This is a genomic window from Corynebacterium sp. (assembly GCF_030532325.1).
GTDB lineage: Bacteria > Actinomycetota > Actinomycetes > Mycobacteriales > Mycobacteriaceae > Corynebacterium.
The window spans coordinates 1-56,782 of the sequence record NZ_JAUNLS010000002.1 but is presented as its reverse complement, the minus strand read 5'-3'; the positions used below and the strand labels follow the sequence as shown (position 1 = coordinate 56,782).

Here is a 56,782-nt window from a genome sequence, read left to right as displayed (position 1 = left end):
CGCCCACGGTGCCGCCGATTTCGGAGATCACCACGTCAGGGGTGTTGCCTTCGGCGTCGGGCTCGCCCATGGCCAGGATGCGGGACTTGATCTCATCGGTGATGTGCGGGATGACCTGGACGGTTTTACCCAGGTATTCGCCGCGGCGCTCCTTGGCAATGACCGAGGAGTAGACCTTGCCGGTGGTCACATTGGCGTTTTTGGTGAGGTTACGATCCAGGAAGCGCTCATAGTGGCCGAGGTCCAGATCGGTTTCCGCGCCGTCTTCAGTGACAAAAACCTCACCGTGTTCGAAGGGATTCATGGTCCCCGGATCCACGTTGAGGTAAGGATCGAGCTTCTGCATGGTCACAGAGAGCCCGCGGGCGGTGAGTAGCTGGCCCAGCGAGGCGGCGGTCAGGCCCTTGCCCAGGGAGGAGACCACGCCGCCGGTGACGAAGACGAATCGGGTGCTGCGAGTGGAACGAGGTGGCATGTGGCACCTTTCTGGCCAATATTTATTGGCCGATAGTTATCAACGCCGAAAGTCACCTGCGATCAGCAAACCCGCAGGCGCATTCTGTACGACCTACGGGCCTTCAGAATATCACCCGCGTTTTCTCTATCCAATATTTTTCTGTCAGGTGACCGCTGAGCAGCGGATTCACACGGCGGCTTCACACAGCGCAAAGCGGCGCGCTTAACGGGAACGCTTGCTATAACCCACGCGCGGGCGGAAGCCTTGGGGGTGGCGCATCTGCGCCACGGCATCCGCGATGAGCATGCGGTGGGTGGCGTTGACGGAGGAAGGCAGGTGCGCCACGGAGAACCACTGGGCGTCAAGGTTTTCCTCATCGGAGATGACCGGCTCGGCATCGGCCGCCACCGAGACGCGGATGGCGGTATCCATAAACAGGCACTGATCCCCGTTGGGGTAGGTCACCGGCCCCACCTGGCCTACGCCGAGCAGCGCCTCGAACTGCGCGTCGAGGCCCACCTCCTCTTTGATCTCGCGCAGCGCGGTGGTACTGGCCTCCTCCCCCGGCTCGCAGATGCCGGAGATCGGCGCCCAATTCTCGTTATCGGCGCGCTGTGCCAGCAGCACCGTGGGTACTTCCCACAGCGGGGCACCCTCTGGGACCGGCCGGATGATCACCGCCGTCACGCCGGGAAGAAAGAGCTGCTCGTGGCCAATTTTCTCACGCAAGGAGACAATGAAATCTGGGGTAGGCATAGTTCCTAGGCTACCGCCTGGGCGCGCAGGCGGGGCACGCGTGGGGCGCGGCCTGCCGCGTGGCACGGCCCCTAGGCCTGCTCCCCCAACACCTGCGGGATGAGTGCTTGGATATCCGCAGCCGGGGTAAAGGCCATCTCCATCTCCGGGTTATCGGCGCAGCTGCTGCCCTCCTCCAGCGCAGCGGTAGTGCCGGAGACCACGCCGACGATGAGCCCTTCCTCCGGGGTGCCCGGCGCGCCGAAGACCGGCCCGCCCGAGTCCCCGTTGGTGCCGCACACCGCGGCGCGGGCAGCACGGGTACCCACTGAGTCCACGCCGGTGTTGAGGGTGCTCAGCGCCGCATTATCCACCAGCTGCCCGCAGGTCTGCCCCGTCATGCGCCCCAGCTTGCACACGCTCTCGGGCAGGGCCGCCGCACCCTCAGCGCCCTCGGCGGTGGCGACGTTGGTCTCCAGCCACTGCTGGGTCACCACGTCCGCGGAGTGCGCGTTGCCATAAAGCTCCACAAAGGCCACGTCGAGGTGATGGGAATCCGGCGCGCTGAGGTCGGAGTAGATGACCTCCCCGATGGGCTCGGCGGGATAGATGAAGTCATTGTCCGCAGCACCCGCCCACACTTTGTCCCCTACCTCACCGCAGTGGGAGGCGGTGACGGCGATGGAGCGGCCGTCGGCAAGCGTGAAGCTCCACGCCGCCGTGCAAAGCTGGTAGTCAGAGTTCTGGCCCTCCTGCGGCAGCGAGCGGGAGAAATCCAGCGCGGTGCCCGGGGGCAGCGGCGAGTGCGCCGGGGTCTGGCCGCGCGGGGGCAGCACCACCGTGGAGGATTCCACCACCGCCACCGGAGGCGCCGGGGCCTGGGCCACGGGCTCCAGCGCGGAACAGCCGCCGAGCGCGAGCCCGGCGGCCACCACGAGTACGCCGCAGCACCGCAGGCCGCGGCGGTGAGTAGTGCTCATCCTTAGCTAGTTATCCTGCTCATCCTTGTCGGCGTTGTTCTCGGTGCCCTTCTCCTGCTCGGTCTGGCCTTGCTCAGCCTTCTCCCGCTCGGCCTTTTCCTGCAGCTGCTGGAAGAACTCCTCTTGGTCAAACTCGGTGAAGTACTCCGGGCCGGCAAAGTTTTCCTGTGCCATGGCTAGACCTCCGTGGAATCGATGGTGGACGCGATGAAGTCCTTGACCACAGCGGCGTCGTTGGGCAGATCGGTGACGTGGCGCTCGGCGTCGAGAATGCCCGCGAAGCGCTCGGGGACCTCGGGCACGGTGCCGATGGCCTCCTCGATGGTCTCGGCAAACTTCACCGGCAGGGCCGTCTCCAGGCACACGATGGGCGAGGAAATGCCCTCCTCTTCCTGCACGTCGCGGGCCACCTTCACGCCGTCTGCTGTGTGCGGATCCAGCAGGTACTCGTAGCGCTCGTATACCTCCTTGATGGTGCGCAGGCGGTCGGCATGGGTGGAGGAACCGGAGGCGAAGCCGAACTCGTGGCGGGCGCGCTCCAGTTCCGCAGGCTCCACGCTGAACCCGCCCTCCTTGAGCGCCGGGCCGAAGAGCTCAGCCACGCGTGCGGCGTCACGGCCGAGCAGATCGAAGGCAAAGCGCTCAAAGTTGGAGGCCCGCGAAATATCCATCGAGGGCGAGGAGGTCTTGTGGGTCTGCTGCGCCGAGCGCGGGCGGTAGTGGCCGGTGCGGAAGAACTCGTCGAGCACGTCGTTCTCATTGGTGGCCACGATGAGGCGATCGATGGGCAGGCCCATCTGGCGGGCGATGTGGCCGGCGCAGATATCGCCGAAGTTGCCGGTGGGCACGCAGAAGGAGACCTTCTCGGTGTTCTCCGAGGTCACCTTGAGGTAGCAGGAGATGTAGTACACCACCTGCGCCATCAGGCGCGCCCAGTTGATGGAGTTGACCGCGCCAATCTTGCGGGCGGCTTTGAAGTCGGCGTCAGCAGACACCGCCTTGACCACGTCCTGGCAGTCATCGAAGACGCCGTCCAGCGCGATGTTGAAGATGTTCGGATCATCCAGGCCGAACATCTGCGCCTGTTGGAAAGGCGTCATGCGCCCGGCCGGGGTGAGCATGAACACCCGGATACCGGGGCGCCCACGCATGGCGTACTCGGCGGAGGAGCCGGTATCGCCGGAGGTAGCGCCCAGAATGTTGAGGGTCTCCCCGCGGCGGGCCAGCTCGTACTCGAAGAGCTCACCCAGCAGCTGCATGGCCATGTCCTTAAAGGCCGCGGTGGGCCCCTGCGAGAGGTGGCCGAGGAAGATCCCCTCCCCCAGGCGGGTCACGGGAACGATCTCCTCGCTGGAGAACTTGGGGTAGGTATAGGCCCGCTTGGCGATGCCCTCCAGATCCTCCGCCGGGATATCGTCGACGAAGAGCTTGAGAACCTCGGCCGCGAGGGCGGCGTAGCCGGATTCAGCAAGCACGTTGCGCCACGCGTTGAGCGTTGCGTCATCGAGTCGCGGGTAGTCCTCCGGAAGGTAGAGACCGCCATCGGGGGCCAGGCCCCCGAGGAGGATATCGCTGAAGGCGGCGCGGTGACGGGTGGTATCGCGGGTAGAAATGTACTTCACCCCCTGCATCATAATCGCTGGCGCGTAAAGTATCAGCCATGTCTGTGCCTAATCCGCGAGAAGTGATCACAACCAAAGCGCTCACTGTGTGGGTTGCCGCGATGCTGGTCTACATCATGGCGATCACCGGCAGAACCTCCTTTGGCGTGGCCGGCCTGGAGGCCATCGACCGCTTCCAGGTTGATGCCTCCCGCATCGCTGTCTTCACCACCGTGCAGGTGGGCATCTACGCGCTGGCACAGATCCCCACCGGCATCCTCATTGACAAGTACGGGCCGCGCAAGCTGCTGGTCATCGGTGCGGTCATCATGGGCCTGGGCCAAACCCTGCTGGGCGTGACCAGCAACTACTGGGTAGCCATCGGCGCACGCCTGCTCATCGGCGCCGGCGATGCCACCGCGTTCCTCTCTGTCATGCGCATCCTGCCCTACTGGTTCCCGCTGCACCGCACCCCGATGTTCACACAGGTCACCTCCTCGCTGGGCCAGCTGGGCCAATTCATCTCCGCCGTGCCCTTCTCCCTATTCCTGGGCTGGGCCGGGTGGACCACGGCGTTTGTCTCCCTCGGTGCGGTGGGCATCCTCATCGCGCTGGCCGCCGCGGTGGCCGTGGCGGACTCCCCTGAATCAGCGGGTATCCTCGATGCCCCGAAGGAACAGCCCAACTCCCAAACACAGACGGTGCGCGCCCGCCTGCGGCACGTGCTGCGCAGCCCGGTGGCCTGGCAGGCCTTCTTCATCCACTACATCGGCATGATCACCGCCAACGTCTTTGCCCTGCTGTGGGGCATCCCCATGATGACTCAAGGCCTCGGCGTGCCCAAGACGCAGGCCGGCTGGGTGTTGACCTGGCTGAGCGTGTGCGTGGTGCTGGCCGGGCCTTTGCACGGCAATATCTCTTCCCGCGCCCGCGGCTACCGCCCCTGGCTGGCCATCGCTCTCACGCTGGCTCACATGAGCGCCTGGGCGCTCTTCTTTGCCTTTGGCGGCAGCTACCTCTCCCTTTTCATCCTCATGGTGGCCGTGGCACTGTGCAGCCCCGCGGCCAACTACGGCTTCGACATCGTGCGCGAGAACATGGACCGCTCCGTAGTGGCCACCGCCACCGGCCTGGGCAACATGGGCGGGTTTACCGCCACCATGCTCGGCGCGCAGCTCTTTGGCATGAGCCTGTCCCGGGTGGGCGAGCACCCGCACTACACCATCGCCGATTTCCGCACCGCGGCGGTGGCGGTGGCGCTGGTGTGGGCCGTGGGCATCATCGGCGTGGTGGCCACACACCTGGCCCGCAAGCGCCAGGGCGGCGACGAGGGGCCGCGGGTGACCATCGTGGACGTCGGCTAGCAGGCGGGACAGCCGGCATGCGCTGTCCACAGCTGCCTAGCGCGGCTCCTCCAAGAGGTAGCGAAGCGTGCCCTCGGTATCGAGCAGCAGCTCCCGGGCGGCAACGACGGGCTCGGCCTCGGCGAAGGCGATGCGCTCGAAGCCGCTCTGGCCCAGCTCCACGATGTCCGCGCCCGGATAGGCCAGCAGAAAGGGCGAGTGGGTGGCGATGATGAACTGTGCGCCATAGTCCACGGCTTGCTTCATTTCCACCAGAAGAGCCATCTGGCGCACAACGCTCAGCCCGGACTCGGGCTCATCAAAAAGGTACAGCCCTCGCCCGCGCACGTGCTCGAGCACAATATCTAGCACCGACTCCCCGTGTGAGCGGCTGGACAGCGCGTGCCCGGGCCCCAGGATGGACCAGCCGCCGCGCTCCTCTGCGGTATCGGAGGCTTTCAGCATGGTGTCGTGGGTCTCGGCCCGCAGGTAGTAACCGCGATGCAGATTCTCCGTGAGGGCGCATTGTATGGCGTAGCCCAAGCTGCTTGCCCCGTGGGTACCGCGCTCGAGGGGTTCCAAGCGCCCGCCGAAGGAGCTAAAGCCCAGGTTCACGGCGATAGCCTCCATGAGAGTGGACTTTCCCGCGCCGTTATCCCCCACCAGGAAGGTCACCGGCGCACGGAACTCGAAGTAGGGCAGGTCCTTCAAGTACTGCATCGCGGGCAGCTCCTGGACGTAGTCCTCCCGCGGGGTGCCCTCCAGCGCGATGCGCCGCAGGATGACCTCAGTGCTGCGGGGCAGATGCTGCGATGCCATGACTAGCTACCATCCTGCGGCTACTGTTCCAGCGCCGGGTTGGACTCGGCGACGATGGTATCCACGCTGGGCTTGATGAGCCCGGCGTCGAAGGCGTGCAGCACCGCCTGCGCCTCGGCGGGAGTGATCTTGCCCTCGTCGATGGCCTTGTCGAGCACCTGGACCAGCAGGCCGCGGGACTTCATCCTGGTGACATCATCGGTGATGACCCCGCGCGGGACGGCCTCCACTGGGATGCCGAGGGCCTCCGCCAGCTGGGCCACGCGCTCGTCGATGCCCAGCGAGGAGCCCTCCTGGCCCGAGCGCAGGGAAGGATCCTGCTTGACGCCGCCGCCGACGAATTCCGCCACGGTCACCGCATCAGCGTCCTGTTGCGTGCGAGTGGTCCCCCACCAGCCCACCGCCACGACGGCAGCGATAGCGATGGCCACGACCACCCACACGGTGGCAATCTTTTTGGAGTTCACGCGCTCAACTCTCACGACTCGTGTACGGCTTCATCCTGATAGCTCTGTTAATCCTGTTAATCCTGTGCGGACCCGAAGTTACCAAAGGTGCCGCGCGGCGGGTTCGGCCCGTCAAGGCGCTCAGAGAGCATATCGATGATGTTGCGAATGGCGGTATCCGCCGAGTAGCGCTCGCGGCCCGGGCGCGGACGTGGCTCCGGGGACGAAGCCTCGTGGCTGTGCGGACGGTGCAGCGTTTCGGTGCGGGTGTTGTTTACCGGGGTGCCGATGCTGAGCACCAGCTTGTCCTCCTCTAAATGCAGCTCGGCGCTTTCCGGCGCCTGGGCCGAGCGCGCGGCGGTGAGGAAAGCATCGAGGTCAGCGAGGGTGGCGTCATTCAGGTCGAGGGAAATACTAAGGGACATCGGCGTGGACCTTCCTGTTCTTGTAGGGGTTAAAGGGCGCAGGCTCTGTGCAGTCAGCGGCCAGCACGCGCTTATGCCCCAGCTTAAGCGCGCGCAGGCCGGGGCGAAAGGGGTTAATCGTGTTCGAAGGACTCGGTCTCACCCCAAAAGACCTCATCGACCACCTTGCGGGCGTGCCGGGTGACCTTGAGGTAGTGCTCCATAAAGCCCTGGTTATCCTCCGGTGGCCAGCCGGCCGCGCCGGCCACCTGGGCGAGCTGCGGGCCCGGGGCGGGCAACTGGTCCACGCGCTTGCCGCGCACCAGCACCAGCGCGTTGCGCGCATCGGTGGCCAGCAACCAGGCCACGCGCAGATCCTCCACCTGGTTGGCCGGCAGGATCTCCTCTTCCTCCAAGGCGTCGAGCACGCGCAGCGTCGAAGGATCGTGCAGCTTGGGGTACTGGTGCGAGTGCATCATCTGCAGCAACTGCACCGTCCACTCGATATCCGTGAGCCCACCGCGTCCCAGCTTGGTGTGGGTATTGCGGTCCGCGCCGCGGGGCAGGCGCTCGTTATCCACGCGGGCCTTCATACGGCGAATCTCCCGGATGGTCTTCTCGCTCGCGCCCTCGGCCGGGTAGCGGAAGCCGTCAATGACCTCGAGGAACGCGCGGCCCACCTCGCGGTCTCCGGCCACAAAGGCCGCGCGCAGCAGGGCCTGCATCTCCCAGGACTCGCCCCACTCGCGGTAGTAGCGCTCGTAGGAGGCGATGGTGCGCACCACCGCGCCCGAGCGCCCCTCCGGGCGCAGCCCCAGATCCACCTCGAGCGGCGGATCACCGGAGGGCTTGGACAGGCGCCTGCGCAGCTTATCGACGACCCCACTCGCCCACGCGATTGCCTCCGATTCCTCCTGTCCCTCGGCGGGCTCGGCAACGATCATCACATCCGCGTCCGAACCGAAGCCCAGCTCCATGCCGCCCAGGCGGCCCATGCCGATCACCGCGATGCGCGCCGGCGGCTCGGCGTCCTCGTTGGCCACGCGCCAGGCGCGCACCTCCGCGCGCACCGCGGCCTCAAGCACAGCGTTCCACACCGTGGAGAGCTGGAGGCAGACATCCTTGACGCTCATGAAGCCCAGCAGGTCGGCCGCGGCGATGCGCGCGAGCTCCACGCGGCGCAGCGAGCGGGCCACGGAGACTGCCTTATCCGGATCGTCGTGGCGCTTGGTCGAGTTGACCAGTGCCTTAAACATTTGCTCCGGGGTGGTCTCCAGCAGCTTAGGGCCGGCGGCGCCGTCGGAAAGCTGCTTGACCACGTCCGGCGCGCTGAGGATGAGCTCAGAGGTAAAGGGCGAGGTGCCCAGGATCTTCATCAGGCGCTGGCCCACCACCCCTTCATCGCGCAGCATGCGCAGGAACCACGTGCGGTTGTAACAGGCCTCCGAAAGCTTGCGGTAATTCAACAGGCCCATGTCCGGATCCGCGGTGGCAGACAGCCACTCCATGAGGGTGGGCAGGAGGATGGCCTGGATGCGCGACTTGCGCGAGCTATCCGCCGCCAGCGAGGTGAGGTGCTCGAAGGCGCGCTCGGGGTGGCGGTACCCCAGCGCGGCCAGCTGCAGCTTCGCTGCCTCCGGGGACAGGCGCAGCTCGTCGGCGGACATGGAGACCACGGAGTTGAGCAGCGGGCGGTAAAACAGCCGCGAGTGCAGCTGCGAGATGCGCAGGCGGATGGTGCGCAGGTGCTCGTTCATGCGCTGCGCGGCGGACTTGTTGCCCTGCGGGTAAAAGCCGGCCGTCAGCGCCAGCCACTTCAGCGCGGTGAGATCGTCCTTCTCGGGCAGCGTGTGGGTGCGGCGGAAGCGCTCGAGCTGCAGGCGGTGCTCCAGCAGGCGGAGAAACTCGTAGGCCTCGATGAGCTGGGTTCCGTCCTCGCGGCCGACGTAACCGGCGCGCACCAGCGCGGTGAGCGCGTCCACGGTAGACAGAACACGCAGGCTCTCATCCGAGCGCCCGTGCACCAGCTGCAGGAGCTGGACGGCGAACTCGACGTCGCGCAGGCCCCCGACGCCCAGCTTCAGCTCGCGGTGGCGCAGCTCCTCAGGCACGTTCTCCAACACCCTGCGGCGCATGGCCTGGACGTCCTCGACAAAGGACTCGCGCTGAGAGGCCGTCCACACCATCGGGCCGATCTTCTCAATGTAATCCTGACCCAGCGGCTGGTAGCCGGTCTGCGGGCGGGCCTTGAGCAGGGCCTGGAACTCCCAGGTCTCCGCCCAGCGCTTGTAGTAGGCCACGTGCGAATCCAGGGTGCGCACCAGCGCGCCGGACTTGCCCTCAGGGCGCAGGTTGGCGTCCACCTCGAAGAAGCAGGCACAGCCAATGCGGTTAAACTCGGAGGCCAGGCGGGTCACCTTCGGGGTGGCCTCCGAGGCCACAAAGATGACGTCGACGTCAGAGATGTAGTTGAGCTCGCCTGCCCCGCACTTGCCCATGGCGATGATCGCCAATTGCGCATCGAGATCCCGCTCCCCGTAGACCGCGCGCACCGCGCAGGCAAGAGCGGCGGTGAGGGCGGCGTCGGCAAGCGCGGTGCTCAGCTTGGTGACCTCCTGAAACTCCACCGTGGGCTGGGGGCGCGACTGGCCCTTGCGAGAGTGGAAAGTGCCGGCGAGATCGTGGGCGGCGATGCGCATCATGAGGGTGCGGTAGGTGGATTTCAGGACTACCTTGTGATCCCCCTCGCCGGCGCGATAGGTGCCCACCGTGTCCAGCTCGGCGCTGGCGGTATCCGGCCTGGCTGGCTCCTCGGCGTAGGTGGCTGGGCGCGCGTCGATGACGCCGAGCAGGGTGCGCCGCATCTCCGTCGGTGTGGGCAGCGGGCGCTTCAGCTCCTTCCACAGCTCGGGGTGGGCGGCGAGGTGATCGCCAAAGGCACTCGAGCCGCCCAGAAGAGCCATGAGGCGCACGCGCAGGTCTTCATCGCGGCGCAGCTCATCGCTGAGCTCTGGGGCGCCCTCGACGATGCGCATGAGCGTGTTGAGGGCCAAGTCCGGATCCCCGCAGGCGGCGAGCGACCACAAGAGATCCAAAGAGTCCGCGTTGTTCCAGCCCAGCTGGGCCAGATCCTCGGCGGCGGTGGGACGGGTCAGCCCCAGCGTGGCAGTGGACGGTACTGCGACGGGACGCATTCTTCTCCTAGAAATTCAGGCTATTGCGAAGTTCGAACGGGGTGATCTGCTGCTGATAGCGGTGCCATTCCTCCCACTTGGCGCGCAAGAAGAACTCGAAGACGTGCTCTCCGAGGATCTCCGCCATGAACTCGGAGCGCTCGAACTCGCGCAACGCTTGGTCCAGGCTGCTGGGAAGATCCTTGTAGCCCATGGCGCGGCGCTCGCGGCGGGTGAGCTGGTGGACGTCGTCCTCGGCGGGATCCGCCAGCTCGTAGCCCTCGCGAATGCCCTTGAGCCCCGCGGCGAGCAACACGGCGTAGCCCAGGTAGGGGTTGACCGCGGAATCCAGCGAGCGGATCTCCACCCGGCGCGAAATCTCCTTGGACAGGCGGTAGGTGGGCACGCGCACCAGCGCGGAGCGGTTGGACACTCCCCAGGTCACCGCGCCGGGGGCCTCGTAGCCGAATTGCAGGCGCTTGTAGGAGTTGATCCACTGATTGGTAATTGCGCTCATCTCCACCGCGTGCTCGAGGATGCCCGCGATGAACTGCTTGGCTGTCTTGGACAGCGAAATCTCATCGTCCGGATCGTGGAAGGCGTTGGACTCGCCCTCGAAGAGGCTCAAGTGGGTGTGCATGCCGGAGCCTGAGTACTTCTCAAAGGGCTTGGGCATGAAGGTGGCGTGCACGCCCTGCTGGGAGGCGACCTCCTTGATGACGTAGCGGAAGGTCATGATGTGATCCGCCATGGTGAGGATGTCCGCGTGGCGCAGATCGATCTCCTGCTGGCCCGGCGCGGTTTCGTGGTGGCTGAACTCGGTGGCAATGCCCATCGCCTCTAGCGCGGACATGCTGCGCCGGCGGAAGCTGGGGGCGTTATCGTGGGTGGCCTGGTCAAAGTAGCCGCCGTTATCTGTGGGCACGAGCTTGGCAACATCCCTGGTGTTCTCCAGCAGGTAGAACTCCACCTCGGGGGAGGCCATACAGGTAAAGCCCTCGCTGGCGGCCTCGGTGACCTGGCGGCGCAGGATGTGGCGCGGGTCCACGAGGGAGGGCTGGCCGTTGGGCTGAACGATGTCACAGAACATGCGGGCGGATTGCAGCCCTGGCTCGTCCTCGTCGAAGGGCACGATGCGGAAGGTGGAGGGATCCGGAAGCGCGATGGTATCCGCCTCGGAGATGCGGGAAAAGCCTTCCACGGAGGAGCCGTCGAAGCCCACGCCTTCCTCGAAGGCTGATTCCAGTTCCGAGGGGCTCATAATGACGGATTTCAGGGCTCCGAGAATGTCCGTGAACCACAGGCGGATGAACCGGATATCGCGCTCCTCGACGGTGCGCAGGACGAATTCGTGTTGGCTGTTCATGCGTTTTACCTTACCGCCCGCAGCAGCGCCCGCGGGCGGGCTCGGCGGTGCGACAGGGGTGGTTTATCCGCGCAGCTCAGCAGAGTATCGCGGGGTTAGCGGGCGGGGGCGAGCCGGCGCGTGTGTCCGCGGGGCGTGCTTAGATGGCAACACAACCGAACAGTTGTACGAAGCGAAAGGTTCCACGCCCATGACCCACTCCTACTCCAGCACCCACTCCAGCACCCACTCACAGACCCACCCACATTCTGGGCACCCTGAGCTTGAGGAGGCCACCATCGCAGCCATTGCCTCCGCCGCTCACCGCGGCTGGGCACCGGAGGACATCCTCCACATTGTGGGGAACTCCTGCCACCCCATCCTCTACCGCGCTGCCCTGCGGGTTCCCGCTCAGGTCAGCTCACCGCCGCTGCGCCGGCAATGGCTCAGCTTCGCCCCGCCACACTCGTGGTCCATGAGCCGTACGGAGCTCACCCATGCATTCGAACAGATTAGGCAGTTGCCGAGCATGCCTGACGCCGAGGTCCTGTGCGGTGACCGCCCTGCCTCCACCGCGGCTGCCACGCCCGGTGAGCGCAGCGCCGAGGAGCGCATCCGGCACAAGATTGCCACCCTTTTGCGCAAGGCGGAGTCCACCCAATTTGAGGATGAAGCCAGCGCGCTCATTGCCAAGGCTCAGTCCCTGCAGCACCGCTACCGCATCGAGGAGCTCGGCAACCACGGCGGTGCGGAACCTACCCGCATGGTGGCTCGCCGCGTTCATATCAGCGCTCCCTACATCAAGCACCAGGCCAGGTTGTGCGGCATCATTGCCTACTACAACGGGTGCACGTCACTGCTCCTGCACTCCAAGGGGATCGTGGCCGTGTTTGGCTCGCCCTCAGACACGGCCCACGTGCTCGACCTCTTTGAGTCCTTGAACCGGCAGTGCCACTGGTACATGCACAACAGCCAGCACAACGAGCACCCGGAGGTCTTCGGCAGCGTGGCGGCCTTCCGCCGCAGTTTCATCCTGGCCTACGCCGCGCGCATTGGGGAGCTGTTGCACGAGGCCACGCAGGCCTCCGCACAGGAAGCGGCCGCGGGGCACGATGGCAGCGCCGACTCTGAGCGCGCCGCCCTTGCCCTGGCCACGCGTTCGCTTGCCGCCTTGGATGAGCGCCAGGAGCAGGCTACCGCCACCCGCGATAGGCTCTTTCCTCATCTGGGAACCATGTCGCTATCCGCCAACAGTTGGGCGGGCATCGATGCGGGCACGGAAGCCGCCGAAAAGTCCCACCTCAGCGGGGATTCTGCCGGGCTGCGGGGCCGCGCGCAGCTCCCGCGCTAAAAGCGCCAGAAGCCGTACCTTGCGGGCCTAGGGCAGGTAGGCTTCTGTATAAACCTTCTGTATAAACAACGCATATAAGCATCGAACTGTGCCGCCTGGTTCCACGGATCAGAAACACCAGCTGGCGGATTCACCGATTCCGCCAGGGCTGTCCGTTTACCCAGCTGCACTGTTCTATCCGCACTGCTTTATCCGCACTGTCCGCAACTTCTTTTCAAAGGTGTGAATATGTCCACGAAGACGTTCCTGGAAGTCGAAGCTAAGTTTTCCGTTGCTCAATCCACTCAGCTGCCAGACCTCACGCGGCTGGACGAGGTTGATCACGTTGCGGAGACCCGCAAGCACTCGCTCTCAGCTATCTACTACGACACCGAGGATTTGCGCCTGACCCACGCCAAGATCACCCTGCGCCGCCGCTCTGGCGGCAACGATGACGGCTGGCACATCAAGATTCCGGGTGAGGCCGGCCGCACCGAGATCCACGCGGAGCTCGGCGAGCCCGTCGATGACCGCTACGAGGTCCCCGCTGAACTTCTGCGCCAGGTTCGCTCCGTTGTCCGCAACCTGCCGCTCGAGCCGATTGCACAGGTGGATAACGAGCGCACTGAGATGCTGCTGGCCAACGCCGAGGGTACCCCGGTGGCCGAGTTCTGCGATGACCACGTCACTGCCTTCTCCTTCCTGCCGGGCGGCACCCAGAGCACCTGGCGCGAGTGGGAGGTTGAACTGGCCGGTGAGCTTCCCGGCACGGAGGAAGGCTCCCAGTTCATCCGCCACGCCACTTCGCTGCTCATTGGCGCCGGCGCGCGGGTATCTTCCTCCCCCTCGAAGCTGAAGTCCGCGCTGGGTGAGTACATCAACAACGTGGCCCTGCCGCCGTCACTGGCAGTGCCCAACGTGGAGCCGGACTCCGCGGCGGCCGCGGTCATTGCCGCACTCAAGGCCAACCGCGACAAGATGGTTGACTACGACCCCCGCGTGCGCCGCGATGAGTGGGATTCCGTTCACCAGATGCGCGTAGCAACCCGTGAGCTGCGCAGCCACCTGCAGACCTTCCACGGCATCGTCGTGGGCCCCGAAATCGAGCGTATTGAGTCCGACCTCAAGCAGCTGGCCGGCATCCTCGGCGTGGCCCGTGACGCCGAAGTGGTTGAGGAGCGCTGGCAGTCCCTGCTGGCCTCCGAGGATTCCGACACCCTCGATGAGGCCACCCGCGAGCACATCGCCCACGACATGGGCCAGGCCTACCGCCGTGCTCACCGCCACGTCATCGCGGCCCTCGACTCCCCGCAGTACCTCGACCTGCTGGAGGCCATCGACAGCTTCCTGGCGGATCCGCCGGTTGCTGAGGAGCCCGCGGAGAAGCAGCAGGCTGACGCTGAGCCTCAAGCTGACGCGCAGGCAGAGGCGAAGCCCGAAGCTGAGCAGCACGACCTCGACACCGTCATGGCCCAGCACCTCAAGCAGGCCTATGACAAGCTGGTCAAGCGCCACAAGAAGGCCGTGCGCAACTGGGACAACCTGGAGCTGAGCCTCCACGAGCGCGAGGAGTACTTCCACGACATGCGCAAGGCCGCCAAGAAGCTGCGCTATGCAGCCGAGGCTGCCGGCTCCTCCACCTCGCTCAAGACCAAGAACCTCTACAAGGCCTGCAAGCAGATGCAGTCCGTACTGGGTGATTTCCAGGATTCGGTGACCTCGCGCGACAAGCTGCTGGAGCTGGCAGCAGCTGCCCGCCGCCGTGGGGAGGATACCTTCGGCTACGGCCTGCTCTACCAGCGCGAGCGCGCCATCGGCCTGGCGGCCCTGGATGATTACTCAACCAGCTTCCGCGAGATCAAGGCTGCGTTCAAACCCTTGAACAAGAAGCTGGCCCAAAAGGATAAGAAAGAAAAGAAGGAAAAGTAAGCGGACGCGAAAGCTCATACGAGGTAGAGCACGCCGCTTCTAGTACTCGTCTTCCGCGGCTTCCTCGGCATCGGCAGCAGCGTTGCGCTGTTGGGCAATCTCAATAGCGTGCGCTGCTTCTTCGCGGCTGGCGTACGGCCCCATACGGTTTTGCCAGCCGGACTTCTTGCCTTGGCTGACCTCGCCGGTGGCGGGATCGTAGAACCACTGCTCATCAGGATTGCTCATTGCAGGCTCCTTATTTTCTCTATTGTCTTTCCAAGTGATGTCACTGGCGTATCGGCTCTGTGCGCCGAATCAGTGTGCAAACTCAGTGCATCGACTCAGTCTCTTTACGGTCCTGGGTGATGTGCGCCGTGCCGCAGCAGGCGGCCGGCATGCCCAAGTGCACACCACACTACAGACGCCACCGCACACGCGCCCGCTAGACTGTGAAGGTCAATCCAGTATTCGCCCCTGTCCGCTGCGCCCGGCGCAGCGTTGACCACCGTGAACTAAGGAGCCCACCACGATGCCACTTTGGACCATGCCTGCACGCCCAGCCGCCGAGCGCGCCCGCGCCGCGCACCTGGACGCTGTTGGCATCGCCCCCACGCATGTCGCCTCCGCCCCGGCCACGTGGTCCGTCATCGGTGAGCACATCGATCACTACGGCGGCGTCACCATCATGGGCCTGGCCAGCCCCCGCGCCGCCGCGGCCATCAGCCCGCGTACCGACGGCGCCATCGCCGTCCACCTCATCGACTCCACCGGCCAGGCTAGCGAGGACAGCACTACGCTTGCCGAGCTCAGCGAACTTGCCGCAGCGCAATCCCCCGGCGTGGACTCCGAAGGCCAGCCCATCCTCCCGCCGGCACCGCAGGGCACCATCGCGGTGCGCCTGGGCGGAATCATCCATACCTTGATCAACCGCCAGATGCTCTCCCGTGAGACCGCCGGCATGGACATCACCGTGGTCAACGACATCCCGGACAACGCGGGCCTGGGCGCGCTTTCTGCCGCCGATGTGGCCACCGCCCTGGCCTTGCTAGGTGAGGCCGACGATCTCAACGAAGCCCCCATGCGCGCCCGCGTGGCCGATGTCTGCTCCCAGGCCGTGCGCACCTTCGCCGCCCATCCCCCGCTGCGCGCCCGTCACTCCGCAGCACTGCGCGGCGCCGGCGAGACCATCACCATCATCGACTATGCCGACGGCTCCGTCACCCAGGCCCCGCACGCGGTAAACAAGGAGCTCGCCGCCTTCGCCGTGGCCGTGCCCGGCGAGTTCGACGCCAGCGAGGCCATCACCGATATCCGTCAGCGCGAGCGCTTCATCGACGATGCCTGTCACGCCTTTGGCACCGAGTCGCTGCGCCTGCTGCCTGACGCCTCCCCGCGCGTCATCGACTGGCTCACCGCCGTGCACAAGGTCTACGGCCCGGAGAACCAGCCCACCATCCAGGACGCCTCCGCGTGGCTGGCCTTCTACGGCCACGAAACCGAGCGCGCGAAGGATCTCGCCCGCGCACTGCGCTCCCGCCGCGGCGCCGATCTCTTCCCGCTGCTCAACCAGTCGCACTCGGCGCTCTCCACCATGTACGGTTTCGCCAGCGCCGATAAGCTCGTTCAGCTGGCCTCCCTGCGCGGCGCCGTGGCCGCGCGCGCGGCCCACGCCGGTACCGCCCACGCGATGATCGCCTACGTGCCCGCCGCCTCCGCCGAGAACTTCGCTGCGGATCTCAGCGCCGAGGGGCTGCTCATCGTCCCGCTGGACGCCGGCGAGACCGCATCCCTGGACAATGCCTAGACAAAGCTTTCCCAGTCAGCGACTAAGCCGCCAGGCTAAGCCACCAGAGCGGTGCTAATCTGCCGGCCAGGCAAAGAGAACCTCGCGTTCCTCCACGTCCGCCTTGATGAGGGAGACAGCGGTCTTAATCCCCGTCGCCGGGCTGCCCACTGCCTGCGTCATGACCGGCGGCTCCAGGACAAACAGCCTGGCCGTGGGGCGCTCGGGGCGCCCGTCGAGCACAATGGCGTCGTAGTTCGTGCCCACCCAGGGCTCCAGCACGGTGGCCTCGGTGAGGTTGAGGCAGGCCTTGTCCACCCGGGAGGCGAGCTGGCCGCTGGAGCGCATGGTGCCCAGCACCTGCTCGATGTTGGCGCGCACCCACTCCGGCACCGAGTAGCCACCGACGAGCGCCAGGCACACCTCGATGGCAAAGCGGTCCACCAGCCTGCGCAGCGGAGCCGTGACGTGCGAATAATAGCCGCCGATGCCCGCGTGCACCTCCGCGGGGGAATCCTCCAGCCACACGTAATCCGCCCCGCGCAGCAAACGCTGAGCCTCTCGCATCACCGCCATGCCGCGCGGCGAGTCCGCGTCCACGCTGAGCAGGAACTCGCTGATATCCATCTCCCCCAGATCAAAGCCCAGGGCGCGGGCACCGGCGCGAAACTCCTTGTCAGATTCCGGGGTCGCCGCAGCGAGCGTGCGCAGGACTCCAACCCCGTGGCGCTGCATGAGCTGGCCGGCGCACATGCCCGTCATCAAAGAGATCTCGGAGTTGAAGTCCATCACCTCGTGGCGTGGCTCGGAGACCAACTCGTAGTGCTGCTCGGGATCCCCCTCAACCTCCTGCACGCGCTGGGAGGGGATGCGCAAGGAGATAGCATGGCGGCGCAGCGAGGAGGCCTGGCGCAGCCTGCCCACCTCCGGCAGCAGCGCAATCGAGGAGTGCAGCTGGCCGCGCTCCATATCGGCGTGCACGCTGTCATAGTCCAGCTGCGCACGCGAGCGCACTAGGGCCCGCTGCAGGGTGAAGTCCTCCACCTCACCGCGTGAGTCGAGCTGGAATGTCCACAGCACCGCTGGCCTGTCGACGCCCTCCAGCAAGGACGCCCGATCCTCCGAGAGCTCCTGGGGGTGCAGGCGGGCGGGTTCATCGGGCAGGTAGATTGTCTGGCCGCGCTGCAGGGATTCGCGCTCTACCTCGCCGCCCGGCGCGATAAAGGCTGCAACGTCGGCGATGGCGTAGTGCACCAGGTAGCCGCCGTCGCGAGCCTCGATGCACACCGCCTGGTCCAGGTCCATGGACCCGGCCGGGTCGATGGTCACTAGGGGAATCGCGCGGGCGTCGACGCGCGAGGCGGCGTAGCGATCCTGGGCGCGCAGCGCCTCCTCGGTCACGGCGGCGGGAAACTCCCGAGTGATGGAAAACTCCTCGGCGATGACATCAAAATCCAGGGGCGCGGCATACAGCTTCATACCGCGCCATTGTTCCAGCTTTGTGCGGGCGAGGGGCCGCGTGCGCCCGCGGTGCGGGAAAGCAGACCCGTGGTCGTCGAAAAGCAGGCCAACGCTCGTATCCCCGCCTGCCCTGAGCGCGCAAGAAAAAGGGCGAATGAGTCAACCTATAAGCCGGATTCTGTCGAAGGGTAAACATCCATCTAGACCAACCGTTGCCAGCTGGTTCAAGCGGCTACCTTCAGGCTTCGGCGAGCAGCCTACCCGCGCCTGATCAAGCCCGCCACAAGGGCCGGCCATGATGCCTTGCTCCCGGTGGGGTTTACCCAGCCATCGCCATCGCTGACGATGCTGGTGCGCTCTTAACGCACCCTTTCACCCTTACCGCACCACAACGCGCCGAAGCGCGCCGAAGCGCGGCGGTCTACTTTCTGTTGCACTTGCCCGCGGGTCACCCCGGGTTGCCGTTAGCAACCACCGTGCTCTGTGGAGTCCGGACTTTCCTCGTCCCGCGCCTGGCCTTAGAAAAGGCTGGTTCGCTACAAAGACGCGTTTACCCGGTCGGCTCATTCGCGAGCTTTAGTTTAGCTCAGGGCCCCCAAATGCCCCACATCGTTGAATCGGCGCAGCACGCTGCCCTGCTCCCAGAACTCCATCTCCGTGATCGAGGCCAAATCCAGGAACAGCCGGTTGAAGGTCACCGGGCCGGCATCCAGCGCCTGGCGCACGAAGGACTTGATGGGGTTGACGTGGGTGACCACGGCGATGGTTTTGCCCGTGTAGCGCGCCTGCAGATCCTGGCGGGCTGCGCGCACCCGGCGGTGCAGCGCCTGCAGCGACTCCCCGCCCGGGCAGGCCACGGAGGTATCCTCCAGCCACTGGCTGTGCAGATCCGGGTAGGCGCTGTGTGCCTCGTCGAAGGTCTTGCCCTCCCAGAGGCCAAAGTCCAGCTCGATGAGGTCCGCACGGGTTTCCACGTCGATGTCGCGGCCGTTGGCCACTGCCGCAGCTGTTTCCTGGCAGCGCCGCAGCGGGGAGCTGAGAATCGCGTCGAATTCCACCCCGGCCAGCGCCTGGGCGGCAGCGAGCGCCTGGCGGTGCCCCACCTCACTGAGGCTGGGATCCGAGTGGCCCGAGTACTGCTTGGCCGCGGACATCGGCGTTTGGCCGTGGCGCAGGAGGAAGATGCGGGTCACCGCGCCGGAATCCTCCACCCACTCTGAGGGCGCGGAGACGGCAGCGGTGTTGGCCTCGGGCCGCGCAGCTTCGCTCTCTTCGGATTTTTCCGGCTTCTCTGGCGTTTTTGGCTCCTTCGGATCCTCGCCGCGGCACACGATGCCCACGGGCTCGCCCTTGGCGGCGGCGTCCATGGCCACGTTGGAAAGCGCATCGGCCACCTTGTTCTGCGCGCGCGGCACCCAGCTGAGCTCAAAGACGTCGAGCCGATCGATGAGCGCGCGGGCCTTGAGCGCTAGCTCCTTCATGTCCGGGTGCTTGATCTTCCAGCGCCCGTTCATCTGCTCCACCACGAGCTTGGAGTCCATGTAGAACTCCACCTCGCTCGCGCCCAACTCCAGCGCTGCCTCCAGCCCGCGCAGCAGGCCGTGATACTCGGCAACGTTGTTGGTGGACTTCGTGCCCACCACGTAGGCGATCTCCTTGAGCAGCGTCTTGCGGTCAGCCGTGTACACGGCGGTGCCGGAGCCGGCTATGCCGGGGTTGCCGCGGGAGCCGCCGTCCGCAAAGATGACGAGCTTCATGAAGCCTGCCGCACCAGGTAAGAGCCGCAATCGCCGCACTGCGGGAGCTCGTCGGCCGGGGCGTTGCGCACGGCGTTCTGCTCAGCCGGCGGCAGCACCATGAAGCAGCCGCCGCAGGCGCGGCCGTTGAACTTGGCAGCGCCCACACCGTTTTCGGTGCGCATGCGGTCATACTCGGCCAGCACGTCTGCGGGAAGTTGTTCGCGCAGCTGCCCAATGCGCACCTCGGGGGATTCCTGGTTCTCCGCGGACTCCACGGCGGCCTGTGCCGCGCGGGCCAGCACCTCGAGTTGACGCTCAGACTCGGAGACCCGCGCGCCGTGCACGTCGCGGTTGGAGCGCAGCGCGTGGATTTCGTTGTGTGCCTCCTGCAGCTCCGACATCAGATCCGCGATGCGGGACTTCGCGGCGTAGAGATCGTGCTCCAGATCGCGGCGCTGCTCGATATCCGTGGCAGCACCCAGTTGGGCTTTATCGTCACGCTCGCGCTTGCGCAGCTTGCGCTCGTCGGCCTGGATGCGCAGGATCTCCAGCTCCATATCGTCCACGGCGAGTTGGGCGGCACTGGCGGCGTCGACAAGCCGGGCATGCTTGGCCTGCGCCGCCTCATACTCCTCCTGCTCCGGCACCACCTGGGGGCCGCCGGCGTCCTGGGCACGCTGCAGGTTGGCCAGTTCCAGAAGAACGGGTTGCAGTTGCTGAGTCAGTTTCATTTAGTTCTCCTTATGCGCTGAGATTGTCCACGGATCTGTACGCAAATCAATGATGTGGGTTTCCACGCCCACTGCGTGCTCCACAATATCGCGCGCCTGACTGGTCCACGGAAACTCGCTGGCCCAGTGGGCGGTGTCCACCACCGCCGGCCCACCGGCACGCAGGTGCTCATCCACCGGGTGATGGCGCAGGTCAGAGGTGACGTACACGTCCACGTCGAGGGCCGAGGCAGCCTCCAGGAAGGAATCCCCCGAGCCGCTGGAGACCGCCACGCGCTTGACGATGCCCTCCGGATCCCCCGTGGCGCGCACACCCCACTCCGTGTCCGGCAGGGCGTTGGCCACCTGCTGGGTGAACTCGCGCAGCGTCATCGGCTCCGGCAGCTCGCCCACCCGGCCCAGGCCCAGGGCGGTCTCCAGCTCCTCGTAGGGCTCCACCGGCACGATGGGCCGGCCGGCGGTGATGCCCACCAGCTCCGCCAGGCGGTCGTTGACCCCGGGGCGGGCCTTATCGGCGTTGGTGTGGGCGGCCAGCAGCGCCACCCCGCCGGTAATCAGCGTGTGGATCACCTTGCCCTTGGGGGTATCGGCCGCCACCGAGGTCACCCCGCGCAGCAAGAGCGGGTGGTGAACCACCAGCATGTCCACGCCCAACTCCACGGCGCGCTCGGCCACCTGCTGGGTGCAATCCAGGGCGAAGGCCACCGAGCGCACCGGCGCCGCCGGGTCCCCGCAGACCAGCCCCACGGCGTCCCACTTCTCCGCCAGGTGCGGTGGATAGGCCTCGTGGAGGATCTGGCGCACCGCGCCAACAGTGGTGGCATCGCCAGAGGTTGTGTCAGCCATGTGTGGACTCCCTTTGTGCTCGTTTCGTGTCTTTCGCGCTGCTGCTATATCCTAGCTTTCGTTCTAGACACGCTCTATTCCCTCTCCCTCCTCTCCCTAGCCGTGATCACGAGCCCTCGCAGAGAGCCCCTGATCAGTAGCCCCAAGCAATCGCTCTGACCACTTCATTGAAAGGGACACGCAGCCTTGACGCCTCCACGCACGCCCTCCATGCTCCACCTCGTGTTTGTGTGCACTGGCAATATCTGCCGCTCCCCCATGGCGGAGATCATCACCCGCGACGCGATGGAAACCGACATGCTGGACCTCGTCGCCCATACTTCCTCCTGCGGCCTCGGCGGCTGGCACGTGGGCCAAAGCGCCGACGCGCGAGCGATTGCCGAGCTGCGCCGCGGCGGGCATGACGGCGCCTCCCACCGCGCGGCCCAGCTGGGCGGGGAGCACATGGACGCCGATCTCTTCATCGCCATGGATAACAGCCACCGCGAGGCCCTCATCGAGCGCGGCGTTTCCCCGGAGAAGGTGCGCCTCATGCGCAGCTTCGACCCCAACGCCCCTGAGGGCGCGGACGTCGAGGACCCCTACTACGGCACCGAGGAGGACTTCACCCGGGTGCGCAAGGAGATTGAGGCTGCGGTCCCCGGCCTGCTCGATTGGATTCGCGAGCAGCGCGACTAGACTGAGCACCATGCTCAAGACGTTCCTCAAACCTGGATGGGTGCTCATGCTCATCTTCGTGGCCGCCTTTTCCTATGCCTGCTTCACCGTGTTGTCACCGTGGCAGCTGGGAAAAGACGCGCAGATTGTGGAGCGCAACCACCTCATCGAAGAGGCCTATTCTGCCGAGCCCCAGCCCCAGGAGGATATCCTCAACCCCGATGGCTCCATCCGCGGCGGCGAGTGGGCCCGGGTGAGCCTTACCGGCCACTACCTGCCGGATAAGGAGGTGCTGCTGCGTCTGCGCCCGGTGGGCTCTGCACCCGGCTTCCAGTCCCTGGTGCCTTTCCAGACGGAGTCCGGCCTGACCATGCTGGTCAACCGCGGCTGGGTGCCTACCGACGAAGGCAACACCGTGCCGGAGATCGAGCCGGCGCCGGACAAGGAGACCACCATCGTGGGCATGGTGCGCGTCAACGAGCCGGAGAATTCCAAGAAGCCCATCACTGAGCAGGGCTACCAGCAGGTCTACTCCATTAATACTGAGCAGCTAGGCTCTCTGACCGGCACGGAGCTGGGCGCCGACTACGTGCAGCTCTCCCCAGATCAGCCCGGCGAGCTCAACGCCCTGCCGGTCCCGCAGCTCGACCGCGGCAACCACCTCTCCTACGGCTATCAGTGGATCGCCTTCGGCGTGATGGCGCCGCTGGGCTTCGCCTACTTTGTGTGGGCGGAGATCCGCGAGCGTCGCCGCGCCCGCGAAGAGGAGGAGCTGCTTGCCCACGCCGAGCGGGAGATGGCCGGCTCCGGCCCGGATCCAGAGGGCCCCGACGCCGATTCCGGCAAGAATTCCGGCGATGAATCCAGCACAGAAGCTGCGGATTCTGCTCAGTCTGCGGGTTCTGCGGGTTCTGCGGATACTGATACGTCTTCCGATGCCGCGCTGGGTGCTGCCGCTTCTGCCCCGGCACCGAACCGCCGCGCCCGCTCGCGCTACGGCGATTCCAAGCCGGACTTCTACGAGAAGTTCCGCACCCGTGGCCAGGAGCGCTTCTAGATGATTCTCTTCATCGACGTCGATGGCACCATCATCGATTCCTACCCCGGCATCGCCGAGTGCGCCCGCCGTACCTTCGCTGAGATGGGCCACCCCATCCCCGATGAGGCCACGCTGCGCACCTTCCCCGGCCCACCCCTGCGGGAGAACCTGATCACCCACGGCATCCCGCCGGCGGAGCTCGACCGCGCGGAGAAGATCTACCGCGGCTACTACCGGGACTTCGGCTGGCGCATGGCGCAGCTCTTTGCAGGCTGGGCGCGCGCCTTGCCGGCATGGAAGGCCGCCGGCTACACGCTGTGCACCGCCACAAGCAAGGACCAAAGCGTGGCCACGCGCATGCTCGAGCGCCTCGGTGTGGCCGAGTACTTCGATTACATCGGCGGGGCTGACGACGCCCACGGCACCCGCCCCACCAAGCGCCACGTCATCGAGTGGGTGCTCGATGAGATGAACCTGCGCGGACGAGAATCCGAGATCCTCATGATCGGCGACCGCAGCCACGACACCGAGGGCGCGCACGCCCTGGGCATGAAGGCCGCCCTGGTGGGCTGGGGCCACGGCACGCAGGCGGAGTTCGACGCCGCTGACTTCTTCGCCCCGGACTTTCCAGCGCTGGACAAGATTGTGGCGCGCTGGGGCTCTACACCGACCTCTACACCGATTCAGCATCCCCGCGGCTGATAAACCTACAGTCCCCCTCCTAGTCTCTCACGAGCCAAGAGGGGGACTGTTTTGTGGTGCGGCCTGAGGGGATCGAACCCCCGACCTACTGGGTGTAAACCAGTTGCTCTTCCAGCTGAGCTAAAGCCGCGCGGCGCTTCAAGCGCTTGAATCAGGTTAGCCTAAAGCGCGCTGTGTTCCAAATTTCTTAGCGGGGCGGGCGCATGCGCCCGCGGGATAGGGCTACTTCTTGGTGTAGCCGCGGGCCACCAGGCAGGAGCCCTGCCACTCACCGAGGCGGTCGGCCTTGGTCTGCACGAGGCCAGCCAGCTGAGCGGACTCTGAAATCTCACCCGGCGCCAGGTTGCCCGGCTTGCCAGCGCCCGGGGTCAGCAGCCAAATGCTGCCGTTGCCGCCGAGGGGACGGGATGCGTCAACAAGCCCGTCCACCAAGTCGCCGTCCTCAGCGCGCCACCACAGGACAACGACGTCACAGAGCTCGTCGGTTTCTTCCTCGAGGAAGTCCTCCCCGAGAATATCCTCGATGGACTCCGAGATGGCGGGATCACAGTCCTCGTCCCAGCCAAGCTCAAGGGCAATCTGTCCTTCCTTGATTCCCAGCTTGGCCGCGGCGTCCACCGCAGGGTGAGTTCCTTCCGAATGGGTCGTAAACGTCATGACTCGAATCATAATGCCCAGCGCGTGTAATTTCGCGCCAATGTGGCTAGTTTCTTACGTATTCGGCGTAAAGAAATTGATAATACGCTGCCGAAAGCTTCCGCGGGGGCAGCATGCTTAACACGGGTGCACGCAGACGCGTATTCTGTAGAGCAAACTGTGTTAAATCCCAACGAGGAGGTTTCTATGGCCGACTTGGACGCCGTAAAGGGTGACTCCAACTTCCCAATCGTCCGCGACGGTGTCGCATCGTATCTGCACGATAGTGACCCAGAAGAGACCCGCGAGTGGATGGATTCCCTCGATGGGCTGCTGGACAACTCTGATCCGGAGCGCGCCCGCTACCTGATGCTGCGCCTCTTGGAGCGCGCCACCGCCAAGCGCGTTCCGCTTCCCTCGTTGACCTCCACTGACTTTGTCAACACCATCCCCACCTCCATGGAGCCGGAGTTCCCCGGTGACGAGGAGCTGGAGAAGCGCTACCGCCGCTGGATCCGCTGGAACGCCGCCATCATGGTGCACCGCGCGCAGCGCCCGGGCATCGGCGTGGGCGGCCACATCTCCACCTACGCCGGTGCGGCCCCGCTCTACGAGGTCGGCCTCAACCACTTCTTCAAGGGCAAGGATGATCCCTCCGGTGGTGACCAGATCTTCTTCCAGGGCCACGCCTCCCCGGGCATGTACGCCCGCGCCTACATGGAAGGCCGCCTCACCGAGGAAGACCTCGACGGCTTCCGCCAGGAGCACTCCCGCGGCGAGGGCAAGGGCCTTCCCTCCTACCCGCACCCGCGCCTGATGCCGGACTTCTGGGAGTTCCCCACCGTGTCCATGGGCATTGGCCCGATGAACGCCATCTACCAGGCTCGCTTCAACAAGTACCTGGAGACCCGCGGTATTAAGGACACCTCCAAGCAGCACGTGTGGGCCTTCCTCGGTGACGGCGAGATGGACGAGCCCGAATCCCGCGGCCTGCTGCAGATGGCAGCGCTCTACGGCCTGGACAACCTCACCTTCGTCATCAACTGCAACCTGCAGCGTCTCGACGGCCCCGTGCGCGGCAACACCCAGATCATCCAGGAGCTGGAGTCCTTCTTCCGCGGCGCTGGCTGGTCCGTTATCAAGATCGTGTGGGGCCGCGGCTGGGACAAGCTGCTGGAGAAGGACACCGAGGGTGCCCTGGTCAACATCATGAACACCACCTCCGACGGTGACTACCAGACCTTCAAGGCCAACGACGGCGCCTACGTCCGCGAGCACTTCTTCGGCCGCGACGAGCGCACGCTCAAGCTGGTGGAGGACATGAGCGATGACGAGATCTGGGCACTGCGCCGCGGCGGCCACGACTACCGCAAGATCTACGCCGCCTACGCCAAGGCACTGAGCTACGCCGGCACCGGCCGCCCGACCGTCATCCTGGCCCACACCATTAAGGGCTACGGCCTGGGCCACAACTTCGAGGGCCGCAACGCTACCCACCAGATGAAGAAGCTGACCCTGGAGGACCTCAAGCTCTTCCGCGATAAGCAGGGCATCCCGATCTCCGACGAAGTCCTCGAGGCCGATCCTTACCTGCCGCCCTACTACCACCCGGGCAACGACGCTCCCGAGATCAAGTACATGCTCGAGCGCCGCAACGAGCTCGGCGGCTTCCTGCCGGAGCGCCGCGAGAAGTTCGAGCCGCTGGTGGCACCGGATGTGGCCAAGCTGCGCTCCGTGCGCAAGGGTTCGGGCAAGCAGAACGTGGCCACCACCATGGCCCTGGTGCGCACCTTCAAGGAGATCATGCGCGATAAGGAGCTGGGCAAGCGCGTTGTGCCGATCATTCCGGATGAAGCCCGCACCTTTGGCATGGACTCCTGGTTCCCCACCCTGAAGATCTGGAACCCGCGCGGCCAGAACTACGTGCCGGTGGACCACGACCTCATGCTCAGCTACCGCGAGGCTACCGACGGCCAAATCCTCCACGAGGGCATTTCTGAGGCCGGCGCAACCGCCTCCTTCACCGCGGCGGCGACCTCCTACGCCACCCACGGCGAGCCAATGATCCCGCTGTACATCTTCTACTCGATGTTCGGTTTCCAGCGCACCGGTGACTCCTTCTGGGCAGCCGCCGACCAGCTGGGCCGCGGCTTCATCATCGGCGCCACCGCGGGCCGCACCACCCTGACCGGCGAGGGCCTGCAGCACATGGACGGCCACTCCCCGATCCTGGCTTCCACCAACCCGGCCGTCGAGGCCTACGATCCCGCCTTTGGCTACGAGATCGCCCACCTCGTCCCGCGCGGTATCGAGCGCATGTACGGCGAGAACTCCGAGCCCATCATGTACTACATCACCGTGTACAACGAGCCGGTGCGCCAGCCTGCCGAGCCGGAGAACCTCGACGTCGAGGGCCTGCACAAGGGCATCTACCACTACAACACGGCGGAGTCCGGCTCCATCCCGGCCAATATCCTGGCCTCCGGCGTGGGTGTCTACCAGGCTCTGCGCGCGCAGGAGATCCTGGCTGAGGACTACGACGTCAAGGCTTCTGTGTTCTCCGTGACCTCCTGGGTCAAGCTGGCTCGCGACGGCGCCGCCCGCCAGAAGGAGGCCCTGCGCAAGGGTGGGGTGGCCACAGAGGCCTTCGCTACCTCCCAGCTCAAGGGCCACGAGGGACCGTTCGTGGCGGTCTCCGACTTCGCCACCGACCTGCAGGAGCAGATCCGCCCCTACGTTCCGGGCACCTACATCACCCTGGGTGCGGACGGCTTCGGCTTCTCCGATACCCGCGAGGGCGCGCGCCGCTTCTTCAACATCGACGCCGAATCCATCGTCGTCGCTGTGCTGGACGGCCTGGCCCGCGAGGGCAAGGTTGAGCGCTCCGTGGTCGAGGAGGCAGCTGCCAAACTCGCCCTCGATGACCCGACGCAGACCACCGCCGCCTCCGAGGACGAGGACTAAGATTCAGCCTCAGCCTCTGGGGAGGGCGTCTAGCCCTCCCCCTCCAGCACGCGCTTCAGCACCCGGCCGATGGCCTGGCTGACTTCCTCCGGCTCCTCCAGGATCACCATGTGGCCGGCGGATTCCACCGTGCTCAGCATCGCACCCGGCCAGTGCTTGACGAGGAGTTGCGACTGCGAGAGCGGGGTGACGATGTCCATGTCCCCCACCACGACCTCGCCCGGGATGGAGCGCAGACGGGCTGCCGCCCCGAACTCCGAGTGGCGTTGCAGATCATCAAAGAATCCGGTGTAGCTGGACAGCGGGGTATCCAGCAGCATCGCCACGTGGAATTGCAGCTTGTCCATCTGCGGAAAGCCCTGCAGCAACGCGGCAAAGACCGGCGCGCACACCGAGGCAAACTCAAAGCGCACCCGGTCCATGCGCTCGGGCAGGCGCAGGCACAGCTCGTAGATCCAGCCCATGGTGCGCGAGTGCAGGATCTTGGCAAAGCCGCGGGCGGCGAAGCGGCGCATCGAGGAGGAGATGATCACCGCGCCTGCCATTCGCGTAGCCACATCCCTCCTGGCCCTCCGAATCACGTTGAGGGCTACCATCCCGCCGAGCGAGTGGCCCACGATGACCAGCGGACCCTGCGGGGCGCGGGCGTCGATGGCGCGGAGGACGTCGTCAGCCGCCGCGGAGATGGTGCAGCGCGCAGGCGGGACCTCACTGGATTGGCCGTGCCCACGCAGATCCACCAGCAGGCAGCGAGCCTGGGGGAAGTTCTCCCGCACAAAGTTGGCCTGGGAGTAGAAACTCTCCGACGACAGGCTGTAGCCGTGCACGAAGACCACGGTGACCTCGGCGGTCTCGGCTGGGGCGCCGCACTCGTACCAGGCGATGCGCACGCCGTCGTTGTCCACGAAACCGCTGGCGCGTAGGTTGGTCAGCCCGGGCTCGGTGTGGGCGTCGTGCAGCCGGGAGTGGACGTCGCGCTCCATGGCGCGCACCGTCGGGCGCAGCCGCCGGCCCCAGCTGCGCGCGATGATGGAGGAACGTTGACGAATAACCATGGCCTACTCATAGTAGGCACTATGCTGGAGGCCATGGCTAATGACCTCTCCGCACAGCTCCAGGCCCGCTTCGGCAACGCTTCGCCCACGTCCAAGGAAAATGCGGCGAAGGAGGATGCGGCAGGTGATACCTACGGCCAGATTGTTCGACTCATCGCTACAGCCACCGGCGGCGACAAAGACGCCGACATCGAGCGCGACATGCGCCTGGAGGATCTCGGCGTGGAATCGCTGGAGCGCATCGAGCTGGCCATTCGCATTGAAGAGACCTGCGGGGTGCGCCTCAACGAGGCCGCGATGGACTCCCTGCACACCGTGGGTGACCTTGTCTCATTTGTAGAGGAGAAGCAAGAGTGATTTCTTACCTGTCTGACATGGACGGCGTACTCATCCGCGAGGGCGAGATGGTCCCGGGCGCCGATGCCTTCATCAAGGCGCTGCTGGATAACGAGATCGAGTTCATGGTGCTGACCAACAACTCGATGTCCACCCCGCGGGATCTCTCCGCGCGCCTGCACAACACCGGGCTGGACATCCCGCCGGAGCGCATCTGGACCTCGGCCACGGCCACCGCGGCCTTCCTCGCCGGCCAGGAGGGCTCGAGCACCGCGTACGTGGTGGGTGAATCCGGGCTGACCACCGCGCTGCACGAGGCAGGCTGGATCCTCACGGAGACCGACGCCGAATTCGTGGTGCTGGGTGAGACGCGCACCTATTCTTTTGAGGCCATCACCACCGCCATCAACCTCATCCGCAACGGCGCGCGCTTCATCGCCACCAACCCGGACGTCACCGGCCCGGCCCCCAGCGGCGTGCTGCCGGCCACGGGCGCGGTGGCTGCCCTCATCACGACCGCGACTGGCCAAGAGCCTTACTACGTGGGCAAGCCCAACCCGGTGATGATGCGCAGCGCGCTGAACAACATTGGCGCTCACTCGGAAAACACCGTCATGATCGGTGACCGCATGGACACCGACGTCAAGTCCGGGCTCGAGGCGGGCCTGCGGACCATCCTCGTGCGCAGCGGTATCAGCAACGACTCCGACATCGCCGCCTACCCCTACCGCCCCACCAAGGTGGTTGACTCGGTGGCAGACATTGCGAAGAACGTCCTCGATCCCTTCGCCTAACGCACGCTGTCGACGCTCGCCTGAAATCCGTACTCGGCGGCCAGGACGCCCAAGGCCCTCTCGAAGGCCTCGAGTTCCTCCGGCGTGCCGGTGATGACCTGGTGGCAGCCGATTCCGGGCGCGCTGATAAACGCCCCGACCACGGCGTCCCAGACGGCGTCGCGGTGCCAGCGCGTGCACCACTGGGCGGTGAGGGGATCATCCCCGGGCACGATGAACTCTGACTCGCTGCGGATGCAACGCGCCATGGCATGCTCAACTGCTGGGCGCACGCGGCGGGGCATTCCCGCGACGGTGAGCACAGCTGTACGCACGTGCCCGGTCATGCGGCCCGGCCACGTGTCAGCCCCGGCTGCCTCCACACATGGGCTCCCGATATGAGGGCCTCCGTGCGGCTTGGCGGCCTCCGCGGCTGGCTGAACGCGTGGATTCACTCCGTTTCTCCTTTTGACGTGGTGACGGCGCCAGCGCGAATGCTGACACAAGACGAGCTTCGTCTTCCCCAACGAACTGTCTGTTGTGTCTCCGGGCGTCTCAAAGATGTGACGTCAAGAATCCGGCACCCACGTGGTGGGTGCGATGCTGCGATTCTCCCCCGTTGACACGCGTCCCTTCAACCCTTAACAGTCACTTCAACCCCCGTTTGCTCAACCTTAGCTTGAGACTTATCCCCAGGTGAGGGCCATTTTTTGCCACATCTTTAACATGCGCCCCACGAGCATTCACGCGCCACATCTAGCGCGGGGCTACCTCCTCCCCCATCTTCCCCAGCTGTGCGCGGCGCTTACCAGCGCTGGCCGACGCCCCAGACCGCCCACCTCCCACCGCGCGCCACCATGGCTTGCGGAGCTTGGGCCCGCTCGAGGCGCAGGAGCCCAGCGCTCACTCATGGCGTAAATTTCAAAAGTCTAGCCCTGGACTGCACTTCTAGGGCTAAATTTATGAACCCTGCCGGGCACGGGCGCCCAAGCCGATGCCGAGTAGGTACCGCGCTGTAGCTCGCGAGCTTTAGCCGGCGAGCTTTAGCTGGCAAGCTCCTTCCAAATGCGCGTGTTGGTCTCGGCCCACAGGGGCTTGGCCCAGTCGCCGAAATCGTGATCGGTCAGGGCCACCATGGCCCAGTCCCCAGCGAGCCACAGGTAGGTGCCGGACATGCCAAAGTGCCCCACGGTCTGCGCGGGCAGCCCGCCCATCCAGTGCTCCTTATCCCCACGGATCTCAAAGCCCAGGCCCCACGTGCAGTCCTTGAAGGGGCCGTAGCCCGGCACGATGCCGCGCAGCCCCGGGAACTGCACCGTGCGCATCTCCTGCACCGTGGAGGGATCAAGTAGCTGCGGGTGGTCGACCTCCGCGGCAAAGGCGGCGAGGTCCTCCACGGTGGAGATAAGGCCGTGGCCGGCCGAGCCCTCCAGGCGCGTGGCATTCATGCCCAGCGGCGCGCACACGCCCTCGCTCAAGTACTCGGCAAAGGGCATCTCGGTGGCGCGCTCTACCACCTCGGCGGCCCACTCGTAGCCGGCCGAGGAGTAGATGCGGCGCTGCCCCACGGGCTTCTGGGGCCTGCGGCTATCGAAGCCCACGCCAGAGGCATGGGCTAGGAGGTGGCGCAGCGTGGAGCCCTCCGGGCCGGCGGGCTGATCCAGCTCCACGGCGCCTTCCTCCACGGCCATCATCACGGCGTAGGCCACCACCAGCTTGGTCACTGAGGCCACGGGGAATTCGCGGCGCATCTCGCCTGCTTCTTCCACCACCTCGCCGCGGTGCAGCAGCGCCGCACCGAGGTGCTCGACGGGCCAGGTACTCAGGGGAGATAAAACGCTCATACCTCCCACAGTAGCTGGCCTCGTGCTGCCCAAGCCTCCGCACCACGCCACCCCCGCGCTTTACCCCCGAAATCCGCTCGCAGGGCCACAGTCTCTAACGCCAGCCGCGGCTAGGGCGATATGACAACTGTGACGCCTTCCCCTTGCGTTACTTTCCCTATCACTCACTACTGGCCCGTACGGCGTTGTTGCGTACGGGCCAGTAGTCGTTTTCCGTTAGCCAGCGTCCTGCGGAACCACCTGCCCAGCAGTGGCCTGCCCGGTGGGCTCCTGGGGCTCCTGCGTGGAGCCCGGCGCGTTCTGCGTCGGAGTTGAGCCGGCGTCCTCGGTCTCAGTGCTGCGCCAGTCATCGCGATCGTGACGGTCGCGGCGCTCGGTGGTGGTCGCCTCCCCGCCGCCGTTCTGCCCGGCGGAATCCGGGGCCTCCGTGCCGGTGGGCTCGGTGGTGGCCGTGGGCTCAGCGGGCGCGGTCTCCTCGGGTGCATCAGTAGCCGGAGCGCTCGGCTCTGCCGAGGCCTGGTGGGAGGGTGCTTCACTGCTCGGTGCACCGGGTGCCTTAGACCAGTGCGCCGGGGAGAGCCAGCCGGCGTCGACCCCATCAGGGTTGGCCGAGGCCAAGATCAGCAGGATCACCGCGCCAAGGCCGGCAAAGAGGCCCGTCGTGGAGGCGCGCACGCGCCCACCCATGGTCCAGAAGGCATCCCACTTGCTCTCCGGGGTATCCGCGCGCCAGATGCCGCGGGTGGTGTCTTCCTCGTCCTCCTGCTCAGACTCCGCGGCCACGGCGGAATCAGCAGGCTTGCCCGGGCCGTCATCCTTGCCGGTGACCGCCGCGCGCTCGAATTGCTCGGTCTCCCCGGCCTCCTCGGCGTTCTCCGCGGCCTCAGGCTCCTTACGGGCTGGGGCCGCGAATACCTCCGTCTCGGCTGCGTCGGTATCTGCCTCAGTGTCCGCGGCGGTATCTGCAGCGGCGGTGCCAGCCACGGCGTCCTCAGCCAAGGCAGAGACCTCAGCGGCGCCAGTGTCGGAGGCCCCGGTATTGGACTCGGTGTTGGAGGCCTCGGTGTGGGTGTGCGGCGGGGCGGAGGGGACGTCGCCAAGCAGGGCGTGCGGGGCGGCCGCCTGTCCAAAGCCGCTGATGTCGGTGCTCAGGTTGTAGTGATCCCAGAACGCCGTGATGAGAGCGGAGCGGATGGCGCGCTCCACCGCCCACTGGCGGGCCGGGTTGACCTCCACCAGGACGCGGTACTTGACCTGCCAGGGCTGGCCGGCCACCGTCGGGGCCACGATGCCCGTGGCGGGCAGGACCTCCAGCTCGCCGACGACGTCGCTGGCAATCGCGGCATCATGCAACGCCTCCAAAGAAATCCGCTTGACGCGGTTGGAGATATCCGGGAGGGTCTCGCCCTCGTGCACCGGAATCTCGATGTCCACCACCGCACGGGACCAATCCTGGGAGAAGTTGGTCACCACGCCGGCCGAGCCGTTGGGCACCATAACCACCTCGCCGGTAGGGGTCCTTACCTTGGTGGTGCGCAGCGTCAGCGAGACCACGGTGCCCTCAATGCCGGCGACGCCATCGAAACTCACGTAGTCACCCACTCCGAACTGCTTTTCCGAAAGGATGAAGAAGCCGGCCAGGAAGTCACCAATGATGCTCTGCGCGCCAAAACCTACGGCGGCCGAAATCACCGTCGCCGGGATGGCCGCACCCAGCGGGGGCACGCCGATGTTGGACAACGCGGCGATGATGATGAGGAAGTAGGCCACGGCCTGGAACACGTAGATCAGCGCACCAGCCAGCGCCAAGCGGGCCTTGGTGGATTCCTCTTTCTCATCGAGGCGGGACTCAATGATCCGCACAGCCATGCGTCCCACGCGGGGCACCAGAATGGCTGTCAGGAGCAATCCCGTCAGGGGCAAGCCGTGGTCCACCACGACCTCCCACAATCTGAAGAAGTAGTGCTCTAAATATCCCTGCATGATGCACCAGTTTAATAAGTGCGTCTGGGCCTACCGTGAGAATTTTCGGTGAATAACTAGTTAGTCGCCGACGTGGTCTCTTCTGCACGCTGCACGGCGAAGAAATCCGGCTTGGACTTCCAGCCGAAGGGCTCCACCTTCATGTCAGGCCCATAGGCTCCCAGCGCGTTCGGCACCCACAGCGGGATCGCCGGCATGACCTCCAGGAGCAGATCCTGCGCCTCGGTGACGTAACGGTCATGCTCCGCGCGACTTTCCGCCTGGGCAGCGCGGTGGATGAGCTCGTTGAACTCAGCATTGTTGTAGCCGGATTCATTGGCCACGGAATTGGAGCCAAACAGCGGGGCCAAGAAAGTGAGATCACTGGGGTAATTAGCCTGCCAAGAGGTGCGGAAGGGGCCCTTGATGCGGCGGGTGGTGACCTCATCGCGCAGGTCCTTGAAGGTGTCAAAGGGCTGGCCCTTGGCCTCAATGCCGAGGTTCTGGGAAAGCTGCGCGCACACCGCGTCGATCCACTCCCTGTGACTGCCGTCGCTGTTGTAGGCCACCAGCAGCGGCCCCTCAAAGGGTGACACGGATTCGGCCTCCTCCCACAGCTCACGGGCCCTGACCGGGTTGAACTCCACAAACTCGGTGGAGCTAGGCTGCACCGGCGGGCGGCCGTCGATGGAGGCCACGTAGCCCTTGAGAGGGGTGACCGTGCCGTGGAAGACCTCCTCGGCGATGCGCTCGCGGTCAATGGCCATGGACAGTGCCTTGCGGCGCAGCAGGCCGGCCTCGCCCTGGAAGTTGGCGGCGTTGGCGGGGATGGTCAGCTCGTTGACCAGGGCCGCCGGGGAGTTGATGGCGCGCTCGCCCAGGTCCTTTTCAAAACTATCCAGCCTGCTGGAGGGCACGTGGACCAGAACGTCGAGCTGGCCGGCGAGGAGATCGTCGTAGGCTGCGTCCTCGTCCGGGTAAACCACGAACTTCAGGCCCTCGTTCTGCGCCTCGCGCGGTCCGCGGTAGTTGGGATTGGGTACCAACATGAGGTACTCGTTGTGCTTCCACTCCCGCAGCGTATAAGGGCCAGCGCCGATAGGATTGGTGCCCCGCTCCTCCAGGTTCTCCCTGTCCTCGGAGCGCATGGCAAAGAAGGAGGAATCCCCCAGCCGCTGGATGAAGTCCGGGGTGGGGCGCGAGAGCTCGATGGTGAAGGTTTTCTCCCCCGTCACGGTCAGCCCACGCATGGTCTCGCGGCCCTCGCTGTAGCCCAGGATGGGGTCGAAGTGATGGGAGGCAAGCATGGACTGGCTCACCGCGGTATTCCACGTGTCCACGAAGTCCTCGGCACGCACGGGGCTGCCATCGCTGAAGACGGCGTCCTCGCGGATGAGCACCTGGTAAGTGGTGGCATCGACCTGCGTGACCGACTCTGCGAGATCTTCGCGTGGCTTCCCCTGCCGGTCGAGGTACATCAAGCCGGAGTAGATGAGGTTGATGACGGTGGCTCCTGGCACGTCGTTGGAATCCGCCGGTATGAGCAGGCTCTGCGGTTCCGAAGTGTCAGTGGTGATGAAGTCCACTTCACTTTCCGCCTCGGAGCTGCCCACCCACGCGCAGCTGGCGGCCCCACACGCCACTGCCAGCACCATGACGATGCCCAGCAGCCGACGAATGAGCCCTTGGGTCATCGGTCTAACCTTCCTCTACACAGCCTGTGTCCTGCATGCAATCCTGTAGCACGCACACACGCTAGTAGTACTCTATATCAACCGATCGGTTGAGAGCGCCTCATCCCTGCGTAATCTTCACCGCAGGCCGCCCGGGGGTGCGGGTTCGCGGCTACTTCTCGGAATCGCGCTCCTCGTAGCGGCGCACAAGTTTTTCCACCAGCTCGTCGGTCAGGGCGTCATCAGCCAGGATGCGGTCCAGGGTTTCGCGCAGCTCAGGGCTGTAGTCCGTCTCCGCTTTGTAGGAGGAACCCTTGATGTCTACGCCGAAGTCCGCGTGCTCGGGGGTCATCTCCTCGACTTCCTCGGTGAAGGAATCCAGGAATTCCGCGGCCTCCACGGTGGCCTCCGCCGGGCGCTTGCCGGCACGGATCTCGCGCTCGATGCGGCGCTGCAAGGCCTTTTCCATCTGCTCGTGGCGCCACGCGCGCAGCCGGGTGGGCTCCCAGCGCCGCCCCACCGCACGGCCCTTGACCTCCGCCCGGCGCGCCAGCACCTTGACGTAGGCCGCCGTCTCATTGACCGGCGCCCACTCCTGGCGCGGGTTGAGCCGCCAGCCGGACCAGATGCCCAGCATGGTCAGCCCGAAGGAAATCACGGGCCCGATGACCATGCCCCACGCCAGGTGCTCCAGGGCGGAGGCGATGAGCACCGTCACCGAGCAGGCCACAGCGGGCACCACGGTGGGCATGTTTCCGCCGAAGACCGCGGGCACGCGCCCCATGGAGATATCGCGGATCATCGAGCCACCAGTGGCGGTGAACACGCCCATCATGATGCACGGGATGAGCGGCAGGCCGAAGGCCAAGGCTTTCATGGTGCCTGTCGACGCCCACAGCGCCGAGACCAGGGCATCCCCGTGGGATTGCACAATGTCCCAGGTCTTTCCCTTGAAGTAGACAAAGCGGGCAATGAGCGCGCCGGCGAAGGCCAGGTAGAGGTACTCGGGCTCGCTCATGGCGGCGACGGTGCCGCGGTTGATGAGGACGTCGCGAATCATGCCGCCGCCGAGGGCGGAGAACATGGCGATGAAGAAGAAGCCGACGATGTCGAAGCCGCGCTGGCGGGCTATCGTGCCGCCGATCATGCCCATGAGGAGCACGCCGCTGACGTCCGACCAGCGGTACATCGAATCGATGAGCGGGTCAACTTCCTGAACTGTCATGCACTAGATTCTAAAACCCGCGCCGCCAAGCGGCGCGGGTGGGCTAGGTTACAGGGCTGGATTACGGGGCTGGATTACGGGGCTGCACTACATGCCGAAGTACTCGCGCAGATCCGCCGAGATCTTCTCCAGGCGGGCAGGATCCGGGGACTCCAGGTAGCACTTGAGCTTCGGCTCGGTTCCGGAGGGGCGCACGATGACGCGGTCATCGGCCTCGGTGAAGAACTTCGAGCCCTGGGCAAACTTCTCCACGGTGACCACCGGGGAGCCGGCCAGCTGTGTCGGTGGCTCGGTGGAGACCTTGTCCATGCCCTTCTGGATGAGGGAGAGATCCTCCACGCGGAAGGTCAGCGGCTGGGTGGCCAGGCGGCCGACGGTGGCGTAGATCCCCTCCAGGCGGCCGAGCAGCGTGCTGCCCTGCGCCTTGCACTCGGCGGCCAGGCTGGCCAGCACCACCGAGGTGGCCACACCATCCTTGTCGCGCACGGCCTGCGGGTCCGGGCAGAAGCCGATGGCTTCCTCGTAGCCGAAGGTCAGGCCCTCGGTGCGCGCGATCCACTTGAAGCCGGTGAGGGTTTCAGCGTGCTTGATGCCGTAGTGCTCGGCGATGCGCCCCAGCAGGCGGGAGGAGACCAGCGAGTTGGCAAAAGTGCCACCCACGCCACGGCGGGCCAGGTAGTCACCGAGCAGCGCGCCGGTCTCATCACCGGTGAGCTGGCGCCATCCGCCCTCCACCGGCACGGCGGCCGCGCAGCGGTCCGCGTCCGGGTCGTAGGCGATGAGGATGTCCGCGCCGATCTTCTCCGCGTGGGCCTTGCCCAGGTCCAGCGCGCCCGGCTCCTCCGGGTTGGGGAAGGACACGGTGGGGAAATCCGGATCCGGGTCTGCCTGCTCGGGCACGAGGGAGACCTCGAAGCCCGCGCGGGTGAGCAGCTCCTGGCCCAGCGCCGCGCCAACGCCGTGCATGGCGGTCAACGCGATCTTCAGGTCGGTGTTCTCCCCCACCAGCTGCACGGCGCGCTCCAGGTAGGCCGCGCGGGTGTCGATCTCTTCGATGTTATCGCGGTTACGGGCTACCTCGTCTGCCTGAGGTGCGCGGGAGATGGACTCGGCAATCTCGGAGTCAGCCGGAGAGACCAGCTGCACGCCCTCGGCATCACCGGTGGCCACGCGCCCGCCCAGGTAGACCTTATAGCCGTTATCGGCCGGCGGGTTGTGGGAGGCGGTGACCATGATTCCGGCATCCGCCCCGTGAGACTTGACGCTAAAGGCGGTCAGCGGGGTGGGGTTCTGCGCCGGCAGCAGCAGTGCCTTGCCACCGGCGGCGGAGATGACCTCGGCGGCGTCCTGCTGGAACTGCGCGGATCCATGGCGGGCGTCGCAGCCAATCACCACGACGGGCTCATCGGTCTTGGTCTTGAGCCATTCCACCAGGCCCCAGGTGGTGCGGATGACCACCGCGCGGTTCATGCGGGACTCGCCGGCGCCGACCGCCGCGCGCAGGCCGGCGGTGCCAAAGGCCAGCGGCCCGGCAAAGGCGGCCGCGAGGGCCGCGGTGTCACCGGCCTCCACCCAGCCGAGCACCTCGGCGGCAGTGGCGGGATCAGGATCGTGCTGCGCCCAAGTGCGGGCGAACTCGACAAGATTTGCGTGTGGGGTGGCCATTAGTCCAGCTCCTCCAGGATAGCGGCGGAAGCGGACAGGCCCAGGCGGGTCGCGCCGGCCTCGATCATGGCCAGGGCGTCCTTGGCGGTGCGGATGCCGCCGGAGGCCTTGATGCCCAGGCGCCCGCCGACGGCCTCGTTCATCAGCTCGACGGCGTGCACGCTGGCGCCGCCTGACGGGTGGAAGCCGGTGGAGGTCTTCACAAAGTCCGCACCGGCGGCCTCGGCGGCCTTGCAGCAGGCGGTGATGGTGGCGTCGTCAAGCGCAGCGGTCTCCAGAATCACCTTGAGCACCTTGCCCTCGGTGGCCTGGCGCACCTGGCGGATGTCCTCCTCGACGAGGTCGAACTTGCCCTCCACGGCGTTGGCGATGTTGATGACCATGTCCACTTCCTCGGCGCCGTCAGCCACCGCGCGGGCGGCCTCGGCGGCCTTGATCTCCGGCTTCACCGCGCCGGAGGGAAAGCCCACGACGGTGGCTACGTGCAGGCCCTCGGGTGCCTCAACGGGCAGCATGGAGGGCGAGACGCACACCGAGTAGGTGCCCAGGCGGGCGGCCTCGGCGATGAGCTTGGCGACGTCCTCGTGGGTGGCCTCCGGCTTGAGCAGGGTGTGGTCGATGATCTGTGCAACCTTGTCACGCATGATGATTCTCCTTTGGGGTACGCAGACGGTGTGTAGGCGGTGTTTAGGAAATGATCTCCGGCTCCAGGCCGGCGGCCGCAGCGGCGGCTTCCTTCCGGGCCATGACGAGATCGGAGATGATGTAGATGGCCGCACCGGTGACAGCGACGATGGCCAGAACAGCCAGCGGGAAGGTGTAGCCATCGGAGGACTTCTGGGTCAGGGCGGAGTACGCGATGCCCAGCGGGATGGCGATGTTGATGGTCAGGTTGTAGAAGCCGATGGCGATGCCGGACTTCGCCGCGGAGATGCGGCTCAGCGCGGTGTTGACCAGCGGGGCGTACATGAGGGCAAAGCCGGAGGCGAAGGCGATGGTGGCGATGACCAGGATGACCACCGAGGAGTTCACAAAGATGGTCTCGATGATGAGCGCGCCGCAGATCATGCCCACGCCGGCGTAGATGGTCTGGCGGCTGGTGAGCACGTGGCCGATCTTGCCGGAGAAGATGCCCACCAGGATGGCGCAGACATAGCCCGGGATGAGGATCAGGCTGGCCTTATCCAGCGACATGCCGTGAACGTCCTTGGCAATGTAGGGCATCATGAAGATGTAGCCCAGCTGGGTGGAGTACACCAGGAAGACCATGGCCAGGGTCCACACGTAGCGGCCGTTGGTGAAGAACTCCGGCTGCACCACGGGGCGCTTGGCCTTTTTGACGTGGATAACAAAGAGCACCACGCCCACGATGGCCGAAAGCAGCCACCAGATAGTGAATTCCTGGATGTAGAGGATGAGCGAGGTGGCAAACACGGCCACGAGGAACAGGCCCATGGCGTCGAGGTGGCCCTCCACGGCCTCATCCTCCGGCACCATCTTGATGATGGCCGGCACGGTGAGCAGCAGGATCAGCGGGATGAGGAACATCGCAGTCCACGAGATGTAGGTGGAGATGAACCCGGAGGTCAGCGCGCCAATGAGCAGGCCGGCCTGGAAGGCCGCGGTGGAAAAGCCCAGGTAGGTCTTCTGGTCAGCCTCAGAGAGGTGCTTGGTCACGTAGATGACGTAGAGGGTCTCCGCGGCGGCCAGGCCGGTGGTCTGGATGAGGCGGCCGGTGAGCACCAGCGGCCAGGAGGCAGAACCGAGGAAGCCGATGAGCGAGCCCACAGCGATGAGCGCCACGCCGCTGAGCATGAGCTTGCGGATGGAAATGGAATCCGCCAGCGCGGCATAGACCACCGCGCCGATGCCGATGATGACGCCGGCCAGGGAAGCCTGGAGGGAGGCGGTGTCATCGGCGATGCCGAGGCCCTCGGCGATCGGCATGGTCATCGTCTTAAAGCCGTTGTCAATGACAAGCGAGAAGACGAAGACAAAGAGGAGGACGGGAACCGCAGCCTTGGGGTTGACGCCCGCGTGCTTGGTTGAGGAGGTCATGAGAACAGTCTCTTTCTTGCTGTTAGTTCTGGCTGGTCAGCGGCAGCGCCAGTTCAATCATGGTGTGGAAGGCGCTCTGGCGGTCCTCCGCAGACAGGGCGTCGCCGGTGACGATGTTGTCGGAGACGGTGAACAGGCCCAGCGCGTCCACGCCGGCCTCGGCGGCGGTGGCGTAGAGGGCGGCGGATTCCATCTCGACGCCGAGCACGCCCATGGCGGCCCAGCGGGAGTTCACGGTCTCATCGTGGTTGTAGAAGATGTCCGAGCTCAGGATGTTGCCCACGTGCAGGTGTGCATCCTGCTTCTTAGCCTCATCCACCAGCTGCTTGAGCAGCTTCCAGGAGGCGGTGGGCGCGTAGGTGCCCGGCAGGTTGTACTGGGAGATGAAGTTGGAATCGGTGGAGGCCGCGGAGGCGACGATGATGTCGTGCAGCTTGATCTCTTCCTGCATCGCGCCGATGGAGCCCACGCGGATGAGGTTCTTCACGCCGAAGCGGTGGATGAGCTCCCAGGAGTAGATACCAATGGAGGGCATGCCCATCCCGGTGCCCATGACGGAGACTTCCTGGCCCTTGTAGGTGCCGGTGAAGCCGAGCATATTGCGGACCTCGTTGAACTGGACCACGTCCTCCAGGAAGGTATCTGCAACAAACTTGGCGCGCAGCGGATCACCGGGCAGGAGGATGGTCTCGGCGATGGGCGCGCCCTTGGGGTTGATGTGCGGGGTGGCGACGTTGGTGGCGGACATTGGCTTCTCCTATCTAGGTGGGACTACGTCTCACCTTCAGAGTAGCCCGCCTGGAACAAATGTCAATGCCCTGATTCTCATTTGTTCCATGAAGTGAAAAACATTACACCGAGGCGCTATCCTCCAGCACCCGCTGCGCCGTGAGGTGGTCAATGACCAGGTGCGTTGCCAGCCCCATCTCGAGAGCCACCCGGATGGCCTGCGCCTTGGTCGTGCCCCCAGCCACGAGTACGCGCACCGGCCGGGCGGCCAAATCCTCCAGCGTGATGCCCACCGTACGCGCATCCACCTCCGGGGCGGCGACCTCACCGGTGGCGGTATAAAAACGCGAACAGACATCCCCCACCGCGCGCTGGACAATCATCTGCGTCTCCGCCGGCGAAAGGTAGCCCAGGTTGAGCGCCAGGGACTCCGGCGCCGGCGCGCCCGCGGTAAACACCGCCACGTCCACCGCGGCCCCGCGTTGCAGAATCGACGCGATGTGCCTGTCCTTGACCACCCACTCCTTGGCCTCCGCCGAATCAAAAATCACCGGCAGCGGCAGCATGAACGTCTCCGCATTAAAGGCCCGGGCGAAGGCCTGCAGCGTTGCCGCGTCCTTGGTGGAGCGCTCCGTGTGCGAGTGCCCGCCCTTAAGCTGCACCACCTGCACCCCCTCCAGCGGCAGTTCGCGCAGGTGCGCGCCCACCGAGGCCATCGTCTCGCCCCAGGAAATCCCCACCGACTGCCCGTCTTTGACCAGCTCCTCCAGCAGCGCCGCCCCCGCACTGCCCAAATCCCGCAGCGGGGAGCCGCCAGCTGGGGTGGTGACCACGCGGGCGTCGACAAGCGAGAAGCGCTCCTTCAGCTTCTCCACCAGCTCATCGGAGCGCTCCCGCGGGTCATGCACGACGATGGTGACAAAGCCGCGCTCCTGCGCACGCTGGAGCAACTTGGACACCGTGGGGCGGGAAATGCCCAGCCGCGCGGCCACCTCCGCCTGCGATAGCCGTGAGTTGTAGTACAGCTTCGCCGCATCAATTGCGTGGCCATCGCGCTCATCCAACATGCCCTCATTGTCGCACACCGCCCGCTTGGCGACGCCCTCCTCCCTCACCCCTTCCTCCCCTCAGCGCCTGGGCTGTGGCGCCCGGGCCCGTTGTTAGCCATGGCCCCGTGGCCGTCCCCTGTGGCGTCACACCACACAAGGCCTCGAAAACTCAGCTTTTCGGACCCTTGCGTGCAATGAGCCCACATCGCGGCGCCGATGAACTAGCGCCACCGAGGCCACAAAGCCGCCATAATGGTGTGGCATGAGACACCTATTCCCTGCCCTCGCCGCGGCCGCGCTGAGCACACTACTACTGAGCGGCTGCTCCAGTTCCGAAGAACCCAGTGACGAGCCAACCGCCAGCTTGTCGGAGGTTGCCTCCGCAAACACCCCGGCCAGCGCCGACGCTTCCCAAGAGCAGGCCGCCAAGCCCCAGCCCACTGCCCCAGGAGATGCGCCGCAACAACCAGCGCAGGCGCTGCGCCCGCACGCCGTGATCAACAACCCTGAGTAAGTCATGGGCGAATGCGGCACCTCTTCTTCCGGGGACACCATCCTCGCCGGCGAGCACACCTCGTGCGGCTTCGCCGGCGCCATGTTCGACGCCGCAATGAACACCACGTTCGTCCTCAAAGGCGGCCCGCAAACAGAGCCCATGTACCACACCCCTGGCGATATCGACGTCACCTACAACGGCGTGACCTACAAGGTCTCCTGCCTGGTGGGCACGCCCAGCAACATGTCCTGCACCAAGCAAGAAGGGCCGAGCGCTACCGCGGCCTTCCACTACAAGGGCGTCGGCGCAGGATGGCCGGATGTCTTGCAGACGCAGTAGAACTCAACCAACCCCGGGCTGACTCTTCGCTAATGTCCGCCATGTGAATTACGATAATGCACTGACATCGGCACTCTGCCCAAAATCACACGCAAGGCATGGCACAAGGAAGGAGGAGGCATGGCAAAGATCCTCGACGTAGCACAATTCATCACAGAGTCAACACCAAACGTGGACAAGATGCGACTCTACAAACTCTGCTTTTTCGCTCAGGGCTGGCACCTTGCATGGGCTGGTTCTCCTCTTGTCACGGAGTCCTTCGAAGCGTGGCGCAAGGGCCCAGTTCCGCCCACCGTACGCAACGCCACAGAAGGCACCGCTCGTGGCTGGAGCATTCCTTTTGTGCCAGGCGGCGATAGCGCAGAACTGACCACATTCGAAAAAGAAGTCATCGAGTCTGTCGTCGAATTTTATGCTGCTAAGACATCCACGGAACTTTCTAGGCTAAGCCATGGCCAGGCATGGAGTCTAGCTCGTCAAGGCCTCCCGGAGGCTGCGCGAGGCAATGAAGAAATTAGCGTTCTAGCCCTTCGTGAGGAGTTCACAAGCTACCTTAAGTCGTCGAACTCCCTGCCCACGCCACCAGCGCCCGCGTGTGTTTTTTCTTTCGAAGACGCTATTGCCGCAGCTGCACTCGTCGAAGAGGACTGGAGCGAGACCTTTAATATTCTCGCCACTAAATGAAAGCTGAGGCATGGCAGCTTCCAATGGAAACACTCAGAGTGACGAGGAGAAGGCCGCTTCCCTCCTCATTGAGATCGCGTGCATGCTCAATAAGAAGTGTGGAAGACGAAAACGCCCTGACGGTTCTTGGGAAGAATACTCAGGGTTCAGCGTGGACATGGAAGGCCTCGAGTCGGCGATCTTTGCGCCTTTCCAAGTTATATGGGAGCAGCCGAGATTTCCCTCTGTCTATGACAGAGCAGCCGCAGTTATTGTCAACATCGCCCGGGGGCATCACTTCGAAGACGGAAACAAGCGCACCGCCCTCCATACTGGGCTGACTTATCTAAGAGCTTGTTCTATCATCGTCCGCCCGCCGTCTCATGAAGCAGGCGCTCAACTGGTCATCGATTGCGTACTGCAAGAGAACTACGAGACGGCCATTGCCGTCATGAGTACCAAGCTCCAGCAGTGGACCGCCGGCTAACCCCAGCACAAGAACTTTAGTTCCTTCCCATTGCCAGGCCTGCGCAGCCCGGAATAGCATTTTTCTGTTCTTATGCGTTGAGCTGCGCTCACGCCCGCTCAGCGCACAGAACTGCATTCCAGCCTGTCCGTGAAAGGAACTCATCTTGGCCAAGAAGCCTCGCCAGCGCCTCGCGCTGCTGGCCGCAGCCACCGCTGCCGCCGTATTCACTGCCCCGCTCGCCGCGGCAGCCCCCACCGAAGCCCCGAACCCAGCCCAGGAACTCCCCGAGTCCGCTATCGCCGACGAAGCCCTCGAGGACCCCGTCGCGGAGCTCGCCCCTGAGCAGCGTGACACCGTCCGCGAGGGCGCCGAGGACATGGAGTTCTACTCCACTTCCCCGCGCGCGGCCGGCGACGCCCACGGCGACGAGTACTCCGCCTTCTACCACGATCCCGTCGATCTCGCAGGCTCACAGCCCGGCCAGCTCTTCCGCGCGGCCTCGGTGCGCAACCCGGCCAACACGCTGGGCATTACCAACGTCGGCCCCTACAAGGCCCAGCGCATCCTGTACTCCTCCATCAACCGCACGGGCAAGAAGGTCCCGGTCAGCGGCATCGTCATCGAGCCCAAGAAGGAGTGGACAGGCAAGGGCCCGCGCCCGCTCGTGGCCTTCGCCCCGGGCACCCAGGGGGTGGCGGATCGCTGCGCGCCCTCCCGCAAGATTGCCGAGGGCGTGGGCGACTACGAGCAGTTCTTCTTCGAGTCCTTCCTCAAGAAGGGCTACGCCGTGGTGGTCACCGATTACGAGGGACTGGGCACGCCCGGCATCCACACCTACATGGACCGCATTTCCCAGGGCCACGCGGTGCTCGATAGTGCGCGCGCCGCCCAGCAGCTCGAGGGTTGGGACATCAGCGCTAAGAATCCCGTCTTCATCAACGGCTACTCCCAGGGCGGCGGTGCGGCTGCCTCGGCTGCCGAGCTTTACGACGACTACGCGCCCGAGCTCAACGTCAAACTCGCCATCGCCGGTGCGGCGCCGACGGATCTCACCCTGCTGCCCACTACGCTCGACGGCACCACCTACTTCCTCTTCGAGGCCTACGCCCTGCTGGGCCTGAGCGATAGCTACGGCGTCGATCTCAACTCCCACTTCAGTGAGAAGGGCCAGCGCGTGCTGCTCGACGCCACCAACACCTGCACCCTCGGCCTCGGCGGCTTCGCCGGCAACACGATTGAGAAGCTGAGTGCGGACGGGAGGGACGTCGCCAAGCTGGTGGCCGAAGCCCCGTACAACCAGGTGCTAGCTGATCAGCACATTGGTTATGACGCCCCCTCGATCCCCGTGGTGCTCACGCACGGGCGCGGCGATGACGTTATCCCCTTCGCCACCGCTGAGCAGCTGGCCAAGGAGTGGTCCGAGCGCGGCGCGGATGTCACGTTCATCCCCAACGACGCCGGCTCGCACGTCGCCGGCACCATTCCGCACATTAAGGAGGCGGTTGCCGCGATTGAAAAGGCCCTCGACGAGTAGCTAGATTTCCAGGAAACCTCTGCGCAGAAAATATCTAATTTCAAGCTTCGGCACAGAATTGCGGCCTACATTTCCTATCGGGTTTGCAAGAAATCCCCGCACTAACCGGAACCGTACTAACCGGAAATTGAAAGGATATTTTCATGCGCATGTCCACTACTCTTCGCCGCGGCACCCTGGCAGTGGCCCTGCCGGCGCTCCTGCTAGCGGGCACCACCACCGCCAACGCCGCCGAGCCCACCGCCAACACCGCCGCGCCCGCAGGTAACGCTGCACAGGGCGCTGAGGGTTCCTCCATCTCGGACGCCCTCAAGCTCTCCTCCGACGGCGACCTTTCCGGCGTTCTCACCAACGGGGATCTGTCCGCGCTGCTGGAACTGGGCAGCTCCATCCTGGGCGCTGACCGCCCGGACTTTTCGGAGCAGCTGGACAACAACGCTGAGACCACCGAGCCCAGCGCCAATACAGACGGCGTCGAGAGCAACAGTACCGAGACCAACAACGAGGCCGCCCTGCCCACCGGCGTCAACGCCCTCAAGCGCGTGGCCGCCCAGGAGGAGCAGAAGGCCGGCCACAAGCTCTTTGACCTCGTGGTCACCGACGCCACCCACGTTCACGTCCACTTTGCGGAGACCTACAACCTCCAGGAGGACGCCCCCTCCTTGGCCAAGCTTGGCGACGCCGCCAAGGCCAACGGCATCACCCTCACCGCGGACCGCTAAGCCGGCTAGGCAAGCCGACCACCATAGCCCCTCACCAAAGACAGCCCCGCACCGAACCAGAATGCTCTGGCTGGTGCGGGGCTGTGGGGGTGAGAGCACCTCTCGTGGGGCCACCGGGGCTCGAACCCGGGACCAGCGGATTATGAGTCCGCGGCTCTAACCGACTGAGCTATAGCCCCACACAGCACCACCGCAGGCACGAGGCCGCAGGCGAAAAGGCTGCCATAAAAGAATAATCAACGCTTCGGCGAGAACCAATTTGTCAATGTCCAAACAGTGAACACCCTGCCCATACGGTTCAGTGCATCTCCGTGAACGGTTCATCCCCGCTCACGCGGGGAGCACGACTCGCCCGACGTTGACCATATCCGTTTCCAGGGCTCATCCCCGCTCACGCGGGGAGCACGGTTAGGGACAACATATTTGGGTACATTTAGACGGCTCATCCCCGCTCACGCGGGGAGCACGATTACTGCCGGGGAATGAACTCTCGGGTCGGGGGCTCATCCCCGCTCACGCGGGGAGCACGGTGCCCTGGGTGGGCTGTGTGTGCGGGGTCGGGGCTCATCCCCGCTCACGCGGGGAGCACATGAGGTTTGCTGTCAGGTAAATTCGGACTCACGGCTCATCCCCGCTCACGCGGGGAGCACGGTGCCCTGGGTGGGCTGTGTGTGCGGGGTCGGGGCTCATCCCCGCTCACGCGGGGAGCACATGAGGTTTGCTGTCAGGTAAATTCGGACTCACGGCTCATCCCCGCTCACGCGGGGAGCACTGCTGTGCTGGGGACTCTTCGGCCGGGGTGGTGGGCTCATCCGGTCAAGTCCTGCCACTCATCTGCGGACCAGTCCGCCATACCATGCATCTCGACCGTTCTGGGCCCATGCACTACGTCGTACACGAGACCACGTTTACTTATGATGAGCCTTATCTTTTCTGGCCAGACTTAGACAACGCCTTAGCTTCCGATACCACTCGTAACCGGCTCATTGCTCAGGTCATTACCGAGGCCGCGCACTCGGGTCACAACGTCATGGTACTCACCAAACGTCGAGAACACCTCGCTCACCTGCGTACCCTCGTTGCTCAGGGCAGCCAACACGCGCTCTTCGAGTTGCATGGCGGGCAAACGGCGCAACAACGCCAACACGTGCTAGAGCAGCTTTCATATTCCCACGGCTTCATTGTGCTTGCGATGGCACAGGTCGCCGGTGAAGGGCTCGACCTGCCGGACATTGACGCGCTAGTTCTCGCTGCCCCGGTCGCGTTCAAGGGCAACATCATTCAAAATATTGGACGGGTCACCCGCGATGCCACCGGCACCGAAGGCTCCGCAGCTACCATCCACGACTTCAACGACTCCCATGTTCCCGCTCTATCCGCCGCATTCCGCAAGCGGGCCCGAGTAATAAAAAAGCAGGGTTTTAACACCCCCTAGTCCATTGACCTCAGTCTCACTTTTGCTGAGAGGGGTTCCAGCATGTCAGCACAGCAGGTTATAGTTGTGCCGAATCATCACTAGGCACATCATGACACAGCAATAGAAGGAGAGCGAACCATGCATGAATATTCCGCACGCGATATCGCTGAGTGGTTTGTCGCATGGGCCCAGGAGGTAGCTGATGCCGATATCACCCAGCTGAAGCTGCAAAAACTCCTGTACTACGCCAAGGGTGCAGTCATGCGCTCCTCCGACGGCGTTCCCCTCTTCAATGACCGAATGGAAGCGTGGGCACACGGGCCCGTGGTTGTTTCAGTATATCGAGATACGAAAAAGTACAAGAACGGCCCCATCGACGCCGACGAATTCGTCTCTGAAGACTTCAACTGGGACGACTACCGCGATGTCGAGCAGCAACTGATTCAAGTCTGGAACCAGTACGGACCTTTTTCTGCATGGGCATTGCGTAACAAGACCCATCAAGAATCTCCATGGCTCAAAAACTTCCGCGAAGATGAGCGCTCCATCGAAATTTCTGATGCCGATCTCAAAGAGTTTTTCTGCGCGTAGATGTCCAAGAAAGGTAAGAGGCGTGGAAATCGCCCCAACGATGTACCTCAACGTCCAGCTCTCGGCGTGCTTGAGGCTCTCCGCAAAGAAGAATCCGAGTACCCAGCGATTTCCTTTCGCCATCTTCAACCCGGTTGGGGATTCGAAGAGCTGACGGACAAACAGAGGCTTGCCTTCCTCACCAAGTGGCACAAGCGGTGCAGGATGCCTTGGGTTGAGCTCTCCCAACAATCCAGACACGGCCTGGGCTCGGAGCAATTACCTCGCCGCGTAATTAAGCCACATATTCCGCAGCAGTTCACCGACGTGGAAAAATTCCACGTGTACCGGCATGAGGGGAACCATGCGCTAGTAGGGTGGAAGTCAGGCCATATTTTCTATGTCATCTGGATCGAAGCACGATTCAACGATCTTTACGATCACGGGTGAGCTGACGGCTGACCATGCACCGAGTCTCATGGCTTTGTGGGGATAAATGAACATCTACTGAAAACGGAAAAGTTCGATTTAGCCCCCTGAACACATATATGTCTTCGCTTGAGCAGCGCCCCAAACACCCAAACGCCCAAAAGCGCCCCAAACGCCCGCACAGCACCAAGCCCAAAACACCACCACCCCAGCCAATTTGGTGCCGCGAGTCACATTCTTGCCCCTTTTGTGTTTATCCTAGAGGGTACTTTTGCGCGCCGCGCCTCCCCGCAGCGCGCGTGACCGTTGAACCCGACCAGGAAGTGCACCCATGGCAGGATCCACGAAATCCCCCACCACCGGGAACACCAGCAAGCCGGCCACTGAGGCGGAGGAGACCAAGCCCAAGAAGGATTCAGAATCCTCCGCCGGTTTCCTCGGCATGGTGGAGAAGATCGGCAACAAACTCCCTGATCCCTTCTGGCTCTTTGTCATCCTCTCCGTCGTGGTCGCGCTGTGCTCCTGGATTGGCCAGCAAATCGGCATGTCCGCCGTCGACCCCGGCACCGGCGATACCGTCCAGGTGGAGTCCCTGCTCACTGCAGAAAACCTCTCCAAGATGGTCACCGACGCCGTCGAGAACTTCATCGCCTTCCCGCCACTGGGCGTCATCCTCGCGGTGATGCTGGGCGTGGCCGTCGCCGAGCAAACAGGCCTTCTCTCCGCCCTCGTGCGCGCCATGGTCAACAAGGTCGGCCCCAAGACCCTGACCTTCATGGTGGCCCTGGCCGGCGTGACCGGCTCCGTGGCCTCGGATGCCATCTACGTCATCATCATCCCGCTGGGCGCCATGGCCTTCCACGCCGTCGGCCGCTCGCCCATCGTCGGCGCGATGGTCTCCTTTGCCGCCAGCTCCGCCGGCTTCAACGCCTCGCTCATCCTCAACATCACCGACCTCCTTCTGGCCGGCATCTCCACCTCGGCCGCAGACATCGTGGATCCCGAGTACGTGGTCTCCCCGCTGGCCAACATCTTCTTTGTCATTCCCTCGGCCATTGTCCTAGCGCTCATCATCACCGCGGTGACCGAGTTCTTTGTGGTCAAGAAGGCCCGCCAGCTCGTGGACCACGATGACCTCGAGGAGGACGAGCTTTCCTTTGCCAACGCCACCGAGGGCGATTCGCCTGACGACGCCGACGACGACTCCCTCGAGCTCTCCCCCACCGAGTCCAAGGCCTTCAAGGCCGCCGGCCTGGCGCTGCTGGCCTTCCTGGTGATCTTCTTCCTGCTCCTGTTGCTCCCGGCCTCCCCGCTATCCAACCCGGAGGAGGGCTTCATGAAGTCCCCGCTGATCACCGCGATCGCCGTGCCGATCTCCCTCGGCTTCTTCCTCTGCGGCCTGACCTACGGCCTGGTCGCCGGCACCATCTCCTCTGCCAAGGACATCCCGGACATGATGGCCAAGGGCCTGAAGACCCTGCTGCCCATGCTCGTGCTCTTCTTCGCCGTCTCCCAGTTCCTGGCCTGGTTCAAGTGGTCCAACCTCGGTTCCTGGACCGCCATCCGCGGCGCCGAGCTCCTGCAGAAGTGGGACCTGCCGGTGGTGCTCCTCTTCGCCGGCTTCGTCCTCATGGTGGCGCTTATCAACCTGCTGCTGACCTCCGGCTCCGCCCAGTGGGCGCTCATGGCGCCGGTGGTGGTGCCGATGATGATGTACGTCGGCGTTGCCCCCGAGGTCACCCAGATGCTCTTCCGCATCGGTGATTCCCCCACTAACATCATCACCCCGATGTCGCCTTACTTCGCCCTAGCCCTGACCTTCCTGCAGCGCTACTACAAGCGCGCCGGCGTGGGCACCCTCATGTCCCTGGCCCTGCCGTATGCCACCGCGATGCTCGTGGGCTGGTTCATCTTCTTCATGATCTGGTACTTCATCGGCATCCCGCTCGGCCCAGGCTCCCCGATGCACTTCGAGCTCTAACCCCCGCCGAGCGGGCGCTTACGGAGAAGCACTCGGCCTACTACGTGGTGGGCAAGCTCATCCATGACGCCGCCCACACCTACGGCGATACCGAGACCCGCCAGGCCCTGGAGCGGGTGGAGCGCCTCTCCCGCGACGGCGAGACCGGGGATATCAACAACCCCGAGGCCGGCTACTCCGCGGAGTACCTCCGCGCGCTTTCGCTTCTCGACGCCTCCCTCATCCCCCTCGGCTTCTCCCCCACCCTCGACGGGCCGGGGCTCGACGGGCCGAGGCTCGACGGCCTAAGCCCCGCGCAGCTCGTGGGTGACTTTGCCGAGCGCGAGCGCGAGGCCTCCGCCCCTTCCGCCAACGAGTACAGCGAGCCTCGCAGCGATGCCTCCCCCGAGGCGCTCGGCCTCTTCTACACCGAGGAAGCCTGGCCGGAGGCCCGCGCGCTGTTCACCAGCGAGAAGCTGCGTGCCGAGTACGCACCACGCCTGGAAAAGGAGCGCGCCCGCGCCGAGGACTTCCAGGCCCGCGCGCTTACCCTTGTTCAGGCCTGCCAGGACGCCGCGCCTGCCGATGTCCCCCTCGCCGGCGGCAGCTCCGCAAGTGGCTCCTCAGAAAGCAGTTCCGCAGGTGGCTCCACAGATGGAAGCTCCTCCGAGAAAGACACGGCCGCCGCGGTGGCCGTGGGCACGCTCGCAGGCATCGGCGCATTGCTGGGCGCCATCGCCGCGGCCCTGCCCGCACTCAAGCCCTACCTGCCGGCCCAGCTGCGCACCCTGCTGCCCTAAGAGCGCCCCCACTTCGGGGCGCCCCTAAGAGCCCCCCCTACTTCGGGCGCTGCCTAGGAAGCCGCCCGCGCCACCGCATCCGCGATGACGAGGTCCTCCCACGGCATGCCGACAGTCTTGAACACAATCGGCCTATCGCGGGTGAGCTCCACATCCCCGCGCACGACGTCCTTCATAGGAATGAGATCGGAATCGCTGAGCACGCCGTCCCCGATGGCTAGCGTGACGTCGCCGGCCTCGGCAAGGGCCGCGGCGGGATCTTCGACCACCACATGTGCGCTGCCCACCAAATCGCTGGCCAGCTCCCGTGCCTCACAGGTATGGCTGCCCACGGCCACCACCACGGCGTCATCGCGCACATCATCGCGGCGAAGAATCGGGGCGGACGCCGTCGTGGCGCACACGATGAGATCCGCTTTCTTGATCACCTCCGCGGCCTCCGGGCTGCCCGCCTCATACCACTGATAGGCAAGCTCCGGCCTGCTGCGGCTGACAAAGCTCACCCGCGCGCCACGTTCCCCCATCACAGACTCGACCGTGCGCGCGTGCCCCTGCCCCTGCGCGCCGGTGCCAAAGATTACCACGGTGAGCGGCCCCTCGCCGCCGGTGAGAGACCCCTTGACCCCCGCCAAGGAGACCGCCGGGGTGCGCACGGCGGTCAGCGCTGTGCCGTCGATGAGGGTGGTGGGGGTGAGCGTGTGGGCGTCGAAAAGCAGGTATTGGCCCTGAATGAGCGGGAGATCCGTCTCATAGCCCGCCGGGTGCAGGCTCAAAATCTTCACGCCGACCGCCTCCGGCAGCGCACTGGGCAGGATGTGCAGCTCACCGTGGTGCAGCGGCACCTTGGTGCGCGGCTGGTCAGTGGCCGGGTCATAGCCCGTGGCCAGCGCCCTGCGCAGAGCATCCACCGCCTCCGCAGGAGTGAGCGCGGACAGGACGGAATCGTGGGTGATGAAACGCATGGTGACCAGGGTACGTGATCACAAAATGTGGCGTCATTCACGTTGCATTCCCCTCCTCCTGCCTCTACCGCCGTATAGCCTCTTTCGACGTGAAGAAGACTCTCATTTCTCTGGCAACTGCCTGCACGGTTGCAATTGCTGGAATCTCCGTTGCTGAGGCCCAGACCCCTGACACCGCTCTCACCGCCACCGCGGCGACCACGGATACTACTAACACCACCGACATCACAGACAGCACTCTCGCCGACGACGAAACCTCCTCCAGCGACGGGGAAGCCAAGGAACTCAACGGCGACGAGATTGCCGCCATCACCATTGGCAGCATCGCCGCCGTGGCCGCCGCTCTGGCCGCCGGCTACTGGGCCATCCAGCAGCGCCTCATCCCGAACCCGCTGCCGGGCATCATCCCCGGCCCGCCGGCTCCTGCCCCGAAGCCTGCTCCCGCCCCGGCTCCCGAACCCGCTCCTGCACCGGCACCAGCACCTAAGCCCGCACCGGCCCCTCCTCCAGCACCCGCCCCGAAGCCAGCTCCGCACCCGGCCCCGGCACCCGCACCGAGCGCCCCCTACTACCAGAACTGCAAGGCCGTGTGGAACGACCTCGGCCGCCCCATCCGCAGCAACGACCCCGGCTACCGCAGCGGCCTCGACCGCGATGGCGACGGTATCGGTTGCGAGAGCCGACCGAAGTACTAAATTATGACAACTAAAAGTTAGGCCTCCACGCTCGGTAAGTGGAGGCCTCTTGTTCACGCTGACGAATCCAGACCGATCGACACGACGTTGTCATGCCGCCAATAACAAGAAAACCGAAGTATACAACGAACGGGCACCGCATTGGCGTCTCGCGAATAAGGACAGCTCTTACAAACTCAAGCGGATTTGACAGCAGTATTCAGCCACCACTAAAAAACGCTACGAAATAGCCGGAAACAATCCCAAGGTAAGAGAAAATGCGATCCACTCGTCACGCACTCATAAGCAAGCAAAGAGAATTAACGGAGATCTCACCCACTAAACGGTAAAGCCTTCAAGCGACCTTCCCCAAACGAGATGAACCATAGGCCCCATAAGGAATTAGCATGGTGTCACAAGCTAAAACCACGAATTAGAATGGACTAATCAGCGTGTCCCAGTATGAGGAATCGCAAACAACACGGCTCCTATTGTTTATGTCAGCACTCGGCCCAGCCTTAATGATCGCAGGGATTCGAATCTACGAGTTCCAGCACATGCTTTCGGTGGTTGTATTCATTTCAGGGTTTGTTGCTCTTTTGCCGACACCGATAGTTTTAGCAGTGCGACGCAAAGCTGGAACTCAGGCATTTACAGTATCCAGCATTAAAGACGAAAGTTCTCAAGTTCCTACTTACGTCATTACTTTCATCTTTCCATTCCTGTTTATTTCAGAAGCGCCTAGCCCACCCCTCATCGCTTCTTACACTGCCTTTGCACTTCTTGTACTCTTACTTCTCTACCGTACTTCACTCGCGCTAATTAACCCCCTCCTACTTCTGTGCGGCTATCATATATTTTCAGCTGATGTCCGCGAACAAGGCACAATTTTCTTAATTTCTAAGAAAACACCCTTACCCTCGGCACTGATCTACACCAAGAGAATAACCAATGGACTATTCATTACGGTAGATACCCCTCAAGATAAACCGGCACAACATCTCAAATAAGAAAATCATGGACAACAATATCAAAAACGTATTCAATAACTTTGAGCGCCTCAAGAACAATGTGTCGACCGAGAACCACGTTGTGAGACTCATCCTAGGCTACCGATCGTCTGACAAGCTCTCATTAAAGAGAGTGCCACTGACACAGCCCGGCCAAGAGATGTTCGCAGACATTGCCAAGACTGTCCTCGACAAGCTAACCGGAAGTAAACCAGCAAAATGGGGCCCGACGGACGCCATTAGAGAAGGCGAGCTTCTAGTCGCAACTGCTGATACGGTAGGAGACCTTCCCCTTGTCACACGCCCCCAGGACAAACCCCTAATCGAAGCGTTGATTGACGCGCAATCCATCATGGAGACCAACGGCAAGAATCTACTGAAGTCGAGCCCATCGTTTTACGCTTTTCAAGTAGGGTCCGGTGACGACTCTCTAACTTTCTTGAGAAGGCTCAATCCACAAAGGGGCTTACAAAGGAAGATCTTCGGAATTCTGTCCGATGAGCTATCCCCTACAGACGGCCAAGTATTCGCTTTTGACTCGTTCGCAGATTTAATAATCACAAGTAAAGGAATTCTTGTCCTCGATCAGAACACATTTCACACTATTTTCCGCAACCAAGATGATATTAAGGGAATGATCAGCGGCTGGGTCAAAAAGCTTGGAGCATCGATAGCCATGACAAACGAGTCCCAAGAAGTGCTTCTCCAAAAAGGCTTAGACAACTCTCGCGCAGCAAAACGTATTGAGAGTATAGTCCACCGCGGCCACCTTAAGTCCCTTACGAACCTTGACATAAGCACTGCAATGGAGAAATGCGGCCTGAAACCTGCGAAATATCTAACCCAAACCAATAGAATTATTTTTAGCGAGGATACAACGCTCGAACTGTTAAAGTTTTTAAATGAAGACATTTTTCGCGGAGCACTAACAAACGCCCCCTTTGAAGTCGACAGCAAAACTAAGAGGTGAGCACCTTCTCAACGAACAGTTTCGGTTCCAAGGAAAACTCGGTAGCGGAAAACTCGATAGCGCCCGTTAGCGTGGCGTATCTGCGCCGACCCTCTAATAAAGACTGTCGTATCAACCAAACTACGACACGGGCCGCCTCGTCTCTCGACATGAACGCTCACTATAACTACCCCTTTTAGGATAGCGTTGACTAAAAAGCTTTTTCAAACTCCCGCTGTGTATGGTAGCCAAGGCTTGAAAAGTGTTTGGATGACACCAACAACGCCCCCCGACTCAGTCATAGCAAACCGCATGACGACACAGACGTTTCCAGACGCAAACCTAGCGGACTCTAGATAAGATTCAAGTACACATCCCAGCCCCAAACAAGGAATGACTATGTCCGGCTACCTCGCGATTATTGCTGAAATTGATAAAAGTACTATAATACGGAAACTTTTCGATGACTCCGAATTAATTATTAGGCCCCTCAATAGCCAACTCTGCTTATTTTATTACTCTACAAGTCAAACATTTTCGGGTGGAAGGCTTTTTCAGGGCTATGCAATTGACCATGAGCGGCAAGCCATAATTTTTTCCGGCGCAAAGAACAGTCAGCTGCCAAGGCCTAGCACGCCTATCGACGGGAGCTATTTCACTGCTGAGTTGTCAGATAGTCAAGCCACCTTTGGTGCAGACCTCAATGGCTACGTTCCCATGTGTTGGTTTAATTCGCGAAGTGTTACTGCAATTTCTGATTCATACCTATCACTTGTCAATTTACGCACGGCACTCGGCTTGCCTTGCAGCATAAACCCCGAAACAGTGGCAGGCAGAATGTGGATGAATTCGATGGCCTACCAGCAACTGGGCACGAAGACATTCTGCAAAGAAGTGTCTATATGCACACCGGGAACCACGCTTTCCTTTTCCTATGAGACACGCATGCTTCATGAGCTCCCCGCCAATTTGCCAAAACAATATGAAACGGCAATCGAGTCACACGCCGATGCGATTCATCAAGCTGCTGCACGCATGATTGGTGTAATCAAAGGTTATGCAGAATCTGGAGGACTGGTCAGCCTCAGCCTATCTGGCGGAATGGATTCGAGAGCCTGTTTGGCGGCAGCACTAAGAGCGGGAATCGGCGATTCACTGTTTGTGGGGTCTAAGGACAATGGAAGGGCCGACTATCCGATCGCTCGCGAACTGGCCGAGCGATTCGGATTTCAACTCAACCGCTCTTCTAGAGTTTTACAAGGAACCCTAGCCCCTCGCGACCCCCTAACAACTTGGTCCGCAATGAGTCTCGGCCTGTACGATGCACTGTATGCCTCAGATAAGTTTCGTCGACTCGATCGTCCCGTTTTCGCGGTCGGCGGCCAAGGGGCGGAAATTTCGAAAGGAAACTACGGGTGGCGCCAGCTGACTAAAATCAATATGCCCCGGCAAGCGCTTGCCCAAGCTTCAGAAGGCTTGACTCGAATTGGTGTCGACAAAGACGACAAATGGGGTTCCGAATGGCACTATCTAGCGTTTAGAAACGCCATCCACGGAGGTAGAGGACTGCTTAACTCCGACTATATTTCCAGACCCGCGGCACAGGTGCCCATCATTGGCTTAAGCCGTTCGGAACTCAATGAATTTCCTGCACCGCGAAAAGGGCAATACAACGTCATCGGGGATCTACTCGTTTGTTTGAATCCGCAGTTGGCTTTACATCGTTTTGACAGTCACGCGAAGGACTTCACGCCTGAGCGCCTAGAACGTCGACTTAAAGCAATCGGAGGACCGATTGCAGAGAGCGAAATTCCCGATTACTCATCGATCGGCTCCGCTACCCCTTCTGCAGGGATACTCAAGAGTCATGTCTCGTGTGCAGAGAATCTAGGGTTTGCAGGTGGCGCAAATGGTGCTACGCTTTGGCCTTTTGCTGAACGCTCGATCAAGGAGTTTCGAGAGTTAATCGACCCAGACGTTATTTCTCTGGCAAAGCAGATCCCTGCAAATGACCGGACCGCAATCTCATCGCAATCGAAAGAAGGGACCGCGCTATCAAAGCTAGTGGCACTTTCCCCGCTAACATTGTGATGCATCGCTGATCATCAGACTCCGTAGAATGAAAATTTACGGAGGCCAATATCATCCCATTTGCAGCGAAGCGCAGATCATGACCGCGTCGGTAATGAGATCAAAGCCAAGCAGTCCTGCACAGCCAACGGTATAGCCAAACAGATGAGCTTCACGATAAAACAAACCGCCCAGGGTTGCGTCCGTTAGCGTGGTGTATCTGTGACCCGGGGTTGTGCTCATGTCG

53 protein-coding genes, 2 tRNA genes, 1 other RNA gene and 1 CRISPR repeat array (1 of these 57 cut by a window edge) are annotated in these 56,782 nt (G+C 63.8%); of the genes, 25 read left to right on the top strand and 31 right to left on the bottom strand.

The window, feature by feature from the left end:
* The 5 genes from Q4E25_RS01650 to thrC all read right to left on the bottom strand — a co-directional run.
* Positions 1-475, bottom strand: partial view of a CTP synthase gene (locus tag Q4E25_RS01650; protein ID WP_303153323.1) — the 5' end (the start) only. It extends 1,169 nt beyond the left edge of the window; the window shows 475 of its 1,644 coding nt (coding positions 1-475); its start codon is at positions 473-475; its stop codon lies off the left edge, out of view.
* A gap of 204 nt (positions 476-679) precedes the next feature.
* Positions 680-1,213, bottom strand: a complete 534-nt coding sequence (locus Q4E25_RS01645; protein WP_303153320.1) for an NUDIX domain-containing protein — start codon at positions 1,211-1,213, stop codon at positions 680-682.
* A 71-nt stretch (positions 1,214-1,284) separates the two neighbouring features.
* A complete protein-coding gene (locus Q4E25_RS01640; protein WP_303153318.1) occupies positions 1,285-2,172 on the bottom strand; it encodes a trypsin-like serine protease in 888 nt (295 codons plus the stop codon).
* A gap of 6 nt (positions 2,173-2,178) precedes the next feature.
* A complete protein-coding gene (locus Q4E25_RS01635; protein ID WP_303153315.1) occupies positions 2,179-2,346 on the bottom strand; it encodes a hypothetical protein in 168 nt (55 codons plus the stop codon).
* Positions 2,347-2,348: 2 nt separating this feature from the next.
* On the bottom strand, positions 2,349-3,794 hold the full coding sequence (thrC, locus tag Q4E25_RS01630) for a threonine synthase (RefSeq protein WP_303153313.1): 1,446 nt from the start codon (positions 3,792-3,794) through the stop codon (positions 2,349-2,351).
* Between the two features lie 38 nt (positions 3,795-3,832).
* Between thrC and Q4E25_RS01625 the strand changes: the two genes are divergently transcribed.
* Entirely contained in the window at positions 3,833-5,137 is a 1,305-nt protein-coding gene (locus Q4E25_RS01625) for a nitrate/nitrite transporter (protein WP_303153312.1), read from the top strand.
* A gap of 36 nt (positions 5,138-5,173) precedes the next feature.
* On the opposite strand, the gene Q4E25_RS01620 is transcribed toward Q4E25_RS01625, so the two are convergent.
* The 5 genes from Q4E25_RS01620 to Q4E25_RS01600 all read right to left on the bottom strand — a co-directional run bounded on the left by Q4E25_RS01620 (position 5,174) and on the right by Q4E25_RS01600 (position 11,324).
* Complete coding sequence (locus Q4E25_RS01620) at positions 5,174-5,935, bottom strand: AAA family ATPase (RefSeq protein ID WP_303153310.1); 762 nt, start codon at positions 5,933-5,935, stop codon at positions 5,174-5,176.
* A gap of 20 nt (positions 5,936-5,955) precedes the next feature.
* Positions 5,956-6,402, bottom strand: a complete 447-nt coding sequence (locus Q4E25_RS01615; RefSeq protein WP_303153307.1) for a hypothetical protein — start codon at positions 6,400-6,402, stop codon at positions 5,956-5,958.
* A 56-nt stretch (positions 6,403-6,458) separates the two neighbouring features.
* Positions 6,459-6,806, bottom strand: a complete 348-nt coding sequence (locus Q4E25_RS01610) for a hypothetical protein (RefSeq protein ID WP_303153305.1) — start codon at positions 6,804-6,806, stop codon at positions 6,459-6,461.
* Positions 6,807-6,919: 113 nt separating this feature from the next.
* Positions 6,920-9,979 (bottom strand): bifunctional [glutamine synthetase] adenylyltransferase/[glutamine synthetase]-adenylyl-L-tyrosine phosphorylase, encoded by a 3,060-nt coding sequence (locus Q4E25_RS01605; RefSeq protein WP_303153302.1) that lies wholly within the window; start codon positions 9,977-9,979, stop codon positions 6,920-6,922.
* 7 nt (positions 9,980-9,986) lie between these two features.
* A complete protein-coding gene (locus Q4E25_RS01600) occupies positions 9,987-11,324 on the bottom strand; it encodes a glutamine synthetase family protein (protein ID WP_303153299.1) in 1,338 nt (445 codons plus the stop codon).
* Between the two features lie 190 nt (positions 11,325-11,514).
* Between Q4E25_RS01600 and Q4E25_RS01595 the strand changes: the two genes are divergently transcribed.
* Both Q4E25_RS01595 and Q4E25_RS01590 read left to right on the top strand, forming a co-directional pair.
* On the top strand, positions 11,515-12,654 hold the full coding sequence (locus Q4E25_RS01595) for a DUF2786 domain-containing protein (protein ID WP_303153297.1): 1,140 nt from the start codon (positions 11,515-11,517) through the stop codon (positions 12,652-12,654).
* Positions 12,655-12,882: 228 nt separating this feature from the next.
* A complete protein-coding gene (locus Q4E25_RS01590) occupies positions 12,883-14,562 on the top strand; it encodes a CYTH and CHAD domain-containing protein (RefSeq protein WP_303153296.1) in 1,680 nt (559 codons plus the stop codon).
* 39 nt (positions 14,563-14,601) lie between these two features.
* On the opposite strand, the gene Q4E25_RS01585 is transcribed toward Q4E25_RS01590, so the two are convergent.
* Positions 14,602-14,790: a hypothetical protein gene (locus tag Q4E25_RS01585; RefSeq protein ID WP_303153294.1), complete on the bottom strand. Its 189-nt coding sequence runs from the start codon at positions 14,788-14,790 to the stop codon at positions 14,602-14,604.
* A 283-nt stretch (positions 14,791-15,073) separates the two neighbouring features.
* Between Q4E25_RS01585 and Q4E25_RS01580 the strand changes: the two genes are divergently transcribed.
* Positions 15,074-16,348 carry a galactokinase family protein gene (locus tag Q4E25_RS01580; RefSeq protein ID WP_303153292.1) on the top strand — a complete coding sequence of 425 codons (1,275 nt, stop codon included), beginning with the start codon at positions 15,074-15,076 and terminating at the stop codon, positions 16,346-16,348.
* A 54-nt stretch (positions 16,349-16,402) separates the two neighbouring features.
* Here Q4E25_RS01580 and Q4E25_RS01575 read toward each other — a convergent pair whose 3' ends face one another.
* The 5 genes from Q4E25_RS01575 to Q4E25_RS01555 all read right to left on the bottom strand — a co-directional run bounded on the left by Q4E25_RS01575 (position 16,403) and on the right by Q4E25_RS01555 (position 21,104).
* Entirely contained in the window at positions 16,403-17,806 is a 1,404-nt protein-coding gene (locus Q4E25_RS01575; RefSeq protein WP_303153290.1) for an RNB domain-containing ribonuclease, read from the bottom strand.
* 133 nt (positions 17,807-17,939) lie between these two features.
* Positions 17,940-18,354: RNase P RNA component class A (gene rnpB, locus Q4E25_RS01570), an RNA gene on the bottom strand.
* Between the two features lie 15 nt (positions 18,355-18,369).
* On the bottom strand, positions 18,370-19,545 hold the full coding sequence (locus Q4E25_RS01565; RefSeq protein WP_303153288.1) for a bifunctional RNase H/acid phosphatase: 1,176 nt from the start codon (positions 19,543-19,545) through the stop codon (positions 18,370-18,372).
* Entirely contained in the window at positions 19,542-20,258 is a 717-nt protein-coding gene (locus Q4E25_RS01560; protein ID WP_303153286.1) for a zinc ribbon domain-containing protein, read from the bottom strand. Before Q4E25_RS01560 ends, Q4E25_RS01565 begins: the two co-directional genes overlap by 4 nt.
* A complete protein-coding gene (locus tag Q4E25_RS01555; RefSeq protein WP_303153284.1) occupies positions 20,259-21,104 on the bottom strand; it encodes a Nif3-like dinuclear metal center hexameric protein in 846 nt (281 codons plus the stop codon).
* A 186-nt stretch (positions 21,105-21,290) separates the two neighbouring features.
* On the opposite strand from Q4E25_RS01555, the gene Q4E25_RS01550 reads away from it, so the two are divergent.
* The 3 genes from Q4E25_RS01550 to Q4E25_RS01540 are packed head-to-tail and all read left to right on the top strand — an operon-like array spanning position 21,291 to position 23,502.
* On the top strand, positions 21,291-21,782 hold the full coding sequence (locus Q4E25_RS01550) for a low molecular weight protein-tyrosine-phosphatase (RefSeq protein ID WP_303153282.1): 492 nt from the start codon (positions 21,291-21,293) through the stop codon (positions 21,780-21,782).
* 10 nt (positions 21,783-21,792) lie between these two features.
* Complete coding sequence (locus tag Q4E25_RS01545; protein WP_303153281.1) at positions 21,793-22,818, top strand: SURF1 family protein; 1,026 nt, start codon at positions 21,793-21,795, stop codon at positions 22,816-22,818.
* Complete coding sequence (locus Q4E25_RS01540) at positions 22,819-23,502, top strand: HAD hydrolase-like protein (protein WP_303153278.1); 684 nt, start codon at positions 22,819-22,821, stop codon at positions 23,500-23,502.
* A gap of 54 nt (positions 23,503-23,556) precedes the next feature.
* Here Q4E25_RS01540 and Q4E25_RS01535 read toward each other — a convergent pair.
* Together Q4E25_RS01535 and Q4E25_RS01530 are read right to left on the bottom strand one after the other, a co-directional pair.
* Positions 23,557-23,632 (bottom strand) — tRNA-Val (locus Q4E25_RS01535).
* 92 nt (positions 23,633-23,724) lie between these two features.
* Positions 23,725-24,159 (bottom strand): DUF3052 domain-containing protein, encoded by a 435-nt coding sequence (locus Q4E25_RS01530; protein ID WP_303153275.1) that lies wholly within the window; start codon positions 24,157-24,159, stop codon positions 23,725-23,727.
* Positions 24,160-24,345: 186 nt separating this feature from the next.
* On the opposite strand from Q4E25_RS01530, the gene aceE reads away from it, so the two are divergent.
* Positions 24,346-27,102, top strand: coding sequence for a pyruvate dehydrogenase (acetyl-transferring), homodimeric type (gene aceE / locus Q4E25_RS01525; protein WP_303153272.1), 2,757 nt, complete (start codon positions 24,346-24,348; stop codon positions 27,100-27,102).
* Between the two features lie 29 nt (positions 27,103-27,131).
* On the opposite strand, the gene Q4E25_RS01520 is transcribed toward aceE, so the two are convergent.
* Positions 27,132-28,157, bottom strand: coding sequence for an alpha/beta fold hydrolase (locus Q4E25_RS01520; RefSeq protein ID WP_303153269.1), 1,026 nt, complete (start codon positions 28,155-28,157; stop codon positions 27,132-27,134).
* Positions 28,158-28,190: 33 nt separating this feature from the next.
* On the opposite strand from Q4E25_RS01520, the gene Q4E25_RS01515 reads away from it, so the two are divergent.
* Together Q4E25_RS01515 and Q4E25_RS01510 are read left to right on the top strand one after the other, a co-directional pair.
* Complete coding sequence (locus Q4E25_RS01515; protein ID WP_303153266.1) at positions 28,191-28,514, top strand: acyl carrier protein; 324 nt, start codon at positions 28,191-28,193, stop codon at positions 28,512-28,514.
* The gene (locus Q4E25_RS01510; protein ID WP_303153263.1) at positions 28,511-29,287 is read left to right on the top strand and encodes an HAD-IIA family hydrolase; all 777 of its coding nucleotides are present in this window, start codon (positions 28,511-28,513) and stop codon (positions 29,285-29,287) included. The genes Q4E25_RS01515 and Q4E25_RS01510 overlap by 4 nt, the downstream gene beginning before the upstream one ends.
* On the opposite strand, the gene Q4E25_RS01505 is transcribed toward Q4E25_RS01510, so the two are convergent.
* From Q4E25_RS01505 to Q4E25_RS01460, 10 genes are all read right to left on the bottom strand, one after another.
* Entirely contained in the window at positions 29,284-29,535 is a 252-nt protein-coding gene (locus Q4E25_RS01505) for a hypothetical protein (protein ID WP_303153260.1), read from the bottom strand. The genes Q4E25_RS01510 and Q4E25_RS01505 overlap by 4 nt on opposite strands.
* A gap of 774 nt (positions 29,536-30,309) precedes the next feature.
* The gene (locus Q4E25_RS01500; RefSeq protein WP_303153257.1) at positions 30,310-31,110 is read right to left on the bottom strand and encodes a serine hydrolase; all 801 of its coding nucleotides are present in this window, start codon (positions 31,108-31,110) and stop codon (positions 30,310-30,312) included.
* A gap of 216 nt (positions 31,111-31,326) precedes the next feature.
* Positions 31,327-33,093, bottom strand: a complete 1,767-nt coding sequence (locus Q4E25_RS01495; protein ID WP_303153255.1) for a mechanosensitive ion channel family protein — start codon at positions 33,091-33,093, stop codon at positions 31,327-31,329.
* Positions 33,094-33,149: 56 nt separating this feature from the next.
* Positions 33,150-34,766 carry an ABC transporter substrate-binding protein gene (locus tag Q4E25_RS01490; RefSeq protein ID WP_303153253.1) on the bottom strand — a complete coding sequence of 539 codons (1,617 nt, stop codon included), beginning with the start codon at positions 34,764-34,766 and terminating at the stop codon, positions 33,150-33,152.
* Positions 34,767-34,917: 151 nt separating this feature from the next.
* Positions 34,918-35,970, bottom strand: a complete 1,053-nt coding sequence (locus Q4E25_RS01485; protein WP_303153250.1) for a trimeric intracellular cation channel family protein — start codon at positions 35,968-35,970, stop codon at positions 34,918-34,920.
* An 87-nt stretch (positions 35,971-36,057) separates the two neighbouring features.
* Entirely contained in the window at positions 36,058-37,635 is a 1,578-nt protein-coding gene (locus Q4E25_RS01480; protein ID WP_303153247.1) for a phospho-sugar mutase, read from the bottom strand.
* The gene (gene deoC, locus Q4E25_RS01475) at positions 37,635-38,285 is read right to left on the bottom strand and encodes a deoxyribose-phosphate aldolase (protein WP_303153601.1); all 651 of its coding nucleotides are present in this window, start codon (positions 38,283-38,285) and stop codon (positions 37,635-37,637) included. Before deoC ends, Q4E25_RS01480 begins: the two co-directional genes overlap by 1 nt.
* Before the next feature lie 37 nt (positions 38,286-38,322).
* Positions 38,323-39,693 (bottom strand): MFS transporter, encoded by a 1,371-nt coding sequence (locus Q4E25_RS01470; protein ID WP_303153245.1) that lies wholly within the window; start codon positions 39,691-39,693, stop codon positions 38,323-38,325.
* 22 nt (positions 39,694-39,715) lie between these two features.
* Positions 39,716-40,441, bottom strand: coding sequence for a purine-nucleoside phosphorylase (deoD, locus tag Q4E25_RS01465; protein WP_303153243.1), 726 nt, complete (start codon positions 40,439-40,441; stop codon positions 39,716-39,718).
* Between the two features lie 103 nt (positions 40,442-40,544).
* Entirely contained in the window at positions 40,545-41,489 is a 945-nt protein-coding gene (locus Q4E25_RS01460; RefSeq protein WP_303153599.1) for a sugar-binding transcriptional regulator, read from the bottom strand.
* Positions 41,490-41,733: 244 nt separating this feature from the next.
* Here Q4E25_RS01460 and Q4E25_RS01455 point away from each other — a divergent pair, with 244 nt between their 5' ends.
* The 6 genes from Q4E25_RS01455 to Q4E25_RS01430 all read left to right on the top strand — a co-directional run bounded on the left by Q4E25_RS01455 (position 41,734) and on the right by Q4E25_RS01430 (position 45,694).
* A complete protein-coding gene (locus Q4E25_RS01455) occupies positions 41,734-41,985 on the top strand; it encodes a hypothetical protein (protein ID WP_303153240.1) in 252 nt (83 codons plus the stop codon).
* Between the two features lie 3 nt (positions 41,986-41,988).
* Positions 41,989-42,306, top strand: a complete 318-nt coding sequence (locus Q4E25_RS01450; RefSeq protein WP_303153237.1) for a hypothetical protein — start codon at positions 41,989-41,991, stop codon at positions 42,304-42,306.
* Positions 42,307-42,426: 120 nt separating this feature from the next.
* Positions 42,427-42,990, top strand: a complete 564-nt coding sequence (locus tag Q4E25_RS01445) for a Panacea domain-containing protein (protein ID WP_303153234.1) — start codon at positions 42,427-42,429, stop codon at positions 42,988-42,990.
* Positions 42,991-43,000: 10 nt separating this feature from the next.
* Positions 43,001-43,456 carry a Fic family protein gene (locus Q4E25_RS01440; RefSeq protein ID WP_303153231.1) on the top strand — a complete coding sequence of 152 codons (456 nt, stop codon included), beginning with the start codon at positions 43,001-43,003 and terminating at the stop codon, positions 43,454-43,456.
* A 145-nt stretch (positions 43,457-43,601) separates the two neighbouring features.
* Positions 43,602-44,972, top strand: a complete 1,371-nt coding sequence (locus tag Q4E25_RS01435) for an alpha/beta fold hydrolase (RefSeq protein WP_303153228.1) — start codon at positions 43,602-43,604, stop codon at positions 44,970-44,972.
* Between the two features lie 149 nt (positions 44,973-45,121).
* Positions 45,122-45,694, top strand: coding sequence for a hypothetical protein (locus Q4E25_RS01430; RefSeq protein ID WP_303153225.1), 573 nt, complete (start codon positions 45,122-45,124; stop codon positions 45,692-45,694).
* Between the two features lie 105 nt (positions 45,695-45,799).
* On the opposite strand, the gene Q4E25_RS01425 is transcribed toward Q4E25_RS01430, so the two are convergent.
* Positions 45,800-45,873, bottom strand: a tRNA-Ile gene (locus Q4E25_RS01425).
* A 138-nt stretch (positions 45,874-46,011) separates the two neighbouring features.
* Positions 46,012-46,466: a CRISPR direct-repeat array (repeat unit 28 nt; unit sequence GGCTCATCCCCGCTCACGCGGGGAGCAC).
* Between the two features lie 108 nt (positions 46,467-46,574).
* On the opposite strand from Q4E25_RS01425, the gene Q4E25_RS01420 reads away from it, so the two are divergent.
* The 5 genes from Q4E25_RS01420 (at position 46,575) to Q4E25_RS01400 (ending at position 50,870) form a co-directional block, all read left to right on the top strand.
* Positions 46,575-47,129 (top strand): DEAD/DEAH box helicase, encoded by a 555-nt coding sequence (locus Q4E25_RS01420; protein WP_303153221.1) that lies wholly within the window; start codon positions 46,575-46,577, stop codon positions 47,127-47,129.
* Positions 47,130-47,249: 120 nt separating this feature from the next.
* Positions 47,250-47,702 carry a Panacea domain-containing protein gene (locus Q4E25_RS01415; RefSeq protein WP_303153218.1) on the top strand — a complete coding sequence of 151 codons (453 nt, stop codon included), beginning with the start codon at positions 47,250-47,252 and terminating at the stop codon, positions 47,700-47,702.
* Positions 47,703-48,131: a hypothetical protein gene (locus Q4E25_RS01410; RefSeq protein WP_303153217.1), complete on the top strand. Its 429-nt coding sequence runs from the start codon at positions 47,703-47,705 to the stop codon at positions 48,129-48,131.
* 421 nt (positions 48,132-48,552) lie between these two features.
* Entirely contained in the window at positions 48,553-50,091 is a 1,539-nt protein-coding gene (locus Q4E25_RS01405; RefSeq protein WP_303153597.1) for an AbgT family transporter, read from the top strand.
* A gap of 44 nt (positions 50,092-50,135) precedes the next feature.
* On the top strand, positions 50,136-50,870 hold the full coding sequence (locus Q4E25_RS01400) for a hypothetical protein (protein WP_303153215.1): 735 nt from the start codon (positions 50,136-50,138) through the stop codon (positions 50,868-50,870).
* Between the two features lie 53 nt (positions 50,871-50,923).
* Here Q4E25_RS01400 and Q4E25_RS01395 read toward each other — a convergent pair whose 3' ends face one another.
* Positions 50,924-51,832 (bottom strand): ornithine cyclodeaminase family protein, encoded by a 909-nt coding sequence (locus tag Q4E25_RS01395; RefSeq protein ID WP_303153213.1) that lies wholly within the window; start codon positions 51,830-51,832, stop codon positions 50,924-50,926.
* A gap of 89 nt (positions 51,833-51,921) precedes the next feature.
* Between Q4E25_RS01395 and Q4E25_RS01390 the strand changes: the two genes are divergently transcribed.
* The 4 genes from Q4E25_RS01390 (at position 51,922) to Q4E25_RS01375 (ending at position 56,556) form a co-directional block, all read left to right on the top strand.
* Positions 51,922-52,527, top strand: coding sequence for an excalibur calcium-binding domain-containing protein (locus tag Q4E25_RS01390; RefSeq protein WP_303153209.1), 606 nt, complete (start codon positions 51,922-51,924; stop codon positions 52,525-52,527).
* A gap of 431 nt (positions 52,528-52,958) precedes the next feature.
* Entirely contained in the window at positions 52,959-53,516 is a 558-nt protein-coding gene (locus Q4E25_RS01385; protein WP_303153204.1) for a hypothetical protein, read from the top strand.
* A 7-nt stretch (positions 53,517-53,523) separates the two neighbouring features.
* The gene (locus Q4E25_RS01380; protein WP_303153201.1) at positions 53,524-54,486 is read left to right on the top strand and encodes a Kiwa anti-phage protein KwaB-like domain-containing protein; all 963 of its coding nucleotides are present in this window, start codon (positions 53,524-53,526) and stop codon (positions 54,484-54,486) included.
* A 378-nt stretch (positions 54,487-54,864) separates the two neighbouring features.
* A complete protein-coding gene (locus tag Q4E25_RS01375; RefSeq protein WP_303153198.1) occupies positions 54,865-56,556 on the top strand; it encodes a hypothetical protein in 1,692 nt (563 codons plus the stop codon).
* The last annotated feature ends 226 nt before the right edge of the window (positions 56,557-56,782 follow it).

Coding starts and splice junctions, on each gene's coding strand:
- Q4E25_RS01645 (WP_303153320.1), bottom strand. CDS start 1,213: ATGCCTACCCCAGATTTCATTGTCTCCTTGCGTGAGAAAATTGGCCAC.
- Q4E25_RS01640 (WP_303153318.1), bottom strand. CDS start 2,172: ATGAGCACTACTCACCGCCGCGGCCTGCGGTGCTGCGGCGTACTCGTG.
- Q4E25_RS01635 (WP_303153315.1), bottom strand. CDS start 2,346: ATGGCACAGGAAAACTTTGCCGGCCCGGAGTACTTCACCGAGTTTGAC.
- Q4E25_RS01625 (WP_303153312.1), top strand. CDS start 3,833: ATGTCTGTGCCTAATCCGCGAGAAGTGATCACAACCAAAGCGCTCACT.
- Q4E25_RS01620 (WP_303153310.1), bottom strand. CDS start 5,935: ATGGCATCGCAGCATCTGCCCCGCAGCACTGAGGTCATCCTGCGGCGC.
- Q4E25_RS01610 (WP_303153305.1), bottom strand. CDS start 6,806: ATGTCCCTTAGTATTTCCCTCGACCTGAATGACGCCACCCTCGCTGAC.
- Q4E25_RS01605 (WP_303153302.1), bottom strand. CDS start 9,979: ATGCGTCCCGTCGCAGTACCGTCCACTGCCACGCTGGGGCTGACCCGT.
- Q4E25_RS01600 (WP_303153299.1), bottom strand. CDS start 11,324: ATGAACAGCCAACACGAATTCGTCCTGCGCACCGTCGAGGAGCGCGAT.
- Q4E25_RS01595 (WP_303153297.1), top strand. CDS start 11,515: ATGACCCACTCCTACTCCAGCACCCACTCCAGCACCCACTCACAGACC.
- Q4E25_RS01590 (WP_303153296.1), top strand. CDS start 12,883: ATGTCCACGAAGACGTTCCTGGAAGTCGAAGCTAAGTTTTCCGTTGCT.
- Q4E25_RS01585 (WP_303153294.1), bottom strand. CDS start 14,790: ATGAGCAATCCTGATGAGCAGTGGTTCTACGATCCCGCCACCGGCGAG.
- Q4E25_RS01580 (WP_303153292.1), top strand. CDS start 15,074: ATGCCACTTTGGACCATGCCTGCACGCCCAGCCGCCGAGCGCGCCCGC.
- Q4E25_RS01575 (WP_303153290.1), bottom strand. CDS start 17,806: ATGAAGCTGTATGCCGCGCCCCTGGATTTTGATGTCATCGCCGAGGAG.
- Q4E25_RS01565 (WP_303153288.1), bottom strand. CDS start 19,545: ATGAAGCTCGTCATCTTTGCGGACGGCGGCTCCCGCGGCAACCCCGGC.
- Q4E25_RS01560 (WP_303153286.1), bottom strand. CDS start 20,258: ATGAAACTGACTCAGCAACTGCAACCCGTTCTTCTGGAACTGGCCAAC.
- Q4E25_RS01555 (WP_303153284.1), bottom strand. CDS start 21,104: ATGGCTGACACAACCTCTGGCGATGCCACCACTGTTGGCGCGGTGCGC.
- Q4E25_RS01545 (WP_303153281.1), top strand. CDS start 21,793: ATGCTCAAGACGTTCCTCAAACCTGGATGGGTGCTCATGCTCATCTTC.
- Q4E25_RS01540 (WP_303153278.1), top strand. CDS start 22,819: ATGATTCTCTTCATCGACGTCGATGGCACCATCATCGATTCCTACCCC.
- Q4E25_RS01530 (WP_303153275.1), bottom strand. CDS start 24,159: ATGACGTTTACGACCCATTCGGAAGGAACTCACCCTGCGGTGGACGCC.
- aceE (WP_303153272.1), top strand. CDS start 24,346: ATGGCCGACTTGGACGCCGTAAAGGGTGACTCCAACTTCCCAATCGTC.
- Q4E25_RS01520 (WP_303153269.1), bottom strand. CDS start 28,157: ATGGTTATTCGTCAACGTTCCTCCATCATCGCGCGCAGCTGGGGCCGG.
- Q4E25_RS01515 (WP_303153266.1), top strand. CDS start 28,191: ATGGCTAATGACCTCTCCGCACAGCTCCAGGCCCGCTTCGGCAACGCT.
- Q4E25_RS01505 (WP_303153260.1), bottom strand. CDS start 29,535: ATGGCGCGTTGCATCCGCAGCGAGTCAGAGTTCATCGTGCCCGGGGAT.
- Q4E25_RS01500 (WP_303153257.1), bottom strand. CDS start 31,110: ATGAGCGTTTTATCTCCCCTGAGTACCTGGCCCGTCGAGCACCTCGGT.
- Q4E25_RS01495 (WP_303153255.1), bottom strand. CDS start 33,093: ATGCAGGGATATTTAGAGCACTACTTCTTCAGATTGTGGGAGGTCGTG.
- Q4E25_RS01490 (WP_303153253.1), bottom strand. CDS start 34,766: ATGACCCAAGGGCTCATTCGTCGGCTGCTGGGCATCGTCATGGTGCTG.
- Q4E25_RS01485 (WP_303153250.1), bottom strand. CDS start 35,970: ATGACAGTTCAGGAAGTTGACCCGCTCATCGATTCGATGTACCGCTGG.
- Q4E25_RS01480 (WP_303153247.1), bottom strand. CDS start 37,635: ATGGCCACCCCACACGCAAATCTTGTCGAGTTCGCCCGCACTTGGGCG.
- Q4E25_RS01470 (WP_303153245.1), bottom strand. CDS start 39,693: ATGACCTCCTCAACCAAGCACGCGGGCGTCAACCCCAAGGCTGCGGTT.
- deoD (WP_303153243.1), bottom strand. CDS start 40,441: ATGTCCGCCACCAACGTCGCCACCCCGCACATCAACCCCAAGGGCGCG.
- Q4E25_RS01460 (WP_303153599.1), bottom strand. CDS start 41,489: ATGTTGGATGAGCGCGATGGCCACGCAATTGATGCGGCGAAGCTGTAC.
- Q4E25_RS01455 (WP_303153240.1), top strand. CDS start 41,734: ATGAGACACCTATTCCCTGCCCTCGCCGCGGCCGCGCTGAGCACACTA.
- Q4E25_RS01450 (WP_303153237.1), top strand. CDS start 41,989: ATGGGCGAATGCGGCACCTCTTCTTCCGGGGACACCATCCTCGCCGGC.
- Q4E25_RS01445 (WP_303153234.1), top strand. CDS start 42,427: ATGGCAAAGATCCTCGACGTAGCACAATTCATCACAGAGTCAACACCA.
- Q4E25_RS01440 (WP_303153231.1), top strand. CDS start 43,001: ATGGCAGCTTCCAATGGAAACACTCAGAGTGACGAGGAGAAGGCCGCT.
- Q4E25_RS01430 (WP_303153225.1), top strand. CDS start 45,122: ATGTCCACTACTCTTCGCCGCGGCACCCTGGCAGTGGCCCTGCCGGCG.
- Q4E25_RS01420 (WP_303153221.1), top strand. CDS start 46,575: ATGCACTACGTCGTACACGAGACCACGTTTACTTATGATGAGCCTTAT.
- Q4E25_RS01415 (WP_303153218.1), top strand. CDS start 47,250: ATGCATGAATATTCCGCACGCGATATCGCTGAGTGGTTTGTCGCATGG.
- Q4E25_RS01410 (WP_303153217.1), top strand. CDS start 47,703: ATGTCCAAGAAAGGTAAGAGGCGTGGAAATCGCCCCAACGATGTACCT.
- Q4E25_RS01405 (WP_303153597.1), top strand. CDS start 48,553: ATGGTGGAGAAGATCGGCAACAAACTCCCTGATCCCTTCTGGCTCTTT.
- Q4E25_RS01395 (WP_303153213.1), bottom strand. CDS start 51,832: ATGCGTTTCATCACCCACGATTCCGTCCTGTCCGCGCTCACTCCTGCG.
- Q4E25_RS01380 (WP_303153201.1), top strand. CDS start 53,524: ATGGACAACAATATCAAAAACGTATTCAATAACTTTGAGCGCCTCAAG.
- Q4E25_RS01375 (WP_303153198.1), top strand. CDS start 54,865: ATGTCCGGCTACCTCGCGATTATTGCTGAAATTGATAAAAGTACTATA.